The 57,225-nt window shown below is 67.4% G+C and carries 48 protein-coding genes and 2 pseudogenes (2 of these 50 only partly in view); 20 read left to right on the forward strand and 30 right to left on the reverse strand.

The window, feature by feature from the left end:
* Nucleotides 1-890: pseudogene (locus tag ACP26O_RS29820) on the forward strand (FdhF/YdeP family oxidoreductase); it begins 1,397 nt to the left of the window's first position.
* A 136-nt stretch (nt 891-1,026) separates the two neighbouring features.
* Here the strand turns inward: ACP26O_RS29820 and ACP26O_RS29825 are convergent.
* A complete protein-coding gene (locus ACP26O_RS29825) occupies nt 1,027-2,448 on the reverse strand; it encodes a purine-cytosine permease family protein (protein ID WP_105832362.1) in 1,422 nt (473 codons plus the stop codon).
* A 353-nt stretch (nt 2,449-2,801) separates the two neighbouring features.
* Here ACP26O_RS29825 and ACP26O_RS29830 point away from each other — a divergent pair, with 353 nt between their 5' ends.
* On the forward strand, nt 2,802-3,725 hold the full coding sequence (locus ACP26O_RS29830; RefSeq protein ID WP_012372721.1) for a LysR substrate-binding domain-containing protein: 924 nt from the start codon (nt 2,802-2,804) through the stop codon (nt 3,723-3,725).
* A gap of 70 nt (nt 3,726-3,795) precedes the next feature.
* On the opposite strand, the gene argE is transcribed toward ACP26O_RS29830, so the two are convergent.
* The 5 genes from argE to ACP26O_RS29855 form a co-directional block, all read right to left on the reverse strand.
* Nucleotides 3,796-4,959 carry an acetylornithine deacetylase gene (argE, locus tag ACP26O_RS29835; RefSeq protein ID WP_175664666.1) on the reverse strand — a complete coding sequence of 388 codons (1,164 nt, stop codon included), beginning with the start codon at nt 4,957-4,959 and terminating at the stop codon, nt 3,796-3,798.
* Nucleotides 4,952-5,629, reverse strand: coding sequence for a DUF1028 domain-containing protein (locus ACP26O_RS29840; RefSeq protein ID WP_175664665.1), 678 nt, complete (start codon nt 5,627-5,629; stop codon nt 4,952-4,954). Before ACP26O_RS29840 ends, argE begins: the two co-directional genes overlap by 8 nt.
* A gap of 8 nt (nt 5,630-5,637) precedes the next feature.
* Nucleotides 5,638-6,075, reverse strand: coding sequence for a RidA family protein (locus ACP26O_RS29845; RefSeq protein ID WP_426356434.1), 438 nt, complete (start codon nt 6,073-6,075; stop codon nt 5,638-5,640).
* Nucleotides 6,076-6,201: 126 nt separating this feature from the next.
* The gene (locus ACP26O_RS29850) at nt 6,202-7,548 is read right to left on the reverse strand and encodes a flavin-containing monooxygenase (protein WP_175664664.1); all 1,347 of its coding nucleotides are present in this window, start codon (nt 7,546-7,548) and stop codon (nt 6,202-6,204) included.
* 191 nt (nt 7,549-7,739) lie between these two features.
* Nucleotides 7,740-8,903 carry an SEL1-like repeat protein gene (locus ACP26O_RS29855; RefSeq protein ID WP_244099013.1) on the reverse strand — a complete coding sequence of 388 codons (1,164 nt, stop codon included), beginning with the start codon at nt 8,901-8,903 and terminating at the stop codon, nt 7,740-7,742.
* Between the two features lie 312 nt (nt 8,904-9,215).
* Between ACP26O_RS29855 and ACP26O_RS29860 the strand changes: the two genes are divergently transcribed.
* A complete protein-coding gene (locus ACP26O_RS29860; RefSeq protein ID WP_006753127.1) occupies nt 9,216-9,371 on the forward strand; it encodes a hypothetical protein in 156 nt (51 codons plus the stop codon).
* Nucleotides 9,372-9,580: 209 nt separating this feature from the next.
* Nucleotides 9,581-10,594 (forward strand): tryptophan--tRNA ligase, encoded by a 1,014-nt coding sequence (gene trpS, locus ACP26O_RS29865; protein WP_175664663.1) that lies wholly within the window; start codon nt 9,581-9,583, stop codon nt 10,592-10,594.
* An 89-nt stretch (nt 10,595-10,683) separates the two neighbouring features.
* Here the strand turns inward: trpS and ACP26O_RS29870 are convergent, their stop codons facing one another.
* The 4 genes and pseudogenes from ACP26O_RS29870 to ACP26O_RS29885 all read right to left on the reverse strand — a co-directional run bounded on the left by ACP26O_RS29870 (nt 10,684) and on the right by ACP26O_RS29885 (nt 14,564).
* The gene (locus ACP26O_RS29870; RefSeq protein ID WP_175664662.1) at nt 10,684-11,070 is read right to left on the reverse strand and encodes a VOC family protein; all 387 of its coding nucleotides are present in this window, start codon (nt 11,068-11,070) and stop codon (nt 10,684-10,686) included.
* A gap of 53 nt (nt 11,071-11,123) precedes the next feature.
* Complete coding sequence (locus tag ACP26O_RS29875) at nt 11,124-12,044, reverse strand: bestrophin family protein (RefSeq protein WP_175679587.1); 921 nt, start codon at nt 12,042-12,044, stop codon at nt 11,124-11,126.
* 106 nt (nt 12,045-12,150) lie between these two features.
* A complete protein-coding gene (gene cydB / locus ACP26O_RS29880) occupies nt 12,151-13,158 on the reverse strand; it encodes a cytochrome d ubiquinol oxidase subunit II (RefSeq protein WP_426356435.1) in 1,008 nt (335 codons plus the stop codon).
* Between the two features lie 3 nt (nt 13,159-13,161).
* Nucleotides 13,162-14,564 (reverse strand): annotated as a pseudogene (locus tag ACP26O_RS29885) (cytochrome ubiquinol oxidase subunit I).
* Nucleotides 14,565-14,981: 417 nt separating this feature from the next.
* On the opposite strand from ACP26O_RS29885, the gene fdhD reads away from it, so the two are divergent.
* From fdhD to moaD, 5 genes are all read left to right on the forward strand, one after another.
* Nucleotides 14,982-15,854 carry a formate dehydrogenase accessory sulfurtransferase FdhD gene (fdhD, locus tag ACP26O_RS29890; RefSeq protein WP_175664659.1) on the forward strand — a complete coding sequence of 291 codons (873 nt, stop codon included), beginning with the start codon at nt 14,982-14,984 and terminating at the stop codon, nt 15,852-15,854.
* Complete coding sequence (gene glp / locus ACP26O_RS29895; RefSeq protein WP_175664658.1) at nt 15,851-17,065, forward strand: molybdopterin molybdotransferase MoeA; 1,215 nt, start codon at nt 15,851-15,853, stop codon at nt 17,063-17,065. The genes fdhD and glp overlap by 4 nt, the downstream gene beginning before the upstream one ends.
* Nucleotides 17,066-17,255: 190 nt before the next feature.
* Nucleotides 17,256-18,374, forward strand: coding sequence for a GTP 3',8-cyclase MoaA (gene moaA, locus ACP26O_RS29900; RefSeq protein ID WP_175664657.1), 1,119 nt, complete (start codon nt 17,256-17,258; stop codon nt 18,372-18,374).
* 47 nt (nt 18,375-18,421) lie between these two features.
* A complete protein-coding gene (locus ACP26O_RS29905; protein WP_175661167.1) occupies nt 18,422-18,985 on the forward strand; it encodes a molybdenum cofactor biosynthesis protein MoaE in 564 nt (187 codons plus the stop codon).
* 70 nt (nt 18,986-19,055) lie between these two features.
* Nucleotides 19,056-19,313, forward strand: coding sequence for a molybdopterin converting factor subunit 1 (gene moaD / locus ACP26O_RS29910; protein ID WP_175664656.1), 258 nt, complete (start codon nt 19,056-19,058; stop codon nt 19,311-19,313).
* A 64-nt stretch (nt 19,314-19,377) separates the two neighbouring features.
* On the opposite strand, the gene ACP26O_RS29915 is transcribed toward moaD, so the two are convergent.
* Both ACP26O_RS29915 and ACP26O_RS29920 read right to left on the reverse strand, forming a co-directional pair.
* On the reverse strand, nt 19,378-20,040 hold the full coding sequence (locus ACP26O_RS29915) for a glutathione S-transferase family protein (RefSeq protein ID WP_175664655.1): 663 nt from the start codon (nt 20,038-20,040) through the stop codon (nt 19,378-19,380).
* A gap of 35 nt (nt 20,041-20,075) precedes the next feature.
* Nucleotides 20,076-20,336 (reverse strand): hypothetical protein, encoded by a 261-nt coding sequence (locus tag ACP26O_RS29920; protein ID WP_175664654.1) that lies wholly within the window; start codon nt 20,334-20,336, stop codon nt 20,076-20,078.
* A 288-nt stretch (nt 20,337-20,624) separates the two neighbouring features.
* Here ACP26O_RS29920 and acnB point away from each other — a divergent pair, with 288 nt between their 5' ends.
* A complete protein-coding gene (gene acnB / locus ACP26O_RS29925; RefSeq protein WP_175664653.1) occupies nt 20,625-23,210 on the forward strand; it encodes a bifunctional aconitate hydratase 2/2-methylisocitrate dehydratase in 2,586 nt (861 codons plus the stop codon).
* A gap of 125 nt (nt 23,211-23,335) precedes the next feature.
* Here acnB and ACP26O_RS29930 read toward each other — a convergent pair whose 3' ends face one another.
* The gene (locus ACP26O_RS29930; RefSeq protein ID WP_175664652.1) at nt 23,336-24,259 is read right to left on the reverse strand and encodes a LysR family transcriptional regulator; all 924 of its coding nucleotides are present in this window, start codon (nt 24,257-24,259) and stop codon (nt 23,336-23,338) included.
* Between the two features lie 67 nt (nt 24,260-24,326).
* Here ACP26O_RS29930 and ACP26O_RS29935 point away from each other — a divergent pair, with 67 nt between their 5' ends.
* The gene (locus ACP26O_RS29935) at nt 24,327-24,944 is read left to right on the forward strand and encodes a LysE family translocator (protein WP_175664651.1); all 618 of its coding nucleotides are present in this window, start codon (nt 24,327-24,329) and stop codon (nt 24,942-24,944) included.
* Between the two features lie 151 nt (nt 24,945-25,095).
* Nucleotides 25,096-26,220, forward strand: a complete 1,125-nt coding sequence (locus ACP26O_RS29940) for an aminotransferase (RefSeq protein WP_175664650.1) — start codon at nt 25,096-25,098, stop codon at nt 26,218-26,220.
* Between the two features lie 37 nt (nt 26,221-26,257).
* Here the strand turns inward: ACP26O_RS29940 and ACP26O_RS29945 are convergent, their stop codons facing one another.
* The gene (locus tag ACP26O_RS29945; RefSeq protein WP_175664649.1) at nt 26,258-27,685 is read right to left on the reverse strand and encodes a PLP-dependent aminotransferase family protein; all 1,428 of its coding nucleotides are present in this window, start codon (nt 27,683-27,685) and stop codon (nt 26,258-26,260) included.
* 540 nt (nt 27,686-28,225) lie between these two features.
* On the opposite strand from ACP26O_RS29945, the gene ACP26O_RS29950 reads away from it, so the two are divergent.
* A complete protein-coding gene (locus ACP26O_RS29950; protein WP_175664648.1) occupies nt 28,226-30,403 on the forward strand; it encodes a DUF4132 domain-containing protein in 2,178 nt (725 codons plus the stop codon).
* Nucleotides 30,404-30,423: 20 nt separating this feature from the next.
* On the opposite strand, the gene ACP26O_RS29955 is transcribed toward ACP26O_RS29950, so the two are convergent.
* From ACP26O_RS29955 to ACP26O_RS29995, 9 genes are all read right to left on the reverse strand, one after another.
* The gene (locus ACP26O_RS29955) at nt 30,424-31,335 is read right to left on the reverse strand and encodes a hypothetical protein (protein WP_175664647.1); all 912 of its coding nucleotides are present in this window, start codon (nt 31,333-31,335) and stop codon (nt 30,424-30,426) included.
* Nucleotides 31,336-31,395: 60 nt separating this feature from the next.
* Nucleotides 31,396-31,719 (reverse strand): TfoX/Sxy family protein, encoded by a 324-nt coding sequence (locus ACP26O_RS29960; protein ID WP_175664646.1) that lies wholly within the window; start codon nt 31,717-31,719, stop codon nt 31,396-31,398.
* A gap of 78 nt (nt 31,720-31,797) precedes the next feature.
* Entirely contained in the window at nt 31,798-33,534 is a 1,737-nt protein-coding gene (locus tag ACP26O_RS29965; RefSeq protein WP_175664645.1) for a site-specific integrase, read from the reverse strand.
* Nucleotides 33,535-33,633: 99 nt separating this feature from the next.
* Nucleotides 33,634-34,899, reverse strand: coding sequence for an MFS transporter (locus ACP26O_RS29970; protein WP_165754689.1), 1,266 nt, complete (start codon nt 34,897-34,899; stop codon nt 33,634-33,636).
* Nucleotides 34,900-34,914: 15 nt separating this feature from the next.
* Nucleotides 34,915-35,703: a peptidylprolyl isomerase gene (locus ACP26O_RS29975; protein ID WP_175664644.1), complete on the reverse strand. Its 789-nt coding sequence runs from the start codon at nt 35,701-35,703 to the stop codon at nt 34,915-34,917.
* Between the two features lie 9 nt (nt 35,704-35,712).
* The gene (gene narI / locus ACP26O_RS29980; RefSeq protein ID WP_011660606.1) at nt 35,713-36,396 is read right to left on the reverse strand and encodes a respiratory nitrate reductase subunit gamma; all 684 of its coding nucleotides are present in this window, start codon (nt 36,394-36,396) and stop codon (nt 35,713-35,715) included.
* 24 nt (nt 36,397-36,420) lie between these two features.
* Complete coding sequence (gene narJ / locus ACP26O_RS29985) at nt 36,421-37,122, reverse strand: nitrate reductase molybdenum cofactor assembly chaperone (protein WP_175664643.1); 702 nt, start codon at nt 37,120-37,122, stop codon at nt 36,421-36,423.
* Entirely contained in the window at nt 37,119-38,654 is a 1,536-nt protein-coding gene (narH, locus tag ACP26O_RS29990; protein WP_175664642.1) for a nitrate reductase subunit beta, read from the reverse strand. The genes narJ and narH overlap by 4 nt, the downstream gene beginning before the upstream one ends.
* A complete protein-coding gene (locus ACP26O_RS29995) occupies nt 38,651-42,421 on the reverse strand; it encodes a nitrate reductase subunit alpha (RefSeq protein ID WP_175664641.1) in 3,771 nt (1,256 codons plus the stop codon). The genes narH and ACP26O_RS29995 overlap by 4 nt, the downstream gene beginning before the upstream one ends.
* A gap of 427 nt (nt 42,422-42,848) precedes the next feature.
* On the opposite strand from ACP26O_RS29995, the gene ACP26O_RS30000 reads away from it, so the two are divergent.
* The gene (locus ACP26O_RS30000; RefSeq protein ID WP_175664640.1) at nt 42,849-44,039 is read left to right on the forward strand and encodes a tetratricopeptide repeat protein; all 1,191 of its coding nucleotides are present in this window, start codon (nt 42,849-42,851) and stop codon (nt 44,037-44,039) included.
* Nucleotides 44,040-44,145: 106 nt separating this feature from the next.
* Here the strand turns inward: ACP26O_RS30000 and ACP26O_RS30005 are convergent, their stop codons facing one another.
* Together ACP26O_RS30005 and ACP26O_RS30010 are read right to left on the reverse strand one after the other, a co-directional pair.
* The gene (locus ACP26O_RS30005) at nt 44,146-44,337 is read right to left on the reverse strand and encodes a DUF2964 family protein (protein ID WP_175664639.1); all 192 of its coding nucleotides are present in this window, start codon (nt 44,335-44,337) and stop codon (nt 44,146-44,148) included.
* A gap of 14 nt (nt 44,338-44,351) precedes the next feature.
* Entirely contained in the window at nt 44,352-44,831 is a 480-nt protein-coding gene (locus ACP26O_RS30010) for a universal stress protein (protein ID WP_165754696.1), read from the reverse strand.
* A 265-nt stretch (nt 44,832-45,096) separates the two neighbouring features.
* Here ACP26O_RS30010 and ACP26O_RS30015 point away from each other — a divergent pair, with 265 nt between their 5' ends.
* Entirely contained in the window at nt 45,097-45,858 is a 762-nt protein-coding gene (locus ACP26O_RS30015; protein WP_165754697.1) for a 2-keto-4-pentenoate hydratase, read from the forward strand.
* Nucleotides 45,859-46,152: 294 nt separating this feature from the next.
* Nucleotides 46,153-47,565, forward strand: a complete 1,413-nt coding sequence (locus ACP26O_RS30020; protein WP_175664638.1) for a 3-deoxy-D-arabino-heptulosonate 7-phosphate synthase — start codon at nt 46,153-46,155, stop codon at nt 47,563-47,565.
* Between the two features lie 45 nt (nt 47,566-47,610).
* On the opposite strand, the gene ACP26O_RS30025 is transcribed toward ACP26O_RS30020, so the two are convergent.
* The 3 genes from ACP26O_RS30025 to ACP26O_RS30035 form a co-directional block, all read right to left on the reverse strand.
* Nucleotides 47,611-48,663, reverse strand: a complete 1,053-nt coding sequence (locus ACP26O_RS30025; protein WP_175664637.1) for a helix-turn-helix transcriptional regulator — start codon at nt 48,661-48,663, stop codon at nt 47,611-47,613.
* Nucleotides 48,664-48,809: 146 nt separating this feature from the next.
* Nucleotides 48,810-49,136 carry a hypothetical protein gene (locus ACP26O_RS30030; protein WP_175664636.1) on the reverse strand — a complete coding sequence of 109 codons (327 nt, stop codon included), beginning with the start codon at nt 49,134-49,136 and terminating at the stop codon, nt 48,810-48,812.
* Between the two features lie 32 nt (nt 49,137-49,168).
* Nucleotides 49,169-50,674 carry a hypothetical protein gene (locus ACP26O_RS30035; protein WP_175664635.1) on the reverse strand — a complete coding sequence of 502 codons (1,506 nt, stop codon included), beginning with the start codon at nt 50,672-50,674 and terminating at the stop codon, nt 49,169-49,171.
* Nucleotides 50,675-51,090: 416 nt separating this feature from the next.
* Here ACP26O_RS30035 and ACP26O_RS30040 point away from each other — a divergent pair, with 416 nt between their 5' ends.
* Nucleotides 51,091-53,262 (forward strand): hypothetical protein, encoded by a 2,172-nt coding sequence (locus ACP26O_RS30040; protein ID WP_175664634.1) that lies wholly within the window; start codon nt 51,091-51,093, stop codon nt 53,260-53,262.
* A 7-nt stretch (nt 53,263-53,269) separates the two neighbouring features.
* Nucleotides 53,270-53,977, forward strand: a complete 708-nt coding sequence (locus ACP26O_RS30045; RefSeq protein WP_175664633.1) for a DUF3142 domain-containing protein — start codon at nt 53,270-53,272, stop codon at nt 53,975-53,977.
* An 81-nt stretch (nt 53,978-54,058) separates the two neighbouring features.
* On the opposite strand, the gene ACP26O_RS30050 is transcribed toward ACP26O_RS30045, so the two are convergent.
* Nucleotides 54,059-54,895, reverse strand: coding sequence for an alpha/beta fold hydrolase (locus ACP26O_RS30050; protein ID WP_175664632.1), 837 nt, complete (start codon nt 54,893-54,895; stop codon nt 54,059-54,061).
* Between the two features lie 245 nt (nt 54,896-55,140).
* Here ACP26O_RS30050 and ACP26O_RS30055 point away from each other — a divergent pair, with 245 nt between their 5' ends.
* A complete protein-coding gene (locus ACP26O_RS30055; protein WP_175664631.1) occupies nt 55,141-55,515 on the forward strand; it encodes a VOC family protein in 375 nt (124 codons plus the stop codon).
* An 80-nt stretch (nt 55,516-55,595) separates the two neighbouring features.
* On the opposite strand, the gene ACP26O_RS30060 is transcribed toward ACP26O_RS30055, so the two are convergent.
* On the reverse strand, nt 55,596-56,429 hold the full coding sequence (locus tag ACP26O_RS30060) for an oxidoreductase (protein ID WP_175664630.1): 834 nt from the start codon (nt 56,427-56,429) through the stop codon (nt 55,596-55,598).
* 94 nt (nt 56,430-56,523) lie between these two features.
* Between ACP26O_RS30060 and ACP26O_RS30065 the strand changes: the two genes are divergently transcribed.
* On the forward strand, nt 56,524-57,225 hold the 5' portion of the coding sequence (locus ACP26O_RS30065; protein ID WP_175664629.1) for an AraC family transcriptional regulator. It continues 270 nt past the right edge of the window; only the first 702 of its 972 coding nucleotides appear in the window; it begins with the start codon at nt 56,524-56,526; its stop codon lies off the right edge, out of view.

Raw genomic sequence — 57,225 nt, forward strand, 5'->3', positions numbered from 1 at the left:
CGCGGTCGCGCTGCCCGATCCCGAGCAGTCGTTCCCCGCGATGGCGAAGCTCGATCTCAGCGTGCATCTGGGCACGAAGCTGAACCGCTCGCACCTTCTGGTCACGCAAGGACGCCTTGATTCTGCCCGTGCTCGGCCGCACCGAGCTCGACATGCAGGCGAGCGGCCGGCAGTCGATCACCGTCGAGGATTCGATGTCGATGGTCCACGCGTCGGCCGGCAAGCTCAAGCCCGCGTCCGACCAGCTGCGCTCCGAGCCCGCGATCGTCGCCGGAATCGCCCGTGCAACGCTGCCGGCCAGCATGGTCGCGTGGCATCGACCTGGTCGCGGATTACGACCGGATTCGCGACGCGATCGACGCACGGTGGTATTCCCGTCTTCGAGGCATACAACGAGCGCATCCGCATACCCGGCGGCTTCCGTCTGCGGCGGCCGCCGACCGAGCGTGTGTGGGCGACGGCGACGGGCAGCGCGATGTTCTCGATCTTCACGGTCTTGAGGAAGACTTGGACTGCATGGCGACGAGGAAGTGCTGATGCTGATCACGCTGCGCAGCCACGATCAGTACAACACGACAATCTACGGGCTCGACGATCGCTATCGCGGCGTGTTCGGACGACGCGACGTGCTGTTCATGAACGCGGCGGACCTCGCGAAGTACGGACTCGAACATGGCGACCTCGTCGACATCGAGACGGCCACCGCGTCGGGCCGCACGCTGCGCCTCGAGAAGATCACCGCGATCGAGTACGACATCGCGCCAGGGTCGGTCGGCGCGTATTACCCGGAAGCGAACGTGCTCGTGCCGCTCGACTACATCGACAAGGAAAGCGGCACGCCGTCGTACAAGTCGGTGCCGGTGCGCGTCGCACGCTCGGCGGTCGTCTGATCCGCGGGCCGGCAGGCTGGCGATGCACGGCGCGATAGGACACGCCCGCGCATCGCCCCTCCCTCTCCTCTCGCGGCCGCCGCATCGCTACCGATGCGGCGGCCGCTTTTCTTGATCGCGTCGAACGACGATCCGCTTACCGCGCCGCCGACGACGGCAGTTGCGCGCCCGTCTGTCGGCGCCGGTACGCGCTATCGCGCGTCGCGAGCCAGTAGTACAGCGGTGACGTCAGCACCAGCCCGACGAGCCACGACAGGTCGGCGCCGCCGAGATGCGCGGGAATCGGCCCCGCATACATCGGCGTGTTCATGAACGGAATCTGCACGGCGATCCCGATCGCATACGCGAGCAGCGCCTGCGGATTGAAACGGCCGTACACGCCGCCGTCCGCCATGAAGATCGACTGGATGTCGTACTTGCCCTTGTGGATCACGTAGAAGTCGATCAGGTTGATCGCCGTCCACGGCACCAGCACGACGAGCAGCGCGAGCACGAGATCGACGAGATTGCCGACGAAGTTGGTCGACGCGCCGATCGCCGCATAGCAGCACGCGACGAAGATCACCACCGACACCACCGCGCGCGTCTTCGCGGTCGGAATCCATCGGTATGCGAAGGTCTGCACCGACGTGATGACCGCGAGCACCGCTCCGTACAGGTTCAGCGCGTTGTGGCTGATCACGCTCAACAGGAACAGCAGCAGCATCAGCGGGCCGAGCGGGCCCGTCGCCTGCTTGACCGCGTCCATCGTGTCCGCGCCGGCCGGCACCGCGAGCACCGCGACCGCCCCGAAGATGAACGCGAGCGTCGAACCGATCGTGCAGCCGAGATAGGTCGCCCAGAACGTCGACGCGACGCCGACGTCTTCCGGCAGGTAGCGCGAATAGTCCGACACGTACGGCGCGAACGCGATCTGCCACAGCGCGGACAGCGACACCGTCGCGAGCCACCCCGCGAAGTCGAAGCCGCCGCGCGTGAGGAAATCGGTAGTGCTTACGTTCGACAGGATCATCCAGAAGCCGACGAGAATGCCGATGCCGAGCACCCACGTGCCGATCCGGTTCAGGATGTGGATGAACCGGTAGCCGACGATCCCGATCAGCCCCGAGCCCACCGCGCCGATCACGATGCCCACCGGCACCGGCACCGACGACGCGATGCCGTGCACCGACTTGCCGGCCAGCACGATGTTCGATGCGAAGAAGCCGACGTACATCACCGCCGCGATCACCGTGACGAGCAGCGCGCCCCACGAGCCGAACTGCGCGCGGCTCTGGATCATCTGCGGAATACCCATCTGCGGCCCCTGCGCGGAATGCAGCGCCATCAGCACGCCGCCGACCGCCTGGCCGACGACGATCGCGACGATCCCCCACATCAGGTTCAGGTGAAAGATCTGCACGCCGAGCGCGCCGGTCACGATCGGCAGCGGCGCGATGTTGCCGCCGAACCAGAGCGTGAACAGGTCGCGCACCTTGCCGTGGCGGTCTGCGGGCGGCACGTAGCCGATCGTGTGTTTCTCTATCATGGGGGACGCGTTGCGATCCGCGGTCGTCATGGCTAAGTCTCCTGTCCTGCGCGGCGAGGCGCGCGTGCCGTTTCCGCCGGCGCGCGACGATGCGCGCGCCTGCAATCGGGTCCGGATACGCGGGCAACGGTTTGCCGCATGCGGGCGGAGGCGGATGCCGTGCCCCGCCGGCGCATGCGCGCTTTTGTCGCGATCCGGATTGCAGACGATGGTGCGCCACGCATGCGGCGACCGGAAAATACTAAAAATATTTTCGGGACATACGAAAAAGCTCTGCAGCGGAAATTCCGGCGTCGGGCGTCTTCGGGTAAGGTGCTACGCAAAACAGCGGACAGAACACGCCCCGCGGCGGCACGCGCGCGGGGCCGGCATCAGAGGTGCTCGTGGCTCACTACACTTTGCGGCAACTGAAATATTTCGTGACGACGGTCGAATCCGGCAGCGTCGCCGAGGCGTCGCGCCAGCTCTTCATCGCGCAGCCGTCGATCTCCAGCGCGATCAAGGGGCTCGAGGAAAGCTTCGGCGTGAAGCTGTTCATCCGTCACCACGCGCAGGGCGTGTCGCTCACGCCGAGCGGCACGCGTTTCTACCGGAAGGCGCAGGAGCTGCTGCGCATCGCGCACGAGTTCGAGCAGAACGCGCTCGCCGACAACGACGTGATCAGCGGGCAGATCGACATCGGCTGCTTCGAGACCGTCGCGCCGCTCTACCTGCCGCAGTTGATCGCGGGCTTTCGCGAACGCTATCCGGGCGTCAACATCCGGCTGCGCGACGGCGACCAGCAGGAGCTCGTGCAGGGCCTCACGGCCGGCACCTTCGATCTCGCGTTCCTCTACGACCACGACCTCGACGGCACGATCGAGACCGAACCGCTGATGCCGGCGCAGCAGCCGTACGTGCTGCTGCCGGAGAACCACCGGTTCGCGGGCCAGTCGCACGTATCGCTGCACGAGCTCAGCGTCGAGCCGATGATCCTGCTCGACGTGCTGCCGAGCCGCACGTACTTCGTCAGCCTGTTTCACGAGCTGGGGCTCACGCCGAACATCGTGTTCGCTTCGCCGTCGATCGAGATGGTGCGCGGGATGGTCGGCCAGGGGTTCGGCTTCTCGCTGCTCGTCACGCGGCCGCATTCCGAATACACGTACGACGGCCGGCGCGTCGTGACGATCGGCCTGAGCGAAACGGTGAGCCCGTCGGGGCTCGTGAGCGCGCGGCTAAAGCGCGGGCAGCTCACGAAGCAGGCGCAGTCGTTCGTCGAGTTCTGCCGCGAACGGCTGGCGCAGATCGTCGCGGAATCGGCGCGATAGCAACGAAAGAACCGCACGCGCCGCGGAACGGCCGCGTGCGGCATGCTGCTGGACGGCCGGATCAGCCGGATTAACCGGCCGACGCGAGATACGTCGCGAGACGGCCGAGCATCGCGTCGCAACCGTGCAGCTGTTCGAGCGTGACGAACTCGTCGGGCTTGTGCCCCTGGTCCATGCTGCCCGGCCCGCACACCACCGTCGGAATGCCGGCCTGTCCGAACAGCCCGCCCTCGGTGCCGAATGCGACGGTGCCGAACGCGTCGGAGCCGGTCAGCATCGCGAGCAGCCGCGCGGCTTCGCTGTCCGGCGAAGTCGCGAGCCCCGGATACGCGCCGAGCGGCTGCAGACGGATGTCGGTATCGGGCTGCACCGCGCGCATCCTCGGTAACAGTTCGGATTCCGCATAATCCTGCAGCTTCCTCGGCACGTCGTGCGCATCGAACGCCGGCAGCGCCCGCACCTCGAAATTGAACTCGCATTCGGCCGGCACGATATTCAACGCGCGGCCGCCCTTGATCAATCCGGTCTGCACGGTCGAGAACGGCGGATCGAAGCGGCTGTCGTGATGCTCCGGCCGCGCGAGCGACGCGCCGATCTCGCCGAGGCGGCCGATCAGCTTCGCCGCGTAGTCGATCGCGTTGACGCCGAGCGGCGCATACGCCGAGTGGCACGCGGCGCCCTTCACGTGGCAGCGCATCGCGAGCTTGCCCTTGTGACCGAGCACCGGCTTCAGTTCGGTCGGCTCGCCGATCAGGCACAGGCGCGGCCGGTGCTCGCGCGTCGCCAGTGCGTCGAGCATCGGCCGCACGCCCAGACAACCGACTTCCTCGTCGTACGAGAACGCGAGGTGCACGGGCAGGCTCAACGGCCGCGAGACGAACACCGGCACGGCCGCGAGCACCGACGCGATGAAGCCTTTCATGTCGGCCGTGCCGCGCCCGTACAGCCGGCCGTCGCGCTCGGTCAGCCGGAACGGCTCGACCGTCCACGCCTGTCCGTCGACCGGCACCACGTCGGTATGGCCCGACAGCGCGATGCCGCCGCGATCGCGCGGCCCGATCGTCGCGTACAGGCTCGCCTTCGTGCGCTCCGCGTTGTAGAACAGCTCGCTCGACACGCCGAAGCCGTCGAGGTAGTCGCGGATGAAATCGATCATCGCGAGGTTCGAATCGCGGCTGACCGTCGCGAAGCCGATCAGCCGCTCGAGCAATGCGCGGCTCGACGTGTCATTCATCGCCCGGCACTCCGTAGCTCGGCGCGGCGGTCGGGTTCAGCGCGCGCGTCTGGTAATCCTGCATCTGCGGGCGATAGGTCTGCCACAGCGCGTCCAGCTGCCCGATCGGATCGGCATCGGCCCAGTCGACGCGCAGGTCGACGATCGGCCAGGTCACGTCGCCGGCCACCTTCAGCGCGGCCGAATGCACCGGCCCCGCCTCGCCGCCCGCCGCCATCGCCGCGTGCATCGCGGCCAGCAGGCGATCGGCCAGCAGCCCGGGCGCCTGCTCGAACGCGCGCGCCATCGCGTCGATCACGGCCGGCGCGGCCAGCAGATTGCCGGCTGCCACGCATTGCTCGCCCCGCACCGCATGGTGCGTGCCGAGCGCCTCCTTGCCGGTGAAGCACGCCGTCTGCCCCTGCCCGTCGATCACCGTGACCTGCCGGTACTGGCTCCAGCCGTTCGCGCTGAGCGCGCGGTCGAGCGCGGCGGCGGGCGCGAGCTGCTGGTGCTCGATCAGGTCGAGGATCTGCGGGCCGAGCGCCGGCAGCGTGATGTTCTGCGTCGCGACCGCGCCGACGCCCGCCCGCACCCACGGGCAGCGCGCCCCCACCGCGATGCTCGACGAGCTGATCGCGATCCCGAGCTGGCCCGTTTCCGGGCAGCGCCCGACGATGGAGAAAGTCATGTCGCCTCCTAGGCGCGGTTCGGCTGCCAGTTGTCCGGGGTTACCGCGATCACGTCGATCTCCATCAGCCACTGCGGCTGTCCGAGCGCCGAGACGACGAGCCCCGTCGAGATCGGATAGACGCCCTTCAGCCACTTGCCGACTTCCTGGTACACCGGCTCGCGATAGCGCGGGTCGATCAGGTAGGTCGTCGTCTTCACGATATGCGTGATGTCGCTGCCGGCTTCCTCGAGCAGCTGCTTCACGTTCTTCATCGCCTGCTCGGCCTGGGCGCGCGGATCGCCGAGGCCGACCAGGTTCCCGTCGAAATCGGTGCCGACCTGGCCGCGCACGTAGACAGTGTTGCCGGCGCGCACGGCCTGGCACAGGTCGTTGTCGAGCGTCTGGTTCGGGTAGGTATCCTTCGTGTTGAACATGCGGATACGGGTATGGGTAGGCTGGCTCATCGAGGTCCTTCGAAGGTCGGTGTGTGCGCCCGGCGCGCCGGAAACGGTCACGATCGCGGTGCGGCGGGTGCTGATAAGTGTTCGCGGGTGCGGGTAGCGGCGCGGATGCCGAATGCCGAATCGGTATCAGCCGATCGCGTCGACCAGCGGGCGCGCGTCGGCCTGCGCGGTGCGGGCCGTGTCGCCGTGCCCGGGGCGCGTTTGCGCGCGGCGTTGCGACGCGTCGTGATAGTCGAGGTACTTGCGCTGCGTGACGATGTGGTCGGCGATGTGTTTCGCGTCGTGCCACACGCCCCAGATGAAGCTGGAGCCGCGTCGCGACAGCCACGGCAGTCCGAGGAAATAGATGCCCGGCTCCTTCGACACGCCGCGCTGATGCTGCGGCTTGCCGTTCGCGGCGAACGCGTCGACGTTCAGCCAGCTGTAGTCGAGCGCGTAGCCCGTCGCCCAGACGATCGACGTGACGCCTGCGGCGGCCAGGTCGAGCGCGAGGATCGGCTGCGTGACGCAGTCCGGATTCGGCAGGATGCGGCGTGCTTCCGGTTCCTCGGGCAGGTCGAGGCCGTTGCGCGCCGCATAGGCGTCGGCCGCGTCGAGCAGCGACAGGTAGTTCTCGTCACCGCGAGCGAGATTGCTCGCGAGATCGCTTTCGAACGTCGCGACGCCGCCGTCGAATGCCTTCGTCAGCCCCACGAGCGTCACGCCCTGGTGCGCGAGGGCGCGGAAATCGACCGTGTGGCCGCCGCGCGCGCCGCTCACCGCGATCGTCACGTGTTCGCGGCCGGGTGTCGCGACTTCCTTGTCCCATTCGCCGAGCACGCCGAGCCACCAGCAGAAGTCGCGGCCGCGATAGGCGCGCGGCGGACGATCGTGCGGGCCGACCGACAGGTAGACCTGCAGGCCCGCGCGCTGCAGTTCGTCGGCGATCTGCACGCCCGACGAACCCGCGCCGACCACCAGCACCGCGCCGTCCGGCAATTGCGCCGGGTTGCGATAGTCGGCGGAATGGATCTGCACGAGGCCGGCGTCGTCCGGCGCGATCGGCGGGATGACCGGACGCTGGAACGGCCCCGTCGCGACGACTACGCGGTTCGCCTCGATCGTGCCGTCCGAGGTTTCGACGATGAAGCCCGGCTTGCCTGCGTTGCGCACGATCTGTTTCACTGCGACGCCCGTGCGGATCGGCGCGCCGAACTTGCGCGCATAGGCTTCGAAGTAATCGGCGACCTGGTCTTTCGTTGCGAACGCATCGGGATCGAGGCCGTCGAATTCGAGCCCCGGAAAGCGGTCGTGCCACGCGGGGCCGTTCGCGACCAGCGAATCCCAGCGCCCGGTGCGCCAGCGCTCGGCGATGCGGTCGCGCTCCAGCACGAGATGCGGCACGCCGAGCTTGCCCAGGTGCTCGCTCATGGCCACGCCGGCCTGGCCGGCACCGACGACCAGCGTATCGATTGAGGTTGTTTCCACTGCCACGGCTGTCTCCTTGAAGTGCGGCTCGCTGCGATGCTCGGGTCGTCGCGCGAGGGGGAATGGAGACATTCTGCTGACAGGCTGCCTAGGGCGAAACGATCATTTTTGTCGTTGTTGACGAGAAAAAAGCTGGGGGTGGTGAGGACGGCCAGTGGACCGGGCATACGGCGCAGCGCCCGGGTCACCGGTCAGGGCTATCCCTGTGGCTGCGCGTGGTCGGCGGCACGATGCCCGACGGAGGTAGGAGGTGCGGGCGAAACCGACGTCAGAGGTTGCGCCGCATCGATCAACGTCTTCTTGTCGCCATTCCACTTCGGCAGTCTGGCCGGCGGCAGCGGCACAACCTTGTCCAGGTTCGGCAGACGCAGGTCCGGATCGCGCTCGAGACGGTCGGCGAGAATGATGTAGCGCTCGGCACGTGCTTCATCCTTCACATGACCAACCAGCGCATCACCCTTGCCAAACGAGGCACTCAACCATCCGGCACTCTGGGCGCTGCCGAATTTCACACCCGCATGCAGGATTTTGAGCGCGCGTTCGTTGTTCTCGCCCAATTCGGCGCGATCGCCTACGATCGTCGTTCCCAGCGCGTATGCCGCGGGCCCGTTCCCCTGCGCAAATCCACACTCGAGCATCTGAAGCGCAATCTTGCGATTACCCCAGAAGCCCGCTTTGGGATCGTCATACACCGCATCCATCTTGCCGCCCAGATATGCCATCGCATTCGGGTTGCCCGTATCGGCAGCGAGTTGCCAGAACGCATACGCGCGGCTCGCGTCCTGCTTCACGCCCGTCCCGTTCATGTAATACGTGCCCATCAGGTCATAGGCCGCAGGTACGCCGAGTTTCATTGCCTGCTCGACAATCTGCACGGCACGTTCCGAATCACGCTCCACGCCATCGCCCTGAGCGTACGCATTCGCCAGATTCAACATCGCCTTCCAGTGTTTGCGCTCGGCGGCCTTCGTCCAGAGATCGACAGCGCCCTTGTAGTCGCGCTGGTTCGGCCACAGCAGCGAACTGGTGAGCGCCATCGCTTGCCGGTTCCATCGATCCGCCTCCTGATCGATCGACGGAATAACGTCGGCTTCATGCTTGCACTCGAATGCGGCTCGATGCGGGTTGAAGGCAGTCAGCGACATGTTGCGGGGGAGCGAATCGTTCCGCGAGCAGGCCGCACACCCGACGAGCAGAAAAACGGAAGCCCATCGGATCAAGCCGATACGGTCGGTGGCGATCGGACGCAATTGAGTTCGCACGATATCGAATACCTGAAAAATGAACGCACTGCTGGCGTGCGCACCACGGATGCGGATACAAAAGCCCGGACGGCAAGCCCTTGTTCCGGGTAATTTCACCGGCCGTCGGCAATGGCGGCGAACCGAAAAAGCACCTCGCCAGCGCTGCGCCGATTTTAGGCGATGACCCTTGATCCGACCATCACGCGACAATTGTTGACTGTCCTCCCGCGCCCGAACTGGTACGATGCGCGTCGTCTATGCGATGCGCCCAGGGACGCCTGATCGTTCCCTTTTTCGATCCCCCGCGCGCGCCTCTTGCCGCGCCGAATCGCCGGCCCGGCCTCTCGTTGAACCCCGTAGCATCTCGGCGCCGCCCCATCCGGCGCCGTTGCAGCAACCGTTGGAGTGGCGCACGTCGCGCCTGCAAGCATGAAGAAACTGAAGCAGCACATCATGACCCTGAGCGGGAAAGACCGAACGCCGATGGTACGCGCAGGCGCGCTGCTGTTGATGGCCGGCCTGCTGTACCTGCTGTGGCCATCCGCCGAAACCGCCTACCTCGCGATGGAGTCGGTGATCCGCTGACGCGCACGGCGGACCGCGCCCTGCGCTATACTCGCGCAATGGAAATCAAACCTGCCTCGCCGAACGTGCATCGCTGGTGGCGCGCCTGACCCAGGCGGCCTGTTTCCTTTTGCATGTCCCGAACGTGATGCCGCCAGCCATGGCGGCATTGTCGTTTCTACGCCCACGTCATGGCTGGTGGCTTCGATAACCCGGAGCCAACCCCTACCATGACGCACCCGACCCGACCGACCATCCTCACCGGCGACCGCACGACCGGCCCGCTACATCTCGGCCACTACATCGGCTCGCTGCGCGCGCGCGTGCAGATGCAGCACGAGGCGACGCAGTTCCTGCTGCTCGCCGACACGCAGGCGCTGACCGACAACATGGGCCGCCGCCAGCGCGTCACCGAGAACGTGATCGAGGTCGCGCTCGACTACCTGGCCGTCGGCATCGACCCGGCGATCTCGACGATCGTCGTCCAGTCGCAGGTGCCCGAGCTCGCCGAGCTGTCGCAATACCTGCTGAACCTCGTCACGGTCGCGCGCCTCGAGCGCAACCCGACCATCAAGGAAGAGATCCGCCTGCGCGGCTTCGAACGCGACATCCCTGCCGGCTTCCTGACCTACCCCGTCAGCCAGGCGGCCGACATCACCGCGTTCAAGGCGACGCACGTGCCCGTCGGCGACGACCAGTTGCCGATGATCGAGCAAACCAACGAACTCGTGCGCCGCTTCAACGCGACGGTCGACAAGCCGGTGCTGGTCGAATGCGAGGCCGTGTTGTCGGCGGTCACGCGGCTGCCCGGCATCGACGGCAAGGCGAAGATGAGCAAGTCGCTCGGTAACGCGATCACGCTCGGCTCGACGCCCGACGAGATAGCGCAGGCCGTGAAGGACATGTACACGGACCCGAACCACCTGCGCGTCAGCGATCCCGGTCAGGTCGAGGGCAACGTCGTGTTCACATTCCTCGACGCATTCGAACCCGACGTGTCGAAGGTCGACGAACTGAAGGCGCACTATCGCCGCGGCGGCCTCGGCGACAGCGTCGTGAAGCGCGTGCTGAACGAGCGGCTGCAGGCGCTGATCGAGCCGATCCGTGCGCGCCGCCACGAATTCGAGGCGGACAAGGCCGAGGTGATGGCGATCCTGAAGCGCGGCACGCTGCACGCGCGCGAGGTGGCCGGCGCAACGCTGGCGGAGGTGAAAGGCGCGATGGGGCTCACGTATTTCGATTGAGCGGTGACGGCGGCGGGCGCTGGTACTCCAGCGCCGCATGCAGAACGCGCCGCTGGTCGCGGCGTGCCGATATCCGCGCCTCCCGTGCGTCACTTCATCTGCATGAGCTGCACGAGATTCCCGCACGTATCGTCGAGCACCGCGATCCGCACGGGGCCCGCGTCGATCGGCGCCAGCGTGAAGCGCACGCCGAGCGCATCGAGCCGCGCGAACTCCGCGTCGAGATCGTCGACCTGGAACGACGCCGCCGGAATGCCGTCCTCGTAAAGCGCCTGACGGTAAGGCGCGACCGCGCGATGATGGCTCGGCTCGAGCATCAGCTCGGTGCCATCGGGCTGATCCTTCGACACGACCGTCAGCCAGCGGTACTCGCCCACCGGCACGTTGTTCTTCAGCCGGAAGCCGAGGATGTCGGTGTAAAACGCGAGTGCCTTGTCCTGATCGTCGACAAAGATGCTCGTCACGTAGATACGCATGACACGCTCTCCTGATCGTGCGAGCCGCCGCGTGCCGAGCCACGCCGCGCCGCTCACGTAATCTGATACGTCGACGCCGGCACGAATTCCTCGGGCATCGCGCGATCGCCAAGCTCCAGCACCGACCGTTCGATCGTGCGTGCCATCGCGTCGAGCGCCAGCGCGTTCGGTGCGAGACCGAACGGCTCGGCCACCTCGTTCGCGATCGCTTCGAGCGCGATCAGCGTGTACGAGATGAATACGCAGATCAGCGGCGTGAAGAACTCCGTCGAATCGACGAGACCGAACGGCAGCAGCACACAATAAGCATAGACGGTGCGGTGCAGCAGCACGCTGTACGAAAACGGAATCGGCGTGGTGAGGATCCGCTCGCAGCCGCCCACCGCCCGGCCCAGCTCAACCAGTTGCGCATCGAACATCCAGCACGTCGCGTCGTGGCCGGCCGCGCGGCCCAGCGCACGAACGATCCCGCCCCGGAGTTCATCGAGAATCGCGACGGGCTGGTAGCACTTGTGCGCGAACGCGGCGGCACGCTCGGCGCCGAGGATGCGCTGCAGGTCTTGCGTCGCATCGGTATGACGCAGCTGATGTTTCAGCGCATACGTGAACGCGATCAGCAGATCGGCGAGCCGGTTGCGCTCCGCGTCGCCGACGCTGTCGGGCAGGTAGCGGTGCAATTGCGACGTGACGGTGCGCGCCGCGATCAGCAGGTTGCCCCACAGAAGCCGCGCCTCCTTGAAGCGCTCGAAGCTCGCGTTGTTGCGAAAGGCGAGGAAGATCGCGAGCGCGAGCCCGAACAGCGTGAATGGCGCGGTGTTCAGCGGGATCTTCTCGCCGAAGATGCGCCCGTTCGTGAAGACCGCCAGCGTGCTGACGATTGCCATGAACACAAGTTGCGGAATGATCGACTGCAGCACGGAGCCGTTCCATACGAACAGCATCCTGAGCCAGTTTTGTCGTGGTCTGACGATCATGGTGTGGTCTCGACTGCCAAGGAAATACGTGATGCCGGCGCCGGCGCCCGATGTGCGACGGCCCGCGCGTGGCGGGCCGCTATCGGAGCGATACCGGGTGCATCGCTCAGTGATAGCCGATGTCGCCCTCGCGCACCTTGCCGCGGAACACGCGGTACTGCAGCGCGTTGTACACGAGAATGACCGGCAGCACGATCACCGTGCCGATGAGCGCGAACAGCTGGCTCGAATGGCTCGACGACGCCTCCCAGATCGTCAGCGACGGCGGCACGATGTTCGGCCAGATGCTGATCACGAGCCCGGTGTAGCCGAGGAACACGAGCGCGAGCGTCAGCAGGAACGGCGTCGCCTCGTGCTGGCGCTTCACCGTGTGGAAGATGCCCCACACGCACGCGGCGACGAGGATCGGCACCGGCAGGAACCAGCCGAGGTAGCCGCTGCCGAACCAGCGGTGCGCGACCGCCGGCAGCCCGATCACGGTCCACAGGCTGACCACGCCCATTACGGCGAGCAGCACGCCCGCGAGCGGCTTCATCAGCACGCGCATCTTGCGCTGCAGTTCGCCGTCGACTTTCAGGATCAGCCAGCCGCAGCCGAGCGTCGCATAGGTGACGAGCACGCCGATCCCGCAGAACAGGCTGAACGGCGACAGCCAGTCGAACGGCCCGCCCGCGAACTGGTGGTCCACGATCCGGATGCCCTGCAGCAGCGAACCGAGCACGATCCCCTGGAAGAACGCGGCAAGCGCGGAACCGCCGATGAACGCGAGATCCCACAGGTGCTGCGTGCGGTTCGCCTTCGCGCGCAACTCGAACGCGGCGCCGCGGAAGATCAGCCCGACCACCATCAGGATCAGCGGCAGGTAGTTCGCCGGCAGCAGCGTCGAGTAGACGACCGGGAACGCGCCGTACAGGCCCGCACCGCCGAGCACGAGAAAGGTCTCGTTGCCGTCCCACACCGGCGCGACGGTGTCGAGCATCACCTGCCGCTCGGCCTTCGCGTCGAAGAACGGAAACAGCAGGCCGATGCCGAGGTCGAAGCCGTCCAGCATCACGTAGATGAACACGCCGAGGCCGATGATCGCGGCCCACACGACAGGAAGATCGATTTGCATGGCTTACTCCGCTTCGGTGACGTTCAGCGGCGTGGACAGCGCGCTCTTGCGCAGCCCCGGATGCCGGTGCCGGTCGTGATACGCGTCATGTGGGGCTCGGCCCGCGCTTCATCAGCTTCAACATGTAGTACATGCCGGTGCCGAACACCAGGAAATACACGACCACGAAAATCAGCAGCGAGACGCCGACCTGCTGCGCGCTGAGCGGCGCGACCGAATCAACGGTGCGCAGCACGCCGTACACGGTCCACGGCTGCCGCCCGACCTCGGTCGTGATCCAGCCCGCGAGCAGCGACACGAAACCGGTCGGCCCCATGCACACGACGAACCACTGGAACCAGCGCGTTTCATACAGGCGCCCGCCCTTGCGCAGCAGCAAACCGAGCACGGCGTGGCCGATCATCAGCAAGCCCGAGGCCGACCATGATCCGGAAGGTCCAGAACACGATCGGCGAATACGGACGATCCTGTGGCGGGAATTCCTTCAGCCCGCGAATCTCGCCGTCCCAGCTGTGCGTGAGGATCAGGCTGCCGAGGTGCGGCACCTGGATCGCATAGCGCGTCGTTTCTGCCTGCATGTCGGGCAGGCCGAACAGGTTGAGCGCGGTGCCGCCCTGTTCGGTTTCCCACAGCCCTTCGATCGCGGCGATCTTCGCGGGCTGGTGCTTCAGCGTGTTGATGCCGTGCTGGTCGCCGATCACGGCCTGCAGCGGCGCGAGCACCAGCAGCAGCCACAGCGCCATCGAGAACATCTTCTTCACGCCCTTGTCGCGGCGGCCCTTCAGCAGGTGCCATGCGCCCGTCGCGGCGACGACCAGCGCGGCGACGATGAACGCCGCGATCGTCATGTGCACGAGGCGATACGGGAACGACGGGTTGAAGATGATCTCGAACCAGTCGACCGGCACGACGAGGCCGTTCTCGATCTTGTAGCCCTGCGGCGTCTGCATGAAGCTGTTCGACGCGAGAATCCAGAACGTCGAGATCAGTGTGCCGACCGCGACCATCAGCGTCGCGAAGAAGTGCGCACGCGGGCTGACGCGCTGCCAGCCGAACAGCATCACGCCGAGGAAGCCGGCTTCGAGGAAGAAGGCCGTCAGGACTTCGTAAGTGAGCAGCGGGCCGGTGATGTTGCCCGCGACGCGCGAGAAGCCCGCCCAGTTCGTGCCGAACTCGTAGGCCATCACGACGCCGGAGACGACGCCCATCCCGAAGCCGATCGCGAAGATCTTCGACCAGAACTGGAACATCGATTTATAGGCGGCGTCGCCGGTGACGAGATAGCGCCATTCCAGCACCGCCAGAAAGCTCGCCATGCCGATGCTGATCGCCGGAAACACGATGTGGAACGACACCGTGAACGCGAATTGCAATCGTGCGAGATGGAACGCATCGAAGATTTCCATGACCGTAATTTGCTCGTGGTTGTGAGGACGTCAGCTCGAAGCAGGAAATCGCGCGACGGCTTCGCGACGGCACGCGCCACCTGGAACGGATCGCGGTGCACGGCAACGAAGCGTGAATGACGATATCGCGTTTCGGACGATACTCGCAATCGCGCGAACGTGCGCTGAAACTGTGCTTTCCCCCGGTCCAAAGATGTGTGTACGGAAAACCCGTTTCGGGGCCGGGCGGCCGTCAGCTGTACTGCTTTCCGCATCGCCACGCTGTGCATCCGCGCCCGGGCCGAACGCCCGTACCATCGGCTCGAAGCCTGCCCGTGGCGAGCCGGCGCGACGCCGCGCACCGCCCTTCGCAGAAGCCGTTTCCGTCGCCCGGCGCCCGCGCCGGCCGATTCCCGATTTCCCCCTGGAGAAAACCGCATGGAGCCCAGCGACCGCCCCGACGATCCGGCCGGCAGCCGCGCGTGTCATGTGACGCGTCATCGTGCCGGCGACGCGCTGGGCGCCGTCGATCGCGTCGTCGACGAGACGCCGGTTGCCCTCGTGTTCAACGGCATCGCGCACACCGTGATGATGGCGACGCCGATCGACCTCGACACGTTCGGCCTCGGCTTCGCGCTGAGCGAAGGGATCGTCGAGCGCGCGTCCGACGTCTTCGACATCGAAATCGAATGCCGGCCCGGCAGCGCCGAAGTGCGGCTCACCGTGTCGCAGCAGGCGTTCATGGCGCTGAAGGCGCACCGGCGCGCGCTGGCCGGCCGCACCGGCTGCGGCGTCTGCGGGATCGAAAGCATCGCGCAGCTCGACCTGCATCCGCCCCGCATCGCGGCCGCGGGCGCGGCGGCCGGCATCGGTGCCGACGCCGTCGCGCGCGCCGCCCGCGCGTTGCCGGCGCGGCAGCCGCTGATGCGTGCGACGGGCGGCATCCATGCGGCCGCCTGGTGCGAGCGCGACGGCACCGTGCTGGAAGTCTTCGAGGACGTCGGCCGCCACAATGCGCTCGACAAGCTGATCGGCCGCCTCGCGCGGCGCCGTGCCGACCTTCGCGCGGGCTTCGTGTTCCTGTCGAGCCGCGCGAGCTACGAGCTCGTGCGCAAGGCGGCACGCGTCGGCATCCCGATGATCGCGACGATCTCCGCGCCGACGTCGCTCGCGATCGACGTCGCCCGCGAAGCCGGCGTGCGGCTGCTCGGCTTCTGCCGCAACGACGGCTTCGTCGAATACGTGTCGCCCGACGCGCTCCCGTTACCCGAACCCACGCATGCGCAACCGCATGCGCTCACCGCTCGATGACACCCCTGACCGATTTCGATACCGCCCAACGGCACTTCGCCGGCGCGTTCGCACCGCCGCCTGCGGCCGTCTCCATTCTGGTCGCGCAAGCGGCCGGCCACGTGCTCGCCACGCCGCTCGCCGCCGTGCTCGACCAGCCGCCCGCCGACCAGAGCGCGATGGACGGCTATGCGGTCCGGCACGCGGACCTCGCGCACGGCGAGCCGTTGCGCGTCGCGCAGCGCTGCTATGCGGGCGACGCACCGTCGCCGCTGGCCCCGCGCACGGCCGCGCGAATCTTCACCGGCAGCCTGATTCCGGCCGGCGCCGACACCGTCGTGATGCAGGAGCACGCGCACGAGCAGGACGGCTGGGTCGCGTTCGACGCGCCGCAGCGCGCCGGATCGCATATCCGCCGCCGCGGCGAGGAAGTGCGCGCGGGCGACCTGCTGATACCGGCCGGCGTGCGGCTCGGCGCGATGCACGTCGGCGTGGCCGCCGCGCAGGGTTGCGCGCACATCGATGTGCGGCCGCCGCTGCGGGTCGGCATCCTCACGACCGGCGACGAACTCGTCCCGTGCGGCCAGCCACGCGCGCCGCAGCAGATTTACAACAGCAACGCGCCGATGCTCGCCGCGCTGGTGGCGGGAACCGGTGCCATCGTCGCCGCGAGCGAGCATGCCGCCGACACCGCGGCCGCCGTCGATCAGGCATTGCGCACGCTGGCCGCGCGCTGCGATGTGATCGTGTGCGTCGGCGGCGCATCGGTCGGCGACAAGGACCTGCTGCGCCCCGCGCTGACCGCGCTCGGCGCGTCGTTCGTGGTCTCCGGGGTGCGGATGAAGCCCGGCAAGCCCGTCGCGCTCGCGCGCCTCGACGAACGGCCCGTCGTGCTGCTGCCCGGCAATCCGGGCGCCGCGATGACCGCGTTCGCGCTGTTCGTCGCGCCGCTGATCCGCCGCCTGCAGGGGCGCGACGACTGCGTGCCGGCCGTGCCGTCGCTGCCGATCGATATCGACGTCGAGCCCGATGCGCAGCGCGAACGCTTCGTGCGCGTGCGCCGCACCATCGACGCCCACGGCGCACCCGTGCTCGACACGCTGCGGCAGCAAGGCGCCGGCACGCTGCAATCGCTCGTGCAGGCGAGCGGGCTCGCGCGGCTGCCGGCCGGTCGACGCATCGCACGCGGCGACGCGGTGCCGTATTACGATTTCGCGCACTGGCTCGCGTGAGCATGAGCATGCGCGCGATGTCCACCTTTCGAGCATGCAGGATCGCGAACTGTATTCCTGCATTTCGGGCGGGATTGTGCCTCTGCCGGAAAAGTCCGGCGGACTATCCTCACGATGACGCTCGTCACGACCTGTGCGCCGATACGTCGGCGCACACGCGGCCGCTCGGCGACGCCGTTCCGCTCACTTCATGCAGGCCGACGAACCGATCGTGAATGCCATCGTTTCCGCGCCGGCCGCCGCCGCCTCCGGCGGCGCATCGCCCGGCGCCTTCTCCCGCCCGCTCGACACGCTCGCGCGGCCGCTGCGCGATCTGCGGCTGTCCGTCATCGACCAGTGCAATTTCCGTTGCGGCTACTGCATGCCGCGCGACAGCTTCGGGCCCGACTATGCGTTCATGCCGTCGTCCGAGCGGCTGTCGTTCGCGCAACTCGAGAAGATCGCCCGCGCGTTCATCTCGCTCGGCGTCGAAAAGATCCGACTCACCGGCGGCGAACCACTGCTGCGCCGCAACCTCGAGGCGCTGATCGAACGGCTCGCGACCCTGACCACTCTCGACGGCAAACCCGTCGAAATCGCGCTGACGACCAACGGTTCGCTGCTCGCCGCCAAGGCCCGCTCGCTGCGCGATGCCGGCTTGTCGCGCGTGACGGTGAGCCTCGACGCGATCGACGATGCCGTGTTCCGCCGGATGAGCGATGCCGACGTGCCCGTCGCGCGCGTACTGGCCGGCATCGAGGCCGCGCAGGCAGCCGGGCTCGCGCCGGTGAAGGTCAACGCGGTGATCGAGCGCGGCGCGAACGACGACCAGATCTTGCTGCTCGTGCGCCACTTCCGGCATAGCGGCGTGGCCGTGCGCTTCATCGAATACATGGACGTCGGCGGCGCGAGCGCGTGGTCCGGCGACAAGGTCGTGCCGGCCGCGCGGATGCGCGAGCTGATCGAAGCAAGCTATCCGCTCGTGCTCGTCGGCGAACCGGGGCACGACGCCACCGCGATCCGCTGCCGGCACATCGACGGCGCGGGCGAGGTCGGCTTCATCGCGAGCGTGTCGCATCCGTTCTGCGGCACGTGCTCGCGCGCCCGCGTGTCGGCCGACGGCCAGCTCTATACGTGCCTGTTCGCCACGCAGGGCACCGATCTGCGGCCGTGGCTCGACGACAACGCATCGACCGGCCAGCTCGCCGACGCCGTGCGCGCGCGCTGGATGCAGCGCGACGACCGCTATTCCGAGCGGCGGGCGACGCGTGCGGCGCGGCCGTCGGGCAAAACCTATCCGACCGTGCGCATGTCGCTCGTCGGCGGCTGACGGCTGCCGCGCGTAGCGCCGCGCACCGCTTACAGGAGAACCCCGTCATGACGAGTTTCACCGAATCCCGTGGCGCGCCACCCGACGATCCGTCGCGTGACGACAGCCATCCCGAGCCATCCGCGCTGCACACCGAACCGCCGCCGGCGATTGCCGCCGGCTTCGAGGTGCGGGTGCAATACGCGGCGATCGACGCCGGCGCCGAGATCGCGCCGATCGTTCGCAATCCGAATGTCGGTGCGGTCGTGAATTTCCTCGGCGTCGTGCGCAACGAAGGCGACGTCGACGACGTGATCGCGCTCGAAGTCGAGCACTATCCGACGATGACCGAGCAGGCGCTATGGAGCATCGTCGAGGAAGCCGGCGCGCGCTGGCAGCTCGAAGCGGTCAGGATCGTGCATCGCGTCGGGCGGATTCCGCTCGGCCAGCCGGTCGTGATCGTCGTGGTCGCCGCCGCGCATCGCGCATCGGCGTTCGACGCGTGCGAGTTCATCATGGACTTCGTGAAGACGCACGCGCCGTTCTGGAAGAAGGAGATCCGGCACGACGGCGTGTCCGGCTGGGTCGAGCCGAAGGCGCATGACGACCAGGCGATGCGGCGATGGGGATGAACGTGCCGGCCATGCCTTTTCCGATTTCGACGATTTCGCCGATTTCACTGATTTCGCCCGGGACATCGCGATGAAACTGACGATCAAATATTTTGCGAGCATTCGCGAACAACTGCATACCGACGAGGAAGTCGTCGAGATCGATGCGGATGAGCTCACAGTCGACGCGCTGCGCGGCACGCTCGCCGCACGCGACGCGCGTAGCGGAGAAGCGCTACGAATGGAGCGGCCGGTGCGGGCGGCCGTGAATCTCGAGATGGTGACGGGCGGGTTCGTCGTGCGCGAGGATAGCGAGGTGGCGTTCTTTCCGCCGGTGACGGGCGGGTAATCCGTTCGCATCGAGCGGCGATCACCGCTCGGCAAATCGTCGCCGCTCGATGCGAAACGGATGGCTAGGCGAGCCCGCGAAGAAAGTCCGGAATCGGATGATCGATCGAAGCGAGATAGCCCGCCATCGCGCCGACCACTTTCCGCACGGCCGGACGCGCGGTCATCCGTTCGCGCCACGCGAGCAGATGCGGCGTCTCGGCCGTCATCGGCGCGCCCTTGCGCGCGCCGAACAACTGCGCCATGTAGAACGCGATGTCCGCGTAGGAATAGGTTTCCGCCAAATATTCCCGGTCTGACAGCACGCCTTCCATGCGTCGATAGTATTGCCGCGCTGCGTCGCGTGCGGCCTGCGCGTCGGGATGCTCCGGCGTCGCTTCGAGGCCCATCAGCCGGATGACGTGCGGAAAATAGATCTCGTCGCTGCAGTGCTCAAGCTGACGCGCGACGGCACGAGCCTTCGGCTGCGCCGGCCATAACGCGGGATCGGGCTTCACGTCCTCGAGATATTCGAAGATCTGCGTGGAATCGAAAATCTCCAGCTCGCCGTCGATCAGCACCGGCACCTGGCGCTTCGGGTTGATGCGCAGGACGTCCGGATGCTTCGGGTCGTAGCCGCGCGGCTGGCTGAACGGCACCAGCACGCGCTCGAAGGCGATGCCCTTCTCGTGCGCCGCGATCTCGACCTTCGCGCCGAACATGCTCAGCGGACCGGTGATGATTTTCATCTGTCGCTCCTCCACGGGTTTTCACGTCGTGACGGTCACGGTGACGCTTCGTGCTTCGGCGCCGTTCGTTCGGCGAGATGCCGCGCATCTTCGGTGGGACGCACGCCGAAGCGGCGCGTAAAAGCCTTCCTCACCACGTCGGCGCTGCCGTGACCATGCCGGCCGCTGATATCGTGCATCGATTTTTCATCCAGCGCGAGCGATCGGCAAACGGTCGGGGTGATCGTAGTTGCATCTCCAAGCCGCTCTGACACGACGCCCAGCACCGGTTCAGTGCACTGAACGATGCGCCACACGTGGAAGCCGCAGCCTCGCGCAGATGCAAGTGGGGCCTGATTCCGCGCCTACCCCGGAATGAATGCCTTCGGGGGGTTCGCGCCGCGGTCGGCTTCCGCTCAACCGCCGCGCCGCGACCCGCCAACAGGAAGCCTCAAACCCCAACTCTTATATAAGACATAAGACATTTGACGCCTGACCGTATTGCGATTAGAATCCCGTCGAAAGCAGTGAAGCAGTGTCCGGAACAGCAGCCTCGGCATGCCTGGAAAGCCCTTCCCCTGAAACGCAATCTCAGCAGGTCCCCCATGCTTGAAAACTTTCGTGCTCACGTGGCCGCCCGCGCCGCGCTCGGTATCCCCCCTCTGCCGCTGACGGCTCAGCAAACCGCCGAGCTGGTGGAACTGCTGGCGAACCCGCCCGCGGGCGAAGAGCAGACGCTAGTCGACCTGATCACCTACCGCGTCCCCGCCGGCGTCGACGAAGCCGCCCGCGTGAAGGCCGGCTTCCTGGCCGCCGTCGCGAAGGGCGAGACGGCCTGCCCGCTGATCTCGCGCGAGCGCGCGACCGAACTGCTCGGCACGATGCTCGGCGGCTACAACATCCAGCCGCTGATCGAGCTGCTGTCCGACGACGCCGTCGCGGCCGTCGCGGCCGACGCGCTGAAGAAAACCCTGCTGATGTTCGACCAGTTCCATGACGTGAAGGAACTCGCCGACAAGGGCAACGCCCACGCGAAAGCCGTGCTGCAGAGCTGGGCCGACGCCGAATGGTTCACGAGCCGTCCGGAAGTGCCGGAAAGCCTGACCATCACCGTGTTCAAGGTCACGGGCGAAACCAACACCGACGACCTGTCGCCGGCGCCGGACGCCACTACCCGCCCGGACATCCCGATGCACGCGCTCGCGATGCTGAAGAACGCCCGCCCCGGCATCACGCCGGAAGAAGACGGCAAGCGCGGCCCGGTCAAGTTCATCGAATCGCTGAAGGAAAAGGGTCACCTGGTCGCCTACGTCGGCGACGTGGTCGGCACCGGCTCCTCGCGCAAGTCGGCCACCAACTCGGTGCTGTGGTTCACCGGCGAAGACATCCCGTTCGTCCCGAACAAGCGTTTCGGCGGCGTGTGCCTCGGCGGCAAGATCGCCCCGATCTTCTACAACACGATGGAAGACGCCGGCGCGCTGCCGATCGAACTCGACGTGTCGCAGATGGAAATGGGCGACGTGGTCGAACTGCGCCCGTACGAAGGCAAGGCGCTGAAGGACGGCAACGTGATCGCCGAATTCCAGGTCAAGTCCGACGTGCTGTTCGACGAAGTGCGCGCCGGCGGCCGCATTCCGCTGATCATCGGCCGCGGCCTGACCGCGAAGGCGCGTGAAGCGCTGGGCCTCGCACCGTCGACGCTGTTCCGCCTGCCGCACCAGCCGGCCGACAGCGGCAAGGGCTTCTCGCTCGCGCAGAAGATGGTCGGCCGCGCATGCGGTCTGCCGGAAGGCCAGGGCGTGCGTCCGGGCACGTACTGCGAACCGAAGATGACCTCGGTCGGCTCGCAGGACACCACGGGCCCGATGACCCGCGACGAACTGAAGGATCTGGCGTGCCTCGGCTTCTCGGCCGACCTCGTGATGCAGTCGTTCTGCCACACCGCCGCCTATCCGAAGCCGGTGGACGTGAAGACGCACCAGACGCTGCCGAACTTCATCAGCACGCGTGGCGGCATCGCGCTGCGCCCGGGCGACGGCGTGATCCACTCGTGGCTGAACCGCATGCTGCTGCCCGACACCGTCGGCACCGGCGGCGACTCGCACACGCGCTTCCCGATCGGCATCAGCTTCCCGGCAGGCTCGGGCCTGGTCGCGTTCGCGGCCGCCACCGGCACGATGCCGCTGGACATGCCGGAATCGGTGCTGGTCCGCTTCAAGGGCAAGATGCAGCCGGGCGTCACGCTGCGTGACCTGGTCAACGCGATTCCGCTGTACGCGATCAAGCAGGGCATGCTGACGGTCGCCAAGCAAGGCAAGAAGAACATCTTCTCGGGCCGCATTCTCGAGATCGAAGGCCTGCCCGACCTGAAGGTCGAGCAAGCGTTCGAGCTGTCGGATGCGTCGGCCGAGCGTTCGGCGGCCGGTTGCTCGGTGCACCTGAACAAGGAACCGATCATCGAGTACCTGAACAGCAACATCACGCTGCTGAAGTGGATGATCGCGCAGGGCTATCAGGATCCGCGCAGCCTGCAGCGCCGTATCGCGGCGATGGAGCAGTGGCTGGCAGACCCGCAACTGCTGTCGCCGGATGCCGACGCCGAATACGCGGCCGTCATCGAGATCGACCTGGCCGACATCCACGAGCCGATCGTTGCATGCCCGAACGACCCGGACGACGTGAAGACGCTGTCCGACGTCGCAGGCGCCAAGATCGACGAAGTGTTCATCGGCTCGTGCATGACCAACATCGGTCACTTCCGTGCGGCGTCGAAGCTGCTGGAAGGCAAGCGCGACATCCCGGTCAAGCTGTGGGTCGCCCCGCCGACCAAGATGGACCAGAAGCAGTTGACCGAAGAAGGTCACTACGGCGTGTTCGGCACGGCCGGCGCCCGCACCGAAATGCCGGGCTGCTCGCTGTGCATGGGCAACCAGGCACAGGTGCGCGAAGGCGCGACGGTGATGTCGACGTCGACCCGCAACTTCCCGAACCGCCTGGGCAAGAACACGAACGTGTACCTCGGCTCGGCGGAACTGGCGGCGATCTGCTCGCGTCTGGGCCGGATCCCGACCAAGGAAGAGTACATGGCCGACATGGGCGTGCTCACCGCGGACGGCGACAAGATCTACAAGTACATGAACTTCGACCAGATCGAAGACTTCAAGGAAGTCGCCGACACCGTGCAGATCTAAGCATGCGGTCGAGTTGCGGCGGGTTGTGCCCGCCGCAGCGACACGCAATGGCGCCGCCGGCTGAATGCCTGCGGCGCCATTTTTTTTGGATGTCGCCGACGTCGCGCAGCGATCCGGCTCACGCGTCAGACCATCGTCCTCAGCCAGTCGAGCAGAATCGACTGCGCGCTTCCGTCCTTCACCGGCTCCGGCGTCAGCAGACAATAATGCGAGCCGTCCTCGACGAAACCCATCGGCGCGACCAGCACCCCGCTTTCGAGATCGTCGCGAACGAGATGCCACGGGCCGATCGCGACACCCAGCCCCGCGACGGCCGCTTGAAGGCTGAAATAGAAATGGTCGAACATCTGGCCGCGCCCGCTGCCCGCCGGTTGATGCGCGGCCGCCGCCCATTCCTTCCATGCGTCCGGCCGCGTGCGTGTGTGCAGTCGCGGCGCGGCCCGCTTCAACGCGCGGCCGTCGCGACTGTCGGAAAACCACGGATCTACCTTGTCGGGCCGGCATACCGGACCGACCTTCTCCGCGAACAGTCTCGCCGCGTGATAGCCGGCGGGCCACGTAAAGTCATCCCGGCGAATCGCCATGTCGATGCCGTCGTCGAACGAGAACGGGCCGCCCGCCGCCGCGAGATGAATCTCGACGCCCGGGTATGCCGCCTGGAAGTCCGGCCAGCGCGGAATCAGCCAGCGCATCAGCAGCGTGGGTTCGCACGACAGCACCCAACGCTGCGCACGGGCCGCGTCGGTCCGCACCTCATGCGCGGCCCGCCTCATCAGGTGCAGGCCGTCATGAACGGCCTGCGCGAGCTTGCGGCCCGCGTCGGTCAGGAACACGCGACGACTGCGCCGCTCGAACAACGCCACACCCAGGTCGTCTTCGAGCAGACGCACCGCACGACTGACCGCGCCATGCGTCACGTGCAGTTCGTCGGCGGCACGGCTGAAATGCTCGTGGCGCGCCGCCGCTTCGAAGCAGCGCAGCGCCATCAGCGACGGCAGAGCGGCACGGACGTTCTGTGAGCCAAACTCACCATCCTGGTCAGAAATCATCGCTTTTCCCGGCGAATCGTGATCCCTAATATTGGCGCATCACGAAGAAAACCGAAAGGACGATGCAATGACGGAATGGATAGTCGTAGTCACCATCACTTTGCTGGCCGTGATCAGCCCGGGGCCGGATTTCGCGATGGTCACGCGCAACAGCCTGATGCTGTCGCGCCGTTCGGGCTTGCTCACCGCATGGGGGATCGCGCTCGGCGTGACGGTTCATGTGAGCTATACGCTGCTCGGCGTGGGCCTGCTGGTCCGCCAATCGCTGTGGCTCTTCAACGCCGTCAAGCTCGTCGGCGCGATCTACCTGATCTACCTCGGCGTGAGGATGCTCGCGGCCAGGCTCCCCGACGGTCGCCCCGCGACGCAGGTCGCGCCACTGTCCGATCGGGCGGCGCTGCGCACGGGCTTCCTGACCAACGCATTGAATCCGAAAACCACCGTGTTCATCGTCAGCCTGTTCATGCAGGCCGTCCGCCCGGACACGCCGTTGTACGTGCAGATCAGCTATGGCGTGTTCATCGCGCTGGCACATGCAGGCTGGTTCAGCCTGGTGGCGGTCTGTTTCTCCGCCGATGCCGTCCGCGATCGCTTGTTGTCGTTACGTCACTGGATCGACCGCACCTTCGGTGTTCTGCTCGTCGGCTTCGGGATCATGCTGGCCGTTGCGCGCGGCGATCGCTGAGCGGCGCGCAATCGACTTGATCGATGCGCGCGGCTGCCTCGGGTCATGCCTTCCATAAAATGTGGATTTTTAGTCTACTCTGGACATTCTGTTTTGAAAGGCAGATACTTGGCAGCATCGCTTTCCAGGCCAACCGGACAAAGGAACGACCATGAAGATCAAGGAATTCGGCGTCGAACGCTGGATGGATCTGTACGAGAACCGCTGTACGTACAACCTCGCGGAAACGTGCGTCGAATCGCTGACCGTCGATCAGCTGCTGACGATGACCGGCACGCAGGACACGCTGCTCGACGCGCTGCGGCCGATGAAGCTCACGTATGGCGCGATCGAAGGCACGCCGCGTCTGCGCGAAGCGATCGCGTCGACCTACGCGCGCCAGTCGGCCGCGAACGTGATCGTCACGCACGGCGCGATCGGCGGCAACGCGCTCATCTATGAAACGCTGGTCGAACCGGGCGATACGGTCGTGTCGGTGTTGCCGACCTACCAGCAGCACTACTCGATTCCGGAAAGCTACGGCGCGAACGTGAAGGTGCTGAAGCTGCGTGAGGAAGACGGGTTCCTGCCCGATCTCGACGCACTCGCGGCCCTCGTCGACGACAAGACGCGCCTGATCGCGATCAACAACCCGAACAATCCGACCGGCTCGCTGATGGACGAAGCGCTGCTCGGCAAGATCGTCGAGATCGCGCGACGCTGCGGCGCGTACGTGCTGTGCGACGAGGTCTATCGCGGCACCGATCAGGCCGGCAGCGGCTACAGCGCCTCGATCGCCGACCTGTACGAACGCGGAATCAGCACGGCGAGCATGTCGAAGACGTACTCGCTCGCCGGGCTGCGGCTCGGCTGGATCGCGGGGCCGGTCGAGCTGATCCACGCGGTGAGCGTCCATCGCGACTACAACACGATCAGCGTCGGGATGATCGACGACTACCTCGCGACGCTCGCGCTCGAGCACCGCGACGTGATCCTGAAGCGCAGTCACGACATCGTGCGCACCAACCTCGCGATTCTCGATGCATGGGTCGAACGCGAGCCGGCGATTTCCTGGGTCAAGCCGAAGTCGGGCACGACGGCGCTGCTCAAGTATGCGTTCGACATGCCGTCGCGCGCGTTCTGCACGGAGCTGATCGAGGCAACCGGCGTGATGTTCACGCCCGGCAGCGCGCTCGACATGGAAGGCTATGTGCGGATCGGTTACGCCAACAACCGGACGGTGCTCGAGCAAGGACTCGCGCGCGTGTCGGAGTATTTGCGCGCGAAGGCCGGCTGAGCGAAGGCGGTGCGTGCGACGCGCACCGGCCTTCACTTCACGACTGCATGCACGATGCCGCGAGCTTCCCGACCGCGATCACCGCCTGCTCGATCTCCGGCGACCACGGGCTGCTGTAGTTCAGCCGGATGAAGTTCCGGTAGTTGTCGGTGATCGAGAACATGTAGCCGGGCCCGATCGTGATGCCCTGCTCCAGCGCGAGCTGGTACAGGCGCATCGCGTCGACCTGCGCCGGCAGCTCGACCCACAGCACGTATCCGCCCGCCGGGCTCGAAATGCGCGTACCTTCCGGGAAGAACCGCGACACCATCGCGCGCATCAGGTTCGCCTGCTGCGCATACGCCTTGCGCAAGCGCCGCAGATGATGCTCGTAACCGTCGCGCTCGAGAAACTCGGCGATCGCGAGCTGCGGCAGCGACGGCGTCGCCAGCGTGTTCAGGAACTTCAGCTTCTCGACCTGATCCCGATAGCGGCCCGGCAACGCCCAGCCGATCCGGTAGGCTGCCGTCAGGCTCTTCGAGAACGATGAGCAGTGCAACACGATGCCGGTGCGGTCGTAGGACTTCAGCGCGCTCGGATGCGACTCGCCGAAATACAGTTCGTTGTACACGCCATTCTCGATGATCGGCATGTCGGCTTTCGTTGCATATTCAACCAGTTCGCGCTTGCGCTCGTCGGGCATCTGGAAGCCGAGCGGGTTCTGGAAATTCGGCATCACCATGCACGCGGCGATCGGCTGCGACTTCGCAATGGCCGCCAGCGCCGCGATGTCGATTCCGTATTCCGGGTGCGTCGCGACCTCGATCGCCTTCATCCCCATCCGCTCGATCGCGTGCAGCATCGCGTAGAACGTCGGCGACTCCACCGCGATCGTGTCGCCCGGTTTTGCAACCGCCTGCAGGCACAGATTGATCGCCTCAGTCGCGCCGACCGTCACGATGATCTCGTTCGGATCGACCGACATCCCGTTTTCCAGGTAGCGTCGCGCGATCTGCCGGATCAGGCGCGGATGGCCGGGCGGCAGCCCGTCCGTCACGCCCCACAACGACTTGTCGCGGCCGGCTGCGTACGCATAGCGGTTCAGCTTCTCGAACGGAAACAGGCTCGGGTCCGGATACGGCGAGCCGAGCGGCACGGCGTCGTCGGTGCCGATCGAGCGCAGCGTCGACAGCACGAGCCGGCTCATGTCGACCGACGACGAGATCGCGATCGGCTTCGACGGCCGCAGCTCGCGCACCGGCGCGTGGTTGTCGTCGCGGCGCAGGTTCACGAAGTAACCCGACTGCGGACGACTTTCCAGCAGCCCGCGGCTTTCGAGCAGCAGATACGCGTGCAGCACGGTCGTGATGCTGATCCGGTGCTGCTGGCTCGCCTGCCGCACCGACGGAATCCGGTCGCCGTGCCGGTACACGCCCTGGCGGATCAGGCGCTCGATGTCGTCCGCGAGTTTTTCGTAGAGCTTCATCGCGCGCTCCCCGCCGGCCTGCGCATGCGCGCCGCCGTCCCGTGCGCGTCCGATACGCGCGTGTTCTGCCCGCCGACCGGGCTGTCGTTCTGCCTGATTGCTCCCTCCGGTTTTGCCTTTTCCATCGCAGTGGCTCGCTTATGAAGATGCGCCGGGAAGTTCCGTTACAACGGGATCCGCGGCACTGTGCACTTGATGGATGAATCTTAAGAGCAGAACAGTTGGTGGCGGGTACACACATCGATCCCGGGAACAAGAGTACAGTTCGGCGCGGATCGCGTAGGGCGGGACAACTGTACGTCTTATGAAATGGCCGAATGGCCGGAGCGCTTGGGCGGTGCGGCCGGATCGCCCGCCGCGCGGGCGTTCGTCGGCTACCGCAATTGGGGTGCAATACTATGCGCCCGCTCGGTTTCATTGCCGGAGTCAGACCATGCACTATCCAATCGACCAGACAGCCGGCCCGGGCGACAGAGCCCGCGCCGCCGGGCAAGTACCGAAATGGCGCCAGAACGAAACGACCGACCCATCGGAAAGCGCATGACTGATCGCGCCCTCGTTGCGCTGCTGCTCGCACGACTGACCGGCACGGCCGACCATCCGCGCTTCACCGGCACGCCGATCGACCTGTCGACGCTCGATGCGCATGCGCTCGGCGCGGTCTGGCCGGCATTGCGGCGCGTCGAGCACGAGATCATGCAGCGCGACCACGCGTACGACGACCCGCGCGCCGAATTCGCGCGCTGGCTGCGCCGGCAGATCGATGCGCTCGGCCTCGTGCCGCTCGTCGACGCCGATGCGGCACTCGAGCTGTTCCGCGACATTCCGGCCGGCGGATGGAAACGTGCGCTGGAGGATCTGCCCTGTCTGGACGCGCTGCCGTCGCCCGCGCTGCAGGCCGAACTCGCCCGCATCGTCGCCGAACCGGAGGAAGGCAGGCTGCGCGCGGTGTCCGCGTATGGCGCGTATGCGCTCGACTGGTTCGCCGGACGCCGCGACTTCTCGGCGCGACGCGACGCGTATGCGCAAGCGCTGGCGGACTCGCCGTTTCGCGTGCGCGAACTGGACGTGCTGCCCGAGCTCGGCCCGGCCGCGCTGCTCGCGCTGGCCGCGACGAACGACGGCTATTTCGCGCCGAAGCGGCTGTGGATCGACTTCAGCGATCCGGCCGTCACGCTCGCGCAAGACGCCGCGTACGTCGCATTCGCGCGCGACGCGCTGACCGACGCCGCGCGGCAGGTCGCGGCGCTTCATGCCGGCGCCGTGCCGTACGAGGCCGACCGCGCATTCACGACCGACGACGCGCAGGTCGTCGCGCGCGCCGCGCGCGTGGCCGCGTATCGCGACGAAGCCTGGCTGCGCCCGCTGATCGGGCCGCTGCTGACCGGCGTGTGCGTCGCGCCGACCGCCGCGAGGACCGCGCCGTCGCAATCGCTCGCGATCGCCCTCGGCCATGCGGTCGAGACGATCCCGACGCCCGAGAGCGTGCGCGCGCTGCGCGACGCGCTGGCCGTCGTGCGTCATGCGGGCGTGCAGAAGAAGCTCGCGCGTAACCTGAAACCGGCCGAACGCGCGCTCGGCGAACGGCCGCACACCGCGCTGCGGATGACGCTCGACGCGAAGCCCGACAAGAAGCAGCTCGCGATGCTCGCCACTTGCATGGAAGCCGGCTTCTGGCAGCCGATGTCGCTCGCCCACGCCGAATGGCGCGAGCGGCTCGTCGATGCGCCGGCCGGCGCCGCGTTCTCCGAGAGGATGATCTGGCAGGCGCGCAACCGCGATGGCTCGACGCAGTCGTTCATGCCCGAGATCGCGAAGGGCAAGGTCGTGCCGCGCGACGCGGCCGGCCACGGCTGCGACATCGCGGCCGACAGCGAAATCCGGCTGTGGCACCCGCTGCTGGCCGACGCGGACGAGCGGCTCGCGTGGCAGCGCGTGATCGTCGGCCGCGCGCTGCGGCAACCGGTCCGGCAGGCGTTCCGCGAGTATTACGTGCCGGCCGATGACGACGCGTCGGCGAGCGACTGCGCGATGTTCGAAGGTCACGTGCTGTCGAGCCGGCCGCTGCTCGGCGTCGCGCGCCGCGAAGGCTGGTCGATCCGCGCGTACGGCGACGGGCTCGCGCGCGAATTCGGCGACGTGCGCGCCACCTTTCTTGTCGATGCGCGGCTCTATCCCGGTTCGGAAGGCCACGGCACGTCGCGCCGGCTGTATGTCGAGCGCCGGCACGAACGACGCTGGGCGCCGGTGCCGATCGGCGAGATCGATCGCGTCGTCTTCTCCGAAATTGCGCGCGCGGTCGACCTGCTCGTCAGCGTGGCCGCGTTCGCGCTCGACGACGACGCGACGCGCGCGGCCGCCGCGACGCTCGCGACGGACCCGGTCCGCCAGCACACGCTCGACACGGAGCGCCAGCACCGCCTGAACCGGTTGTCGGATCTTCCATTGGGCGTGATGGCGCGCCATCGCCGGCACGTGCTGTCGCTCGTGTTCGCCGAACCGGTTGCGCAAGGGAGGATCACGATCGACGAACGCCACGTACGCGTCGGCGCGTGGGCGGTGCATTGCGCGACCGGACGCGTGACGCGCGACGGCGAGCCCGTCGAACCCGCGATCGAGCCGCCGCCGTCGCCGCTGCGCGCGGTGCCGTGGCTGCCTTACGACGAAGCGCTGCTGCAGCGGATAGTCGACGTCGTGGCGGGGTTACTGATCGACTGATCGACGCCCGGCAGCCGGCGTCATCGCGCCGCCTGTTGCCGCTGCACCTCCTGCGCTTTCATCCGCAGATACGCGGCCCGCTCGACTTCGTGCAGTTGCTGCGGATACTGCTCGGTGGCGTCGAACCAGCGCGCGAGGCGCTGGTCGAGCGGTTTGTCGAGCGTCGCCAGATACGTGTCGATCGCGAGGTAGTAGCGCATCGTGTTGCGCTCCAGCAATCCGCGCACGCCGCCGATGTATTGCGGCTGCGCGGCCGATGCGCCGCTCGCGAGCGTGAAGCCGACCTTGTCGCTGCCGGCGGTCGCGAGGTAAGTCTTCATCGCCATGCGGCCAACCGTGCCGAAGCCGTACGAATACGTGAGGTGCAGGAACGTGCGCGATGCGCCGATCGGCACGGCCTCGAGCGCGATCCGGTAGTCCTTCGTACCCATCGGGCCGCTGTCGGCGGTCAGGTCGACCTGAAAGTAGTCGGGCGTCGCGGCGGCCACGCCGTAGCGGAACTGCACGCGATAGGTATCCGACAGCTTCTGCTCGATCTTGCGGCCGAGGTTCACGTCGAGCACCGGGCCGTTGCTGCCGGTCGATGCATGGCAATACTTCGTGTTCAGATGCAGGATCAGCACCGCGCACCAGTTGGCGGGGCCCTGCGCGGGATCGTTGAGCTTGCCGTTCACGACGGAAAACGGATAGTCGACGACCGCGTAGATATCACCCTTCAGCGTCGAGGATGCCTCGGACGATTCGAGGTACAGCGGGCGGTGGAACGGGTTGTTCTTCAGTTGCTCACCGAGGCTGTGATAGCGGTCGAGCAGCGCCGCCGCGCCGTCCGCGCCGAACGACAGCGCACTCCAGCCCACGCATAGCGCCGCGACGAGCGCGTGCCATGCGCGGCGAATGTATCGCGGGGCTTGCGGGTGTGGGGTTGTCTCCATTGTTGTGCTCCAGTGCGGCGTGCGGGGTTGGCGCGCCTGTTTCACGGAAGATGCTGACCGCTATCGGCTTCGCTTCACCGGGACCGGCAATTGCGCGGCGGTGATCCGGATCAGCGTCGACAGCCATTCGCGGTCGTCCCAGCGGTCGCCTCCAATGACGAGATGCGGCTTTGCTGCCGGATACGGTGGAGCTTCGTCGCAGGTACCGACAAACGCACGGCCGTCGGACGTCGGCTTGACGAACAACCGGTCGTCGCACACCAGCGCGACCATCCTGCCGTCACAGTAGATCCCGTATTCGCCGAACATCTTGCGGGCCGACACCGTGCCGGCCAAGGCCATCTGCTCGACGATGAAATCGACGGTTCCCTGACTCGATGCCATCCACCCACTCCGTGACCGAATAACCGTTCTGACCGTCATCGATGCAGTGTCGTTCCGTTCGATCCGCTCGCGCCCCGCTTATTTGTCAGCGGAAAACGCACTCGACATCTGCCGTGCCCGCTTCACGTCGTCCCCGTGCAGATAGATCGACGTCGTCGAGATCGACGCATGCCGCAGGTTGTCGCGCACCGTCGTCAACTCGGCGCCCCGCGCGAGCGCGTGCGTCGCGTGCGTATGCCGCATCCAGTGCGGGCTCGCCTGCCGCAGCTTCTGCGCGAGCGCGGGGTTGTCGGCATCGACGAGCGCGGCCGTCTGCGCGAAGAACCGCTGCATCACCTTCCACAGCCGCACGCTCGTGATCGCGGCCGCGCCGTCTTCAGCGAGGCTCGGAATCAGCGGCGTATCGGGCCGCCAGCGCACCGGCGTGACCGGCAGCCGGCGCGCGACCAGATAGCGATCGAGCGCCGTGCGCGCGAGCGGCGGCAGCGCGACGCGCGCGGCCTTGCTGCCTTTGCCGATCACCTTCAACCACGTGTCGCCGTGCGCGTCCGTGTCGATGTCGCCGAGCGTCGCGCCGACGAGTTCGCTCGCGCGCAGCCCGGTCGCATAGCCGAAATCGAGGATGAAGCGCAGCCGTTGCGCGGCAGTCGGCGTCCAGCCAGATCCGGGCGCGCCGGACGGCTTGTGCTTGCGAAACTCGAGCCCGTCCGCGACCGTGCGCACGAGCAGCCACTCGCCTTCGGTGAACGCATGCGACGTGTCGAGCGCATTCGCGCCGCGCGTGTCGCGCACCTTGACACCCGCGAACGGATTCGCGAGCAGGTAGCGCTGCTCGATCAGCCAGCGGAACAGCGCGCCGAGGACCGACAGCGTGTACGCGGCCGAGCGCGCGGACAATCCGCCCGAAAACGGCCGCCAGTCCGGCGCGCCGCGCGGCCGCACGGGGCCGACCCAGCGCTCGTGCGGCGTCGGGCGCCGGATGAACGCGCGATACGCGACCGCATCCTCGGTCGTCAGCGATGACAGCGCACGGCCGCGCTCGACGATCGCCCACAGGATCAGCCGCTCGGCCTCCTTGCGGTACGCGCGCCGCGTCGCGGCCGATTCGTGCAGCGACAGCCACGCGTGCACGGCCGCGTAGTCGTTGTCCGCATCGAGCGTGCTGGTGGCGCGCGGCGCGCGGAACGTGCCGGCCGATCCGTCCACCTCATGCGGCAGCTTCAGGTGCTCCCACGGCACGATGCTGCCGCGCGGCGTCGCGGCGATCAGCGCGCGCGCCCGCTCGGTCAGGTCCGGATGCGCGGAAAAGAACGCCTCGATATGCCGCGCGCTCGCCACGCCGAGCCCCGCGATCGCGCGCCACCACTGACGCCGCCGCGGAATCCGCACGGTCAGGTCGGCGAGCGTCGCGATCCCGTGCGCACGCAGCGCGGCGACCGCACGCTCCGGCAGCCACAGGCCGACGTCGTCGCTGATCTGCGGCACCGGCGCGCGCGCATGGCGTAGCACGCCGATCGCATCGGTCGCGGCCTTCGCCATCTGCACGCGCTCGCGGTCGGCATGGCCGAGCTGCTCGGCGAGATCGGGCCGTCCGGCCTGCCGCGCGACACGCACGAGGCGACGCCGAATTGCGCCGATCACGCCACGCGCCGAGCGCCCTTCGCCGAGCCGCCCGGGCAGGTAGCGCTCGACGGCCTGGCGCACGGTCATGCCCGCGTACCACGCACGCAGCGCGGCGAGTTCGTCGGCGTCGGGAAAGCCCGCGAGCGCGGGCGCGGAATCGGAGGAAGATGGCTGGGCGAGGCGCGGTGTCATGGGCGCAAGTTTGACAGAACTGCGCACGGTCGCAAACGGCCGACGCGCGGTACGACTACCTGCACGAGGCAGGACGCTACCGGCCTCTTGCAACCGCGCTCAACCCGCCACTGGCGTGCGCCGCACTTCCGACACGTAGATGAGAATCAGCGACACCCACACGATCCCGTACAGGAACATGAAGCAGGTCGTGCGCACGCGCAGCAAGTCGAGCAGCATGCCGAACAGGATCGGCAGCAGGAAGCCGCCGAGCCCGCCCGCAAGCCCGACGATGCCCGTGACGACGCCCATATTGTCCGCGAAATCGTCGGCGACGTACTTGAAGGTCGACGCCATCCCGAACGCGAACACCGCGCCGAGCACGAAGGTCAGCGCGACGAAGCCGGCCACCGGCATCGCCAGGTTCAGCGACGCGGTCCCGTCGATCGTGTGGATCACGAAGTCGGTCGCCGGATACGACAGCACGAACAGCGCGATCCATGCGACCCACAGCCCCCACCACGTGACCGCATGCGCGCCGAAGCGATCGGACAGCGCGCCGCCGAGCGCGCGCAGCACGGAGCCCGGCAGCGAGAAACCGGCCGCGAACGCGGACGCCATCACGAGCGACATCCCGTATTCGCTCTTCAGGTACTGCGGGATCCACAGCGACAACGCGGTGAAGCCGCCGAACGTGATCGAGTAGTACTGGCACAGCCGCCACACGCGCGGGTCGCGCAGCACCTTGAACGAGTCGAGCATCGAGCCGCCGCGCTTGCCCGCGCCGGGATCGGGCGCCGACGCGAACCAGAAGATCACGGCCGTGACGAGCAGCGCGACCGCATAGACGCGCGGCACGAAGCGCCAGCCGTACGCGGCGAGCAGCAGCGGCGTGACGAACAGATTGACCGCGGCGCCGCACGTGCCGGCGCCGAACACGCCCATCGCGAGCCCGCGCCGCTTCGGCGGGAAAAAGCGCGCGACATACGGCGTGCCGACCGCGAACGACGCACCGACGCAGCCGAGGAACAGCCCGATCACGAGGAACTGCCAGAGCTGCGTTGCGTAGCTGACGATGTAGACCGGCACCGCGCACACGACGAGCAGCACCGTCATCACGATACGGCCGCCGAAGCGGTCGGTCCACGTGCCGAGCGGCAAGCGCATCAGCGCGCCGGTCAGCACGGGCGTCGCCGTGAGCAGCCCGAACTCGGTGCTGTTCAGGCCGAGATCGGCGCGCAACTGCACGCCGAGCACGCCGAACATCATCCACACGACGAAGCACACCATGAACGCGAGCGTGCTCGCGGCCAGCACCGACCACGCGCGCAGCGGAATGGCCTGCGGATCCGCAGCCACGCCGACGTTAACTTGTTGAGTTGCCATATGCAAAACCCCGTTTCATTGGACGAGCGGCCCGTTCGCGCCGTCGAAGGTCACGCCTTCGACGCACGCGCCGCCCGCGAGTATCGCCACGTACTGCCGCATCGCCCGTTGCCGCACGCGTTCCGACAGGTACGCGGCAATCTGGCCGGCGGCTTCGTCGAACGGCACGATGTCGCCCGGCACGCGGCGCTCGATGCGCACGATGTGAAAGCCGAAGCGCGTGTTGACGAGTTTCGGCAGCACGCCGAGCCCGTCGCTGTCGAACAGCGCGGCCTCGAATTCCGGCACGGTGTCGCCGCGCAGCAATTGCCCGAGGCTGCCGCCGACTTGCGCCGACGGGCAGTTCGACGATTCGCGCGCCACTGCTTCGAACGTATCGGGCGCGGCGACCACGTCGGCAAGCGCGCGTTCCGCGCGCTGCCGCAGCGGCGCGAGCGGCACGCGGTCGGTCACCGCGAACAGCACGTGGCTTGCATATACGATGTCGTTGCGGCGAAAGCGCGCCGGATGCTGCGCGTAGTAGCGCTCGCAGTCGGCACGATCGGGTTCGGGCACGTGCGTCAGCTCGCATTCGAGCAGCGCGTCGACCGCCGCGTCGTCGAGCGGCGCGCGTTCGTCGATCAGCGCGAGCGCCACCGCGCGCTGACGCAACAGCTCGCGCACCGCAAGCGCATGCCGTGCCGCATCGACCGGATCGCGTGCATCGCCGTGATGCGCGGCTTCGGCCGCGATGGCCGCGTCGTCGATGGCAATTCCGTTGATCGTCAGCGGCACCACGGCGACTTCGGAGAGAACGTCGTTCATATGGCCTCCTCAGCGCTTGCGCACGAGCTGGTACGGGCGGATCAGGTACGCGACCGATGCGATGCCGCTCCAGATATGCACCATCCGCGTGAACGGCGACACGAGGAAGATCGTGAAGCCGAGCAGGATATGCAGCCGGTACGTCAGCGGCACGCCGACGAGCAGGCTCGCGATGTCCGGCCGGAACGTGACGACGCCCTTCACGTAGTCGGTGAGCTGCTCGAACATCACGCCGTCCATGTGGCGCGTCGACAGCACGACGGTGCCGAGCCCGAGCGCGAGCTGCACCCACAGCATCAGCACGATCAGGATGTCCGACGTGCGGCTGTTCTTGCGGATGCGTGCGTCGCCCAGGCGCCGCCAGATCAGGATCGTCAATCCGATGATCGCCGCGACGCCGGCCGCGCCGCCCGCCACCATCGCGACCAGTTGGTGCCCGGATGCCGACAGGAACGGCGACACGAGCCAGTGCGGCGCCAGAAAGCCGCCGAAGTGCCCGAGCACGACGACCAGCACGCCCCAATGGAACAGGTTGCTGCCGAGCCGCAGCATGCCGTGGCGCAGCAGCTGCGACGAATCGCTTTTCCACGTGTATTGCTCGCGGTCGAAGCGGATCAGGCTGCCGACCAGCAGCACCGCGAGACAGATGTACGGGTAGATCCCGAACAGGAACTGATGCAAGTAAGCGTTCATGTCTTTCCCCAGTTGGGCCCGCGCTCACGCGCCGCGGGCCGGCCGCTTGTCGTGGAACCGCACGGTCTGCTCCGTCGACGCCGGCGTTGCCGCGCCGACGAAGCGCACGGCTTCGTCCGCATACGACGCATCGAGCGCGCGGTAGTCGTCCGCAGTCGGACGCTCGGCGGCGACGTCGTCGTCCGCGTCGGCCGGTGCATCGACCGGCGCGAGGCCGGCCATCGGCAGCAGCGCGCCGACGACGAAGCTGTAATGGCTGCCGCGCTGCGCGAGCTGGCCGGCCAGCGCGCGCAGGATCTCGCCGGTTTCGGCGAGCAGGTTGCGCGCATCGGGCGCCGGCAGCCGCGACAGGTATTCGAGGAACACAGGCAGGTAGTCGGGCAGCTCGCCCGGGTTCAGCGCGAGCCCGTGCCGCTCGTACATCTGCAGCAGGTCGACCATCGCCTGCCCGCGGTCGCGCGATTCGCCGTGCACGTGCTCGAACAGGTGCAGCGACGTCGCGCGGCCGCGATCGAACAGCGCGACGTAGTTCTCCTGCAGCGTCAGCAGGTCGCGCTCGCGCATGTACGCGAAGAACCTGTCGAGACCCGCACGCACCGCCTGCGGCACGCGCATGCGCTCGCGCAGGTGGGCTTCGATCGAGTCGAGCACGTCGACGAGCGCGTCGTCGGGATAGTCGAGCAGCGCCGCGAACGCCGCGTAGGTCGGATCGGGTGCGGTGCTCATCGCGATACCTCGTGGATCGGAATCGTCCGCGTGCCCTTCTCCTTCTTCGTGCTGAACAGGCTCGCCGACGAACGGCCGTCCGAACAGCCGTTGCCGAACGAGAAGCCGCACGACGCGCGCAGGTCGTACGCGTCCTCCGCATACTCGCGATGCGTCGTCGGGATCACGAAGCGATCCTCGTAGTTCGCGATCGCGAGATAGCGATACATCTCCTCGACCTGCGCGAGCGACAGCCCGACCTGATCGAGCACGCCGCGCGCGTCGATGCCGTCGACGTGGCGCGCGCGCATGAACGCGCGCATCGCGAGCAGCCGTTCGAGCGCGAGCTTCACCGGCGCCTCGTCGCCGGCGGTCAGCAGGTTCGCCAGATAGCGCAGCGGAATGCGCAGCGATTCGACGTCCGGCAGGTAGCCGTTCATCCCGAGCGCGCCGCTGTTCGCGGCGGCGTTGATCGGCGACAGCGGCGGCACGTACCAGACCATCGGCAGCGTCCGGTATTCCGGGTGCAGCGGGAACGCGATCTTCCAGTCGATCGCCATCTTGTAGGTCGGCGAGCGCCGCGCGGCGTCGATCCACGCGGCCGGCACGCCGTCGCGCTCGGCCTGCGCGATCACGGCCGGATCGTCCGGATCGAGGAACAGCGACAACTGCGCTTCGTACAGGTCTTTCTCGTTCTCCGCGCTGGCGGCCTCGCTGATCCGGTCGGCGTCGTACAGCAGCACGCCGAGGTAGCGGATGCGGCCCACGCAGGTCTCCGAACACACGGTCGGCTGGCCGGCCTCGATGCGCGGATAGCAGAAGATGCACTTCTCGGCCTTGCCGCTCTGCCAGTTGTAGTAGATCTTCTTGTACGGGCAGCCCGACACGCACATGCGCCAGCCGCGGCACTTGTCCTGGTCGATCAGCACGATGCCGTCTTCCTCGCGCTTGTAGATCGAGCCCGACGGGCACGCCGCGACGCACGCCGGATTCAGGCAGTGCTCGCACAGGCGCGGCAGATACATCATGAAGGTGTTCTCGAACTGCCCGTAGATGTCCTTCTGCACGTTCTCGAAGTTGTAGTCCTTCGCGCGCTTCTCGAACTCGCCGCCGAGGATTTCCTCCCAGTTCGGGCCCCACTCGATCTTCTCGAGCCGCTGGCCGCTGATCAGCGAGCGCGGTCGCGCCACCGGCATCGCGCGCGTGTTGCCCGCTTCCTGCAGATGGGCGTAGTCGAACGTGAACGGCTCGTAGTAGTCGTCGATCTCGGGCAGGTGCGGGTTCGCGAAAATCTGCGCGAGCAGCCGCCATTTTCCGCCGAGGCGCGGCTCGATCCGGCCGTCCGCTCGCCGCTGCCAGCCGCCGCGCCAGCGATCCTGGTTCTCCCAGTCCTTCGGATAGCCGATGCCCGGCTTGGTTTCGACGTTGTTGAACCACGCGTATTCCATCCCTTCGCGGCTCGTCCACACGTTCTTGCAGGTCACCGAGCAGGTATGGCACCCGATGCACTTGTCGAGGTTCAGCACCATCGCGATCTGTGCACGTACTTTCATGACGTTTCTCCCGCCCGCACCGCTTGCGTTGTCGGCTCGACCGCGCGCTCTTCTCCGTCGAGCCAGTCGATCCTGCTCATCTTGCGCACGATCAGGAACTCGTCGCGATTCGAGCCGACCGTGCCGTAGTAATTGAAGCCGTACGACAGCTGCGCATAGCCGCCGATCATGTGCGTGGGCTTGAGCGCGATGCGCGTGACCGAGTTGTGAATACCGCCGCGCGTGCCGGTGATCTCGGAGCCCGGCGTGTTCACGATCTTCTCCTGCGCGTGGTACATCATCACCATCCCGGACGGAATCCGCTGGCTCACGACCGCCCGCGCGCACAACGCGCCGTTCGAGTTGTAGCACTCGATCCAGTCGTTATCGACCGCGCCGATCGCCTTCGCGTCGTCCTCCGACATCCACACGATCGGGCCGCCGCGCGACAGCGTCAGCATCAGCAGGTTGTCCGTGTAGGTGCTGTGGATGCCCCACTTCTGGTGCGGCGTCAGGAAGTTCAGCACGCGCTCGGGGTTGCCGTTCGAGCGCTTGCCGATCATGTGTTCGTAGCTGCCCGTGTCGATCGGCGGCTTGTATGCGCACATCGACTCGCCGAACGCACGCATCCAGGCGTGATCCTGGTACAGCTGCTGACGGCCCGTCAGCGTGCGCCACGGCACGAGTTCGTGCACGTTCACGTAACCCGCGTTGTACGACACGTGCTCGGATTCGATCCCGCTCCACGTCGGCGACGAGATGATCTTGCGCGGCTGCGCCTGGATATCGCGGAAGCGGATCTTCTCGTCGGCACGCGCCACAGCCAGGTGCGTGTGATCGATGCCGGTGAGGCCGGACAGCGCACGCCACGCCTTCACCGCGACTTCGCCGTTGGTCTCCGGCGCCAGCGCGAGGATCACCTCGGCCGCGTCGAGCGCGGTGTCGATGCGCGGGCGCCCCTGCGCGGCGCCCTCGGCGACCGTGTAGTTCAGTTCGCCGAGCAGCTTCACTTCGTCCTTCGTATCCCAGCCGATGCCCTTGCCCGCGTTGCCGAGCTTGTCCATCAGCGGCCCGAGCGACGTGAAGCGCGCATAGGTGTTCGGGTAGTCGCGCTCGACGGCGATCACCGCCGGCATCGTACGGCCCGGCACCGGCTCGCATTCACCGCGCTTCCAGTCGTGCACGTCGAACGGCTGCGCGAGCTCGCCCGGCGTGTCGTGCGCGATCGGTGCGAGCACGACGTCGCGTTCGACGCCGAGATGCCCGACGCACAACTCGGAGAAGCGCTTCGCGATTCCCTTGAAGATGTCCCAGTCGCTTTTCGATTCCCACGCGGGATCGACCGCCGCCGACAGCGGATGGATGAACGGATGCATGTCGGACGTGTTCATGTCGTCCTTCTCGTACCACGTCGCGGTCGGCAGCACGACGTCCGAATACATGCAGGTAGTCGACATCCGGAAGTCGAGCGTGACGAGCAGGTCGAGCTTGCCGCGCGGCGCGTCGTCGTGCCACTTCACTTCCTCGGGGCGCGCGCCGCCCGTCGCGCCAAGGTCCTCGCCCTGCACGCCGTTGGTCGTGCCGAGCAGGTGCTTCAGGAAATACTCGTGCCCCTTGCCCGACGAGCCGAGCAGGTTCGAGCGCCACACGAACAGGTTGCGCGGGAAGTTGTCCGGTGCGTCCGGATCCTCGCACGCCATGCGCAGCGTGCCGGCCTTCAGCTGCCGGGCGACGTCGGCGCCGGCTTGAGCTGCGTCGCCCAGACTAGCGCCGACCTTCAGCGGATTCACCGCGAGCTGCGGCGCGGACGGCAGCCAGCCCATCCGCTCCGCGCGCACGTTGTAGTCGATCGGCGAGCCGTGGAACTGCGTCCTGTCGGCGAGCGGCGACAGCAGCGCGCTCGGATCCATCGTGTCGTAGCGCCACTGGTCGGTGTGCGCGTAGAAGAACGACGTCGCGTTCATGTGCCGCGGCGGCCGGTTCCAGTCGAGCGCGAACGCGAGCGCGGTCCAGCCCGTCTGCGGGCGCAGCTTCTCCTGGCCCACGTAATGCGACCAGCCGCCGCCCGGCTTGCCGATACAGCCGCACATGATCAGCATGTTGATGATCGCGCGGTACGACATGTCCATGTGGAACCAGTGGTTGATCCCCGCGCCGATGATCACCATCGACTTGCCTTGCGTCTTGTGCGCGTTCTCCGCGAACTGCCGCGCGACCGAGATCACGTCCGCGCGCTTCACGCCGGTGATCGTTTCCTGCCACGCCGGCGTATACGGCAGATCGTCGTCGTAGCTCGCGGCCACGTCGCGCCCGCCCAGCCCCTGGTCGAGCCCGTAGTTCGCGACGAACAGGTCGTAGACGGTCGCGACCAGCATCTCGCCGTCGCGCGTCGCGATGCGCCGCACGCCGATCCGGCGCGACAGCTCGGAGCCGTGAGCGGTCGAGTTGAAGTGCGCATGCGGCTGGTTGCCGAAGTACGGGAACAGCACGTCGACCACGTCGTCGTGCTCGGCCGTGCAGGACAGCCGCGGCGACAGCGCCGCGCCCTTCGACGTCTCGCCGCGCAGGTTCCACTTGCCCTTGTCCGCGTCCGCCTGCTGCCCCCAGCGAAAGCCCACCGAGCCGACCGGGACGACGAATTCGCCCGTCGCGTCGTCGATCATCACGGTCTTCCAGTCCGGGTGCGCGGCTTCGTCGAGCGCGTCGTCGAAGTCGGATGCGCGCACGAGACGCTCGGGCACATAGCCGTCGCCGTGCGGCACGAGACGCACGAGGCACGGCATGTCGGTGTAGCGCTTGCAGTAGTCGATAAAGTAGTCGCTCTTGCCGGCCAGGTGGAACTCTTTCAGGATCACGTGCCCCATCGCGAGCGCGAGCGCCGCGTCGGTGCCCTGCTTCGGATGCAGCCACAGGTCGCCGAACTTCGCGCCTTCCGCGTAGTCGGGGAACACCGACACGACCTTGGTGCCGCGATAGCGCGCCTCGACGAGGAAGTGCGCGTCGGGCGTGCGGGTCTGCGGGACATTGGAGCCCCACATCATGATGAACGTCGAGTTGTACCAGTCGGCCGATTCCGGCACGTCGGTCTGCTCGCCCCAGGTCTGCGGCGACGCGGGCGGCAGGTCGCAGTACCAGTCGTAGAAGCTCAGGCACACGCCGCCGATCAGCGACAGGTAGCGCGAACCGGCCGCATACGACACCATCGACATCGCCGGGATCGGCGAGAAGCCGACCACGCGATCGGGCCCGTACCGCTCGACCGTGTAAACGTTTGCGGCCGCAACGATCTCGTTGACCTCGTCCCAGCTCGCACGCACGAAGCCGCCGAGCCCGCGCCGGCTCTGGTACGAACGCCGCGCGTCGTCGTCCTCGACGATCGAGCGCCACGCGTCGACGGCGCCGAGCGTGCGGCGGCGTTCGCGCCACAGCTTCACCAGCGCGCTGCGCACCATCGGATGCTTCAGACGGTTCGCGCTATACAGATACCAGGAGTACGAAGCACCGCGCGAGCAGCCGCGCGGTTCGTGATTCGGCATGTCGGGGCGCGTGCGCGGGTAATCGGTCTGCTGGGTTTCCCAGGTGACGATCCCGCCTTTCACGTAGACCTTCCACGAGCATGAGCCCGTGCAATTCACCCCGTGAGTCGAACGGACGATCTTGTCGTGCTGCCAGCGCATCCGGTAGCCGTCTTCCCATTTGCGATCTTCGTCGGTGACGGCGCCGTGTCCGTCGGAGAAGGTTGGCCTCGTGGTGGAGAAATAACGCAATCTGTCCAGGAAATGGCTCATGGGGATCTCGTTTTTCCGGTCTGTTCGCAGACCCTGATTATTTAAGGAGGTGAAATACCGGTTGTAAAGGACCATCGAATTTCGATCGCTGCGTCCTTCTCACCGTGGTCGAATCCATTGTCGGGCGAACCGACATATCACGATTTGATACAAATCACGATATCGTTCATCCGCCTGCAACGGTCGCAAACAGGACGATCGAGCGGCACCACCTGTTATGCTGCGCGCGGGCGCTCCGCTGCGCCTGCCCGTCCGTTTCCCCGTGGATCGGTCGGGCGCAATCCGCCTCGAATGGCATTGAATGAACGGCGATTCCCGTCGGGCGATCGCCGGCCCGCAGCACGTTGTTTATAGAAGACTGCGCAATGCATTCGAAGGTTTACCGGCCGTCGGTCAATAACACCTTTACCTATAAGAACCGCATTTCATGACATCACGCCTTTTCACCGCATGCATTGCCGCCGTGATCGGCTGCGCCACGCTGCCCGCCGCTCACGCCCGCACCTATATCGCGCCGACGACGTCGCTGGGCAAAGGCGCTTACGTCCATCAGTTCGTGCTGCGCGACCCGGTCACGCACCAGCCGCTGCCGAATGCGCGCTACCGGCTGTTCCTGCCGGGCCAGGTCATCGCCGGCCTGCCGGTCAAGCCGGGCCAGCACGACAGCGTGGTCTTCGGCACGACCGACGACGCCGGCCGCACCGTGCGGATCCGGCTGCCGAAATCGCATCCGCAGAAGCAGTGGGTGTTCAACCCGGTCATCGGCGACGGCGACCTGGGCGAATCGTTCCGGCTCGTCAATGCGGGCAGCGACGCGCCGCTGCGCGGCTTCCCTTACCTGCTGGACGTGGAGCACGAATATCTGGCGTGCGGCCACTCGGACGCGAACGGCTACACGTACTACGCGCAATCACGCACGCCGCGCACCGTCAATCTGTACACCGGGATGCTGGGTGATTCGGCCGACACCGACTGGTGCGCGGGCCCCGGCGCGGCGATTGCGAACAGCGCAAACGTACCGGGTTCGCCGGACCTGTACACGCAATACCTCGGCAGCCTGGTCGCCAACGGCGACCGGATCGGCAGCGAGTTGCGCCAGCAGATCGTCATCAAGCTGCTGTCGCTCGCGACCGAAGAACGCGACGCCGGCCGCGTGGCCGCCGTGCTCGACCTCGGCGAGATCCCCGACGACCGCCTGAACGACACCGGCTATCGGCTGGTCGACGCGGGCGTCGCCGTCGATCGCGGGCTCGCGATGATCGACGCGCATCTCGCGAAAGCGCCCGACGATGCGTATGCGCTCGACAGCAAGGGTTGGGCGCTGTATCGGCTCGGCCGCAACGACGAAGCGCTCACGTGGTTCGACCGCTCGATCGCGATCTTCGAGAAGAATGGTGACGGCGACAGCGACACGCGCGAAGCGTGGGCGACCGGCCTGACGCACAAGGGCGAGGTGTTGTGGAAGCTGGGCCGCCAGGAGGAAGCGCGCGATGCGTTCGCGCAGGCGAGGAAGATTCAGCCGAAGAACACGGAACTGGCGGAAACGTTGAAGCGGCTGAACGTGCAGGAAAAGCCTGCCGAGGCCGGTGCGTCGGCATCCGGTACGACCGGCACGTGACCCGTCACGGGCCCGCCACTCGCGGCAGGCAGTGATCGTCGGGGCCCGGCAGTCACGGCCGGGCGCCGGCACGCGCCGTTAAGGGAAGACCGGCGTCTTCCCCGCCTCACCCCTCGCCCTTGGGCCCCGGGTTGAGCATCACGACGAAACCGGCCACGCCGACGATCATCGCGATCGCACCGCCGCGCAGCGCGATCGCCTGGTCGAACAGCAGCCCGGTCACGACGGCCATCATCCCCGCGAGCGACAGGAACACGGCGATCGTCGCGACGACGATCCGGGACTGGCGACGTATCATCGCGCGCCCCCGTGTCAGGCTGCCGCGGCGGACGCCGGCACGTCGCCGTCGTCGCCGCGAACCAGCAGCACCGGGCACGTCGCGCCGCGCACGAAGCGCTCGGCGACGCTGCCGAGCAGCACGCGCCGGATGCCGCGCCGCCCGTGCGTGCCGACCACCGCGAGCTCGATGCCGCACTCCTTCACGTAACGCTGCAGGCGTTCCGCAATGTCCTCGCCGATGGTCTCGGTCTCGACGAGTTCGCCCTCGCCCTTCGCGCCGGCCAGCGCGATGATCTGTTCGGCTTCACGCAGCACCTTGCGCCCGTCGTCGCGGATTTCCTCGATGAGCGAATGCGGATCGAAGCGGCCTGCGTACGTAAACAGCACGGACTTGTCGACCACGTATACGACGCTGACGTGCGTATCGGCCGCCACTGCCATCTTCACGGCCTCGGCAAGCGCCTGTTTCGACGAAGCGCTGCCGTCGACGGCCACCATGATCTTCTTGTACATACGAACCTCGCTGGGGTGAGTTGCCGCGAACGGTCGCGCGCGGCCATGCCCCCATCATCGACGGACGGCGGATTCGAGGGTTGACGGCGATCAAGGTCCGTCCGCAGCCCGTCGTGCGGCAAAGCGCCACGCGGAGAAATCGACGTGCCGGGCCTGCGGCCGCGCCGCGCGACCGAGCAGCCAGGCCGCCGAAGGCGCTATCATCAGAGCTGCGATCTTCGTCCGGCCCCTTTTTGCCGGTTCACTTTCAACTCGCTCAACCGACATGACAACGACTACCGAACGCGTGGACGGCGCCGCCCAGCATCTCGTCGCCGCCCGCCATGCCGGCGCGCCCGGCCCGCTGCTGCCCGACGCCTTCCGCCCCGAGAACGTCGACACCGCGCTCGCGATCCAGCATCGCGTCGCCGATCTGCTCGGCGAAACGATCGGCGGATGGAAATGCGCATTGCCGCCGCCCGACCGCGTGATCGTCGCGCCGATCTTCGCATCGACGATTCGCGAAGCCGATGCGCCGTACCGCGTCGTCGGCGGCCCGATCGTGCGGATCGAGCCGGAAATCGCGTTCGTGCTCGAGCGCGACCTGCCCGCCCGCGCGCAGCCGTACGACGAGAACGACGTGCGCGGCGCGATCCGCGAAGTGCGCATCGTGCTCGAGGTATTGGGCTGCCGCTATGCGGAGCCCGCGCGCGCGTCGAAGTTCGAACTGCTCGCCGACGGGCAGTTCAACCAGGGGCTGTGCGTGGGCCCCGTCGTGCCGGACGGCCTGAACGTGCCGCTCGAGACGCTCGCGCTGTCGTTCGAGGGCGCGCTGAATCGCACGATCGACGGCCGCCATCCGGACGGCGATCCGCTCAAGCCGCTCGTATGGCTGGTGAATTTCCTCGCGTCGCGCGGCGACGGCGCACGCGCCGGCCAGATCGTGACGACCGGCTCGTATGCGGGCGCGATCGACGTGCCGCTCGGCGACGTGCTGACCGTGCGCTTCGGCGAGCTCGGCAGCCTGTCGGTGACGCTGACGGCGTAACCGGTCTCGGGCACCGCTGCCCGGGCTGGCGTGAAGGCCGCGTCGACGCGGCCACGCCGATGCCGACGGCGATCCTGATGAACGTGCAGCACGCTTCGCACGACGTCGACGGCGTCACGCGCTGAAGCCGATCCACGACGGCGGGTTGGCGGCGGGCCATCGCTGGCCGCATGCCGGGCCGCTCGCGTTTCGTGGTCCGCCGGCCGGTTTCGTCCTGCCCGGCGTGATAACGTTGCACATCGTCGCCCGCGGTTCGAACCGCGGGCACGCGAACCGCTTTCACGCCCATACGCCATGTCGCTGACACCGCTGCCCGCCCTGCTCGACGAAATCCTGCTCGCCGTCACGCGCCGCTATCAGCTGCCGCCGTTCGACGGCGCGCCGACGCCGGCCGATGCCGCGAACCCGGCGGCCATCCTTGCCCGCGTGATCGAGGACGCACGCCGGATGCTGGCCGACGGCCGGTCTCCCGGCACGGCGCTGCGGCAGCGCTTCATCGATGCCCTTGCGCACATGATCCGCGCTGCGATGGATCCGCATGCCGGCGATCACGCGTTTCAGGCGTCGGTCCTGCGGCACGACGCGCCGAGCGTGCGCGAATACGCATCGCTGCACGCGCACGCCGAGCAGGACCGGCGCGCGCTGCACTCGGCCGTCAACGCGATCGCGCACCCGGCCAAACTCGAGCGTAGCGCCCAGGCGTGGCAGCGCGACGGGCTCGCGCGGTTGCATGCGGCCGCAACGTCCGCAGCGTGGGGCGAACTCCATGCCACGCTGGAGCAGCTGCTCGCGCTGCCCGGCATGGCGACCGACACCGCTTTCAAGCAGGACATCGTGAAGTTGAAGGACGGTGCCGCGCTCGAACGCCTGCTGCGTCTCGACGCGCTGGCAGCGGACGAGCACGTCCGTCGATACCGCGCACTGTGGGTCCGGCAAGGTCCGCTCGAAGGCAGCACGGTGGCCGTCGCGCAGGGCGTCGCGTCCCAGCAGCGCGGCGCGGCCGTCGAAGCGCTGGCCGCGCAGGCGCTCGACGCACTGGCCCGCCGGCTCGACGCGGTGGACGAGCGGCGCACGTACCGCGTGGTCACGTCGATGCGCGTGCCGTCATCGATACCGGGCCGCCACGACCGCGCGAAGACCGAATGGGACGCGATCCTGCTCGAACGCACGCGCGGCGACGAAGCGGCGCCCGTGTGGAACGTGCGCTTCCTCGTCGAGGCGAAGGCGTCGGCGGATGCCGCGACGACCGATTTGCCGCGACTGCTGCGCGGCCTGAACCTGCTCGCGCAGGCCGACGCGGACACGATCTATTCGTTCGAGACGCATCAGGGCACGGTGCGCGTGCACGGCGCGTCGCTGCGCGCATTGACGACCGACGACGCGGCGCTGCGACGGGAAGTACTCTATTGCTGCGATGCGTCCGCGGACGCGACGCCGCGCCTGCTTGGCGCCGCGAGCCGCATGCAGTTGCTGTCGGCGCAGGCGAGCCTCGAATACGCGAGCGCGCTCGCGCGGCAGCCCGATACCAATCCGGCCGGCCTCGGTGTGATCTGGCAGGCGCTGCTGACGCAGCCGCAATGGCACGCGGTGCTGCATCAATACCCGTCGTTGCGGCAGGTGCGCGAACTGATGGTGGCCATCGACGACTTGCGCGCCGCGATCGACGACGCGGACGAAGGCGGCGTCGCGAGCAGCGCGTGCGCATGATGCTCGCGGCGGGCAGCCGCCGCATAACGGCGTCGCGCGGCCCGCTCAGTTGGTGAGCACACCGAACGGCAGCGTCCATCCCGCCAGCCGGCCGCCGTCGCCCCATCGATCGTCGCCCGCACCGCAAGGCAGCAGCACCGGCGCGGCCGCACACTCGAGCGTTTCCTTCGGCGTATGGCCGAACTCGGCCTTGAACAGCCGGTGGAAATACTTCTCGTCGGGAAAGCCGTGCGCCCATGCGATTTCCGCGATGCGCCGATGCCGGCGCTGCGGATCGCCCAGCACGTGGTATGCGTGACGCAAGCGCCTGCGCGTGATCTGCCGCATCACGCCGCCCTCTTCCTTGAACAGCTGATAGAGCCGTGCCCGCGACACGCCGATGTCCCGGCAGATCCGGTCGGGCGTCAGGTCGGGTTCCAGCAGGTGCATGTCGATGTAGCGCCGCACGCGCTCGACCAGCGCGTTGTCGATCGGGCCGCGCGCGTCGTCGAGTGCCTGTGCGCTCGGCGCCACCGCCGCTGCCAGCAGCAGCAACAACGATTGCACGACGCTCGGCACGTCGTGCATGCGCAGGTCCGGCAGGTTCCGGAACAGCGACAGCATCTGGTCGCCGACCAGGCGGCCCACGCCGCTCGTCAGCGTCTGCCCGTGCGCTTGCGCCGCATGGCTCGGCAGCAGGTATCTGGGCACGACCAGGCTGATCACGTCGCCGGCCTCGACCCGGCAGTCGTTGATCTGCGCGACGTCGTACACGAACACGTCGCCGGCGCGCTTGATCAGCTCCGGGCCGCCGGTATGGCTCGCGAGCCGGCCGCCGAGCAGCAGCGTGAAGCGGATCGAATCCTGCCCGTCGAGCCGGATCCGCCGGGTGGTCCGGTGAACTATATAGGTCGGCGCGCGCGAGCGCCATTGCCGGCCCGACAGGATCAGCGGGCCGAGCGCCGCACCGCTCGCTTGCGCGTCGAACGGGCCGTGGCCGCCGGGGTCATCCAGCCGGTAGTCGCACAGCATGTCCTTGACCCAGACGTGGAACCGGTCCGGCTCGGGATAATCGGTCGTGCGAAACTTGAAAACAGGGACGAATGCCGCTTGATCCATGACGGTTTTTTTATCGAGCCGACGGGAAGGGATGAATCGGTTCGTCGATTATCGGACCAAATTGCGCCGACGCAAGGCCGGCGCGGCATATCGTCCACAAGCGGTCGACCGACGCCCTGCGGCGGGCGTCGTCGTGATCGCAGCCATCAGCGTTGCGGATGGCACTCCCAGTTGTTGTACGTCGGCCGATCGATCGGCGTGAGCCCTGGAATCATGAACACCGTACAGCCGAAACGCCGGCCCTTGCCCGTCGTCGCGTTGTAATTCACCTTCTGGCCGCCCAGCCCGTCCTTCTTCCCGTACTGCACGTTGGCGATGGTGATCTCGTCGGACGACGCGAGCCCGAGCGTCTTCGCGGTCGACGTCTGCACGTCGACCATGTTCATCTGCGTCGTGCCGCACGCGGACAGCACGAGGCCGGCAACCGCGGCGCCCAGCGCGGTCCGTACGGTGCAATGCAAGGTTTGCTTCATCGTTTCTCCTTCGGTTTCCCGCGCAACGCGATTTACGTGCCCGGGGTATAGAAACTGGACTGCAGCTGGCTGCCGATACTCGCGACATACGACTGCCAGATGAGCGCCATCGACCCCGTGCCGTTGACGGCCAGCGCCGGCCACGATGCGCTCTGCGCCGCCACTGTCGACGCGCTCCACGCCCCTTTCCGGTAGGTGGCCGCGATGACGGCCGACGCGCCCGGCAAGCCCGTGTCCTGCCAGGCGGCCGTCACGTTGCCGGCCGCGTCGATCACCAGCGGCGGATACTGCGCGGCCGCCCCGTTCAGATGCTCAGTCAGCCGCTGCAGCGGTCCCCAGTTGCCGCTGGCATCGGATACGCTCGCCTGCAGCACGGCGCCCCCTTCGGCCCACATCGCGGCGGCCACGCCGTTTTCGTTGACGGTCAGCATCGGCGTCGCGATGAACCCGGTCGGCTCCGCGATCGCCGGCGCGACGGGCTGCGCGGGCTGCCACCCGGTGCCGGCCACGTAGCGTTGCGACATCGTCGCCGTGAGGATCTGCCCGCCCGTCACGTCGAGCTGCCCCCAGAGCAGCGTGATGTTGCCCTTCGCGTCCATGCCGGCCACCGGGGAGATGATCGTCGTGAACAGGCTCGAGTTCGAGACGGCCTGGTTGACGTCGGTCCAGCCGTTGGTCGTGTCGTACGTGGCCGTCCACAGCGCCGACTTCGTATGGTTGGTCTGCCGCCACGCGAGCACCGCGCGGCCGGACGGCAGCACCGACATCATCGGCCTCACGTTGTCGGTATCGCCGGTCACCGCGCCGGGCCCGGTCTGCACCGGCATCTGGATCAGCGCCGTCGGCGACCACTGTCCCGCCTGCGTATAGCGGGTCCATGCGATGCGCGTATCGAGCAGGCTGATCGATTGCGTCCAGGCGACGAGCGCGTTGCCCTGGCTGTCGATGCCGGCCGTATAGGACGAACCGGCCATGTCCGCCGCCAGCTCGAGCGGCACGCCCCATCCGGTAGCCGGGCTGTACGGGCGCGCCCACAGTGCGTACGTGTTGGGGCCCGGCATCCATTCCGTCCAGAACGCGACCGCTTGCCCGCTCGCGTTGCCGACCAGTTGCGGCTGAACGCCGGTCAGCCCGTTCATCGAGTGTGAACCGTCGCTCGTGTCGAGCCGCGTCGCGCTTGCCCAGCCCGAGCCCGGGACATAGCGCGCGCCCCACATTTCGTTGCCGTTCGTGCCGGCCGGGCCAAGGGTCATCCACGTGGCGAGCGCATTGCCGCTCGCATCGATCGTCACGCTGGGGTCGCCTTCCGGTCCCTTGCCGTCCACCGCGACGGCCGTCGACCAGCCGGCCTGCGGCTGCGCGGTGCCGCCGCCCGTCGGGCCGCCGCTCGAACCGCCGCCGGGCGGTGTCGTCCCGGACGGCGAACCGGGATTGCCCGGCGTCGACGACGACGCGCCGCCGTTCGTGGCGACGTCGTCGCCGCCGCATGCGCTCAGCGCGAGAACGGCTGACATGACCAACCATGCAATGGGTTTCATCGGAATCCTCTTGTTTTCGTTTTTCGGCATGCTCTCGTCTGCCGTTGGCCGAAACGCCGCATCGCGTCGGTCGGCCGATCGATTAGCAATACTATTGAATAGGCATGCAACGCGGCGCCGTTTCATGTCCCCGTCAGGATCGATTCCGTCGCGCGGATCGACCCGAACGCCGCCTTCTGCAGACCACCCCCGTCGGACAGCGAAGACGACGGCTTGTCGTCGATCGCCGGATGTCCGTCACTGCCGGCTGCATCTTAATTCATGCGCTCCGGATTCAAGGTGGCGTTGCGTCTACAGTGAGTGGACTTCCATCTCGCCGGGCCGGCTACCGACGCGGCTCGTGAGGTACGATACGCGCCGAGGCGAAATGCCCGCTGAGAGAACCGGCCCTCGCGGCCCCACCTAGTACAAGAAAAATGCCGAGAAACCCGACGCTGAACCGAAACCTGCTCGCCGCGCTGGCGGCGAGCCTGCTTTGCCTGCCCGCCGCCCACGCCAGCTCGGACGACAGCTGCAACGTGCCGCCGACGCTCCGCCAGGGTACGTACTCGTGCGGCAACGTGCCGATGCTGAGCCCCGCCAACGACACGCGCATCAACGCGATGCTGATGATGATCGATGGCGCCAAGGTCGCGCGGGTGTTTCCGGACCCGAAGACCATCCCGCCGAAAGACCGGATCAGCCAGATGATCGTGCCGTTCCCGATGGATTTTTCCGGGTGGATCGATATCGGCCAGAAGGCGCCCGACCCGGCCGGCAGCGCGGCGGACGCCGATGCGCCGTCGAACCGGTACGCCGACGGCGAAGGCAGCATCTGTCGCAGCATGGACGCGGGCGCGGACGCGTTCAACGACGCACTGGACGGTGCCGGCGGCCTTCCCCCCGACGAAGCCGCCCGCCTGCGCGCGGCGCGCGCCGACATCGCGCAGAAAACCTGTGCGGCGGGCGGCGCAAGCGCCGCGTGGACGAAGCCGCCGGTCAAGTCGCCGCTCGGCCAGCAGTTCGCCGCGTACCTCGACGGCACGAACGCGTTCTACCGCGCCGACTTCCACGCCGCGACGCGCGCCTTCGCGAGCGCATCGCACAGCGCGAACCCGTGGCTGAAGGAAGCCGGCCTCTATATGGCCGGGCGCGCGCAACTGAACGCCGCGCAGGCCAACGCATTCGACAACGACAGCCCGACGCCGTCGCGCGCACGCGTCACGAAGGTGTCGCTCGACGCCGCGAACACCGTGTTTCGCACCTACCTGAAGGTGTATCCGCAGGGGCGCTATGCGGTTTCCGCCAACGGGCTGCTGCGGCGCGTCGCGTGGCTCGGCGGGGACGTCGCACAGCAGGCCGACCTCTACGGTCACGCGCTCGCGCGCTGGTCGCCGGCGACGTCGAACGTGCCGCTGATCCAGCTGGCGAACGAACTCGACAGCAAGCTGCTGTTCGGGTCGGAACTCGACGTGCGCCAGATCCAGTCGCCGACCGTGCTCGCGACCGTCGACCTGCTGCGCATGCGTACGCCGGAAAACAGCGAGTCGAGCCGCGGCAAGCCGCTGACGCTCGACGACCTGCAGGCGCAGAAACCGCGCTTCGCGAACGCGCCCGCGCTGTACGACTACCTGCTCGCCACCTGGTATGTGCAGATCGGGCGCAAGCCCGATGCCGCGCTCGCGCTGCTGCCGCCGACGCCCGCCGCGCCGCTCGACTATTTCGGCCTGAGCCAGCAGGCGCTGCGCGCGTTCGCGCTGGAGGATAGCGGCCAGGGCGACAAGGCGCGCCAGCTGTGGCGCGACCTGATCCCGCTCGCGAAATTGCGCTTCCAGCGCGAGGCGCTGGAACTCGCGCTCGCGATCAACCTGGAGCAGGCCGGGCTCGTCAACGACGTGTTCGCCGACGATTCGCTCGTGCAAAACGCCGCGATCCGGGCCGTCCTGCTGCAGCACACGGCCAATGCGGACCTGCTGCGCACGCAGGCGCAGAACCAGGCGGCCGGCGGTGCGCTGCGCGACACCGCGCTGTACACGCTGCTGTACAAGGAGCTCACGCGCTCGCACTACGCCGACTTCATCGCCGATACCGCGCTGGTGTCCGGCGCGCCCGCCGCTCCGTTGAAACCGTTCATCGCATCGGGCGCCCGGAACGACGACGGCTATGTGTGCCCGTCCGCGCGCGAGATCGCCGCGGCGCTGCAACAGAATCCCGCCGATGCGAAAGGGCTGAACTGCCTCGCCGATTTCGTGCGCCTTCATCCGCCCGCGGCCGGCCTCGAAGGCGACTCGGTGCCGCCGTGGATGCGCAACGCGTCGGCGGCGGCCGCCGCGCGCGTGCCGCCGACGCTCGGCGGCGCGCCGTCGCAGTTCGCGGGCAAGCCGTACGAGCGGATGTCGAGCTACGTGACCGTGATCGCCGATGCGCAGGCCAGCCCGAACGACCGCGCGTACGCGCTCTATCGCTCGATCAAGTGCTATGCGCCGGGCGGCTCCAACGAATGCGGCGGCAAGGACGTGCCGAAGAACGTGCGCAAGCGCTGGTTCGACACGCTGAAAACCGCCTATCCGGGCACGCCGTGGGCGCAGAAGCTCCGCTACTACTGGTGAGCGCCGCGTGAAGCGCATCGCGTGTGTCGCGCTGCTGCTGGCCTGCCGCGTCGCGCTGGCCGGCACCGTCGATGCCGCGCGGTACGACGCGTTCTGGCTGTGGGCCGGCGTGAAGCCGCAGCCGGTCGTCAGCGGCGCGCGCACGCTGTACGTGCTGCAAGGGCAGATCGAAGCGTCGCCGCTCGACGAGTCGCAGGTACGCGTCATCGCGCAGGGCGTCGCGCTGCCGCCCGCGCCGAACGCCCGGGTGTGGCTCGTCTATCGTGCGCATACGCTGCGCTGGACGCCGCGCGTGACGCGGATCATGCTCGCGCAGCTCGAACGCTGGCGGGCGTCGGGCCGCACGATCACCGGTATCCAGATCGACTTCGACGCGCGCACGCGGCATCTGCAGGACTACCTCGAATTTCTGCGGACGCTGCGCGACACGCTGCCGGCCGATTGCCGGCTGAGCATCACGGGGCTGCTCGACTGGAGCAGCCGCATCGATACCGACCAGGTCAACCAGCTCAGGGGGATCGTCGATGAAGTGGTCGTGCAGACCTACCAGGGGCGCAGCACGATTCCCGACCATGCGGCCTACCTGCCGCGCGTCGCGCGGCTGCAGCTGCCGTTTCGCATCGGCGTGATCCAGGGCGGCGAGTGGGACGCGCCGCCGTACCTCGCCGCGAATCCGTGGTTCCGCGGCTACGTCGTATTTCTACGCAACGACTAGCGGGCGAAAACGCGGTGGCCGCCATCCCGCCCGCACATCGGCGTCGCAGCCCGCCGAAGCGGGCATGCACCGCTTACACCGTTATGCCTGCACGAAAGCCAGCAGGTCGGCGTTGAGCACATCCGCGTTGATCGTCAGCATCCCGTGCGAGTAGCCCGGATAGGTTTTCAGCGAACCGTTCTTCAGCAGCTTGATCGACTTCAGCGCGGCATCCGCGATCGGCACGATCTGGTCGTCCTCGCCATGCAGCACGAGCGTCGGCACGGTGATCGCCTTCAGGTCCTCGGTCTGGTCCGTTTCCGAAAACGCCTTGATCCCGTCGTAGTGCGCCTTCGCGCTGCCGATCATGCCCTGGCGCCACCAGTTCTGGATCACGCCCTGGTGCACCGTCGCGCCGGGCCGGTTGAAGCCGTAGAACGGGCCGCTCGGCACATCGATGAAGAACTGCGCGCGATTGTCGGCGAGCGCCTTGCGGAAGCCGTCGAACACCTCGAGCGGCAGGCCTTCCGGGTTCGCGTCCGTCTTCAGCATCAGCGGCGGCACCGCGCTGACCAGCACTGCCTTCGCGACGCGGCCGGCCGGCTCGCCGTGCCGGGCCACGTAGCGCGCGACTTCGCCGCCGCCGGTCGAGTGACCGATGTGCACCGCGTTGCGCAGGTCGAGCGCCTCGGCCACCGCGAACGCATCCGCCGCGTAGTGATCCATGTCGTGGCCGTCGGACACCTGCGCCGAGCGGCCATGCCCGCGGCGGTCGTGCGCGATCACGCGATAGCCTTTCTGGACGAAGAACAGCATCTGCGCATCCCAGTCGTCGGACGACAGCGGCCAGCCATGGTGGAACACGATCGGCTGTGCATCCTTCGCGCCCCAGTCCTTGTAGAAGATCTCGACGTTGTCCTTCGTGGTGATGTAAGGCATGGCTGCAGGCTCCTTTGGGGTAGATGAACGCGTGCCGGCCGGGCACCCGGACGGGTGTCGGCACGAACCGCGGCGCGGCGGCACACCGCGCCGACCGATGCGGCACTTAGCTGTTGTAGCGGAAAACCGCGACCCTGTCATGAAACGAACTGAATCCGGCATGAACGAGGCCCGGCGGGCCGCCCCGCCGTATGGCAATATCGCGTCGGATCCGCCGTGCAGCCCCACTCACTTCAGGGACATTCATGTTCGATCACGTCAAATTCGGTGTCAGCAACTACGCAGCCAGCAAGGCGTTCTTTCTCCACGCACTCGCACCGCTCGGCGTGGCGGTCCTCGACGAAGGCGTGCCGACCTACGGCGTCGAACTCGGCGTGCCGGGCAAGCCGACGCTGTGCCTGTTCCAGACCGACGAGAAGCCGGCCCATCTTCACCTCGCATTCGCGGCCGACACGCGCGCGCAGGTCGACGCGTTCCACCGTGCGGCGCTGGCGGCCGGCGGCAAGGACAACGGCGCACCCGGCCTGCGCCCGCAGTATCACGCGCACTACTATGCGGCGTTCGTCATCGGTCCGGACGGGCACAACATCGAAGCCGTTTGCTCGCGCGCCGAGGCCTGATCGTTCGATCGGCCCACGATGCACTGCATCCGCGCGTCACGCAGCCGAGCGCGGATGCGTGACACGCGAGCCATTGCGCGTCAACCGTCCGTCGACACGGTCACCGCCTCCCATGCGCGCATCTCGTCTTCCAGCGCCGCCCACTTGGCGCGCACGAGCCGCAGCGCATCGCTGCCGAGCAACAGATGGGCCGGCGGACGGTCCGCCGCAATGACCGCGAGCATCGCGCGCGCGGCCTTCGCGGGATCGCCCAATTGCCGGCCGCTTTTCTCCTCGCGCGCCTGGCGGATCGGATCGAAGATCGCGTCGTAATCGGCGATCGAGCGCGGCGTGCGCGTCATCGAACAGCCAGCCCAGTCGGTGCGGAACGAGCCCGGCGCAACGGCGGTCACCGCGATGCCGAACGGTGCGAGCTCCTGGCCGAGCGTTTCCGAAATCCCTTCCAGCGCGAACTTGCTGCCGCAGTAATACGCGATGCCCGGCATCGTGATGTGGCCGCCCATCGACGTGATGTTCAGAATGCGGCCGCGCCGGCGCTCGCGCATGAACGGCACGACGGCCTTCATCATCGCGACCGCGCCGAACACGTTCACGTCGAACTGTCGGCGCATCTCCGACAGCGGCGACTCCTCCAGGATGCCTTCGTGCCCGTAGCCGGCGTTGTTCACCAGCACGTCGATGGGGCCGACGCTCGCCTCGATGTCCGCGACGACGCCGTCGATGCGCTCGAAGTCGGTCACGTCGAGCACGCGCCCGATCGCCGCCTGCGGGGACAACGCTTCGAACGCCTGCCTCGCCGCTTCACTTCTGACGGTGCCGACCACCGTATGACCCGCGGCCAGCGCTTCCTGCGCGAGCGCGCGGCCGAAGCCGCTGCTGACGCCGGTGATGAGCATGAGGTTGCCGGATGCCATATGTGCTTCTCCCAAATGTCGATCGAAGCATGCATACTAGTCTGACGACCTACGTCGAATAAGCCCGATTCTGCTGATTTTCTTGCACAAAACTATGAGCGTCGCGCCCTCCTCGCCCCGATCGCCGTCGCTGCCCGCGCGCGGCCGCCAACGCCTGATCGCGTTGCTGCACGCGTTGGCGCCCGACGAAGGCTACAACCTGACCGCGCTGCCGAGCGTGCGCATCCTGCGCTCGAACCGCGCGCTGTCGCGCACGCCGGTGTTGTACGACCCCGGCATCGTGATCGTGTGCCAGGGCCGCAAGCGCGGCTATTTCGGCGGCGAACGCTATCTGTACGACGAGGATCACTATCTGGCGGTGTCGGTGCCCGTGCCGTTCAGCATGGAAACCGATGCGACGGCGGAGCGCCCGCTGCTCGCGCTGTATCTGCACCTCGATTTCCCGATGGCGGCCGAGTTGGCCGCGCAGATCGATCGCGCGGGAACCGCGGAGCCCGTGCAGGCGCCGAAGAGCATGATGTCGACGCCGATGGATGAAGCGATGCAGGCGAGCGTGTTGCGTTTCGTCGAGGCGATGCATCGGCCGCTCGAAGCGGCGGTGCTCGGCCCGGGGCTGCTGCGCGAGCTGTATTTCCGCGTGCTCACCGGCGCGCAGGGCAGCGCGATGAGAAACGCGCTGGCGATGCGCGGCCAGTTCGGCCGGATCGGCCGTGCACTGCGCGTGATCCACGCCGACTACGCGCAGGCGCTCGACGTGTCGCGACTGGCTGGCGAAGCCGGCATGAGCGTGCCGAGC

Source organism: Burkholderia sp. R-40, from assembly GCF_049942845.1.
Taxonomy (GTDB): Bacteria; Pseudomonadota; Gammaproteobacteria; order Burkholderiales; family Burkholderiaceae; genus Burkholderia; species Burkholderia ambifaria.

What these genes read in the sequence shown, in the direction of transcription:
- ACP26O_RS29950 (WP_175664648.1), top strand. Translation starts at nt 28,226, where the DNA reads ATGACTGATCGCGCCCTCGTTGCGCTGCTGCTCGCACGACTGACCGGC.
- ACP26O_RS29945 (WP_175664649.1), bottom strand. Translation starts at nt 27,685, where the DNA reads ATGAAGCTCTACGAAAAACTCGCGGACGACATCGAGCGCCTGATCCGC.
- ACP26O_RS29965 (WP_175664645.1), bottom strand. Translation starts at nt 33,534, where the DNA reads ATGACACCGCGCCTCGCCCAGCCATCTTCCTCCGATTCCGCGCCCGCG.
- narJ (WP_175664643.1), bottom strand. Translation starts at nt 37,122, where the DNA reads ATGAGCACCGCACCCGATCCGACCTACGCGGCGTTCGCGGCGCTGCTC.
- ACP26O_RS30035 (WP_175664635.1), bottom strand. Translation starts at nt 50,674, where the DNA reads ATGAAACCCATTGCATGGTTGGTCATGTCAGCCGTTCTCGCGCTGAGC.
- ACP26O_RS30025 (WP_175664637.1), bottom strand. Translation starts at nt 48,663, where the DNA reads ATGGATCAAGCGGCATTCGTCCCTGTTTTCAAGTTTCGCACGACCGAT.
- ACP26O_RS30060 (WP_175664630.1), bottom strand. Translation starts at nt 56,429, where the DNA reads ATGGCATCCGGCAACCTCATGCTCATCACCGGCGTCAGCAGCGGCTTC.
- argE (WP_175664666.1), bottom strand. Translation starts at nt 4,959, where the DNA reads ATGAATGACACGTCGAGCCGCGCATTGCTCGAGCGGCTGATCGGCTTC.
- ACP26O_RS29905 (WP_175661167.1), top strand. Translation starts at nt 18,422, where the DNA reads ATGACGAGTTTCACCGAATCCCGTGGCGCGCCACCCGACGATCCGTCG.
- narH (WP_175664642.1), bottom strand. Translation starts at nt 38,654, where the DNA reads ATGAAAGTACGTGCACAGATCGCGATGGTGCTGAACCTCGACAAGTGC.
- acnB (WP_175664653.1), top strand. Translation starts at nt 20,625, where the DNA reads ATGCTTGAAAACTTTCGTGCTCACGTGGCCGCCCGCGCCGCGCTCGGT.
- ACP26O_RS29930 (WP_175664652.1), bottom strand. Translation starts at nt 24,259, where the DNA reads ATGATTTCTGACCAGGATGGTGAGTTTGGCTCACAGAACGTCCGTGCC.
- narI (WP_011660606.1), bottom strand. Translation starts at nt 36,396, where the DNA reads ATGAACGCTTACTTGCATCAGTTCCTGTTCGGGATCTACCCGTACATC.
- ACP26O_RS29825 (WP_105832362.1), bottom strand. Translation starts at nt 2,448, where the DNA reads ATGACGACCGCGGATCGCAACGCGTCCCCCATGATAGAGAAACACACG.
- ACP26O_RS29970 (WP_165754689.1), bottom strand. Translation starts at nt 34,899, where the DNA reads ATGGCAACTCAACAAGTTAACGTCGGCGTGGCTGCGGATCCGCAGGCC.
- ACP26O_RS29870 (WP_175664662.1), bottom strand. Translation starts at nt 11,070, where the DNA reads ATGCGTATCTACGTGACGAGCATCTTTGTCGACGATCAGGACAAGGCA.
- glp (WP_175664658.1), top strand. Translation starts at nt 15,851, where the DNA reads ATGACACCCCTGACCGATTTCGATACCGCCCAACGGCACTTCGCCGGC.
- ACP26O_RS29960 (WP_175664646.1), bottom strand. Translation starts at nt 31,719, where the DNA reads ATGGCATCGAGTCAGGGAACCGTCGATTTCATCGTCGAGCAGATGGCC.
- trpS (WP_175664663.1), top strand. Translation starts at nt 9,581, where the DNA reads ATGACGCACCCGACCCGACCGACCATCCTCACCGGCGACCGCACGACC.
- ACP26O_RS30050 (WP_175664632.1), bottom strand. Translation starts at nt 54,895, where the DNA reads ATGCCTTACATCACCACGAAGGACAACGTCGAGATCTTCTACAAGGAC.
- ACP26O_RS29875 (WP_175679587.1), bottom strand. Translation starts at nt 12,044, where the DNA reads ATGATCGTCAGACCACGACAAAACTGGCTCAGGATGCTGTTCGTATGG.
- ACP26O_RS30040 (WP_175664634.1), top strand. Translation starts at nt 51,091, where the DNA reads ATGCCGAGAAACCCGACGCTGAACCGAAACCTGCTCGCCGCGCTGGCG.
- ACP26O_RS29975 (WP_175664644.1), bottom strand. Translation starts at nt 35,703, where the DNA reads ATGAACGACGTTCTCTCCGAAGTCGCCGTGGTGCCGCTGACGATCAAC.
- ACP26O_RS30000 (WP_175664640.1), top strand. Translation starts at nt 42,849, where the DNA reads ATGACATCACGCCTTTTCACCGCATGCATTGCCGCCGTGATCGGCTGC.
- ACP26O_RS30010 (WP_165754696.1), bottom strand. Translation starts at nt 44,831, where the DNA reads ATGTACAAGAAGATCATGGTGGCCGTCGACGGCAGCGCTTCGTCGAAA.
- cydB (WP_426356435.1), bottom strand. Translation starts at nt 13,158, where the DNA reads ATGCAAATCGATCTTCCTGTCGTGTGGGCCGCGATCATCGGCCTCGGC.
- ACP26O_RS29845 (WP_426356434.1), bottom strand. Translation starts at nt 6,075, where the DNA reads ATGAGCCAGCCTACCCATACCCGTATCCGCATGTTCAACACGAAGGAT.
- ACP26O_RS29935 (WP_175664651.1), top strand. Translation starts at nt 24,327, where the DNA reads ATGACGGAATGGATAGTCGTAGTCACCATCACTTTGCTGGCCGTGATC.
- ACP26O_RS30015 (WP_165754697.1), top strand. Translation starts at nt 45,097, where the DNA reads ATGACAACGACTACCGAACGCGTGGACGGCGCCGCCCAGCATCTCGTC.
- ACP26O_RS30005 (WP_175664639.1), bottom strand. Translation starts at nt 44,337, where the DNA reads ATGATACGTCGCCAGTCCCGGATCGTCGTCGCGACGATCGCCGTGTTC.
- ACP26O_RS29840 (WP_175664665.1), bottom strand. Translation starts at nt 5,629, where the DNA reads ATGACTTTCTCCATCGTCGGGCGCTGCCCGGAAACGGGCCAGCTCGGG.
- ACP26O_RS30020 (WP_175664638.1), top strand. Translation starts at nt 46,153, where the DNA reads ATGTCGCTGACACCGCTGCCCGCCCTGCTCGACGAAATCCTGCTCGCC.
- ACP26O_RS29940 (WP_175664650.1), top strand. Translation starts at nt 25,096, where the DNA reads ATGAAGATCAAGGAATTCGGCGTCGAACGCTGGATGGATCTGTACGAG.
- fdhD (WP_175664659.1), top strand. Translation starts at nt 14,982, where the DNA reads ATGGAGCCCAGCGACCGCCCCGACGATCCGGCCGGCAGCCGCGCGTGT.
- ACP26O_RS30055 (WP_175664631.1), top strand. Translation starts at nt 55,141, where the DNA reads ATGTTCGATCACGTCAAATTCGGTGTCAGCAACTACGCAGCCAGCAAG.
- moaA (WP_175664657.1), top strand. Translation starts at nt 17,256, where the DNA reads ATGCAGGCCGACGAACCGATCGTGAATGCCATCGTTTCCGCGCCGGCC.
- ACP26O_RS29860 (WP_006753127.1), top strand. Translation starts at nt 9,216, where the DNA reads ATGAAGAAACTGAAGCAGCACATCATGACCCTGAGCGGGAAAGACCGA.
- moaD (WP_175664656.1), top strand. Translation starts at nt 19,056, where the DNA reads ATGAAACTGACGATCAAATATTTTGCGAGCATTCGCGAACAACTGCAT.
- ACP26O_RS29995 (WP_175664641.1), bottom strand. Translation starts at nt 42,421, where the DNA reads ATGAGCCATTTCCTGGACAGATTGCGTTATTTCTCCACCACGAGGCCA.
- ACP26O_RS30030 (WP_175664636.1), bottom strand. Translation starts at nt 49,136, where the DNA reads ATGAAGCAAACCTTGCATTGCACCGTACGGACCGCGCTGGGCGCCGCG.
- ACP26O_RS29955 (WP_175664647.1), bottom strand. Translation starts at nt 31,335, where the DNA reads ATGGAGACAACCCCACACCCGCAAGCCCCGCGATACATTCGCCGCGCA.
- ACP26O_RS29915 (WP_175664655.1), bottom strand. Translation starts at nt 20,040, where the DNA reads ATGAAAATCATCACCGGTCCGCTGAGCATGTTCGGCGCGAAGGTCGAG.